The organism is Microbulbifer agarilyticus S89 (assembly GCF_000220505.1).
Lineage (GTDB): Bacteria > Pseudomonadota > Gammaproteobacteria > Pseudomonadales > Cellvibrionaceae > Microbulbifer > Microbulbifer agarilyticus_B.
In genome coordinates this window covers 1-43,436 of the sequence record NZ_AFPJ01000038.1, presented here as the reverse complement: position 1 = coordinate 43,436, position 43,436 = coordinate 1, and the positions used below count along the sequence as shown (strand labels likewise).

The 43,436-nt window shown below is 57.9% G+C and carries 40 protein-coding genes and 1 tRNA gene; 21 read left to right on the top strand and 20 right to left on the bottom strand.

The annotated features are described in order from the left end of the window. Nucleotides 1-142: 142 nt before the first annotated feature. Nucleotides 143-658 carry a hypothetical protein gene (locus AS89_RS0113120; protein WP_029250021.1) on the bottom strand — a complete coding sequence of 172 codons (516 nt, stop codon included), beginning with the start codon at nt 656-658 and terminating at the stop codon, nt 143-145. A 69-nt stretch (nt 659-727) separates the two neighbouring features. After that, a complete protein-coding gene (locus AS89_RS18810) occupies nt 728-904 on the bottom strand; it encodes a hypothetical protein (RefSeq protein ID WP_158217366.1) in 177 nt (58 codons plus the stop codon). Between the two features lie 266 nt (nt 905-1,170). On the opposite strand from AS89_RS18810, the gene AS89_RS0113110 reads away from it, so the two are divergent. Beyond that, entirely contained in the window at nt 1,171-1,833 is a 663-nt protein-coding gene (locus AS89_RS0113110) for a recombinase family protein (protein WP_033230471.1), read from the top strand. A gap of 164 nt (nt 1,834-1,997) precedes the next feature. Further along, nucleotides 1,998-2,933 carry a hypothetical protein gene (locus AS89_RS0113105; protein ID WP_010133142.1) on the top strand — a complete coding sequence of 312 codons (936 nt, stop codon included), beginning with the start codon at nt 1,998-2,000 and terminating at the stop codon, nt 2,931-2,933. A gap of 241 nt (nt 2,934-3,174) precedes the next feature. Here the strand turns inward: AS89_RS0113105 and AS89_RS0113100 are convergent, their stop codons facing one another. Together AS89_RS0113100 and AS89_RS19100 are read right to left on the bottom strand one after the other, a co-directional pair. Further along, nucleotides 3,175-4,269, bottom strand: coding sequence for a restriction endonuclease, SacI family (locus AS89_RS0113100; RefSeq protein ID WP_010133141.1), 1,095 nt, complete (start codon nt 4,267-4,269; stop codon nt 3,175-3,177). Then, nucleotides 4,253-4,483: a helix-turn-helix domain-containing protein gene (locus tag AS89_RS19100; RefSeq protein ID WP_373419109.1), complete on the bottom strand. Its 231-nt coding sequence runs from the start codon at nt 4,481-4,483 to the stop codon at nt 4,253-4,255. The genes AS89_RS0113100 and AS89_RS19100 overlap by 17 nt, the downstream gene beginning before the upstream one ends. Nucleotides 4,484-4,610: 127 nt before the next feature. Here AS89_RS19100 and AS89_RS0113090 point away from each other — a divergent pair, with 127 nt between their 5' ends. After that, nucleotides 4,611-5,849, top strand: coding sequence for a DNA cytosine methyltransferase (locus AS89_RS0113090; RefSeq protein WP_010133139.1), 1,239 nt, complete (start codon nt 4,611-4,613; stop codon nt 5,847-5,849). A gap of 100 nt (nt 5,850-5,949) precedes the next feature. Here the strand turns inward: AS89_RS0113090 and AS89_RS0113085 are convergent, their stop codons facing one another. The 5 genes from AS89_RS0113085 to AS89_RS0113065 all read right to left on the bottom strand — a co-directional run bounded on the left by AS89_RS0113085 (nt 5,950) and on the right by AS89_RS0113065 (nt 10,324). Beyond that, complete coding sequence (locus tag AS89_RS0113085; protein ID WP_158217365.1) at nt 5,950-7,437, bottom strand: site-specific integrase; 1,488 nt, start codon at nt 7,435-7,437, stop codon at nt 5,950-5,952. Nucleotides 7,438-7,711: 274 nt separating this feature from the next. Continuing rightward, nucleotides 7,712-7,787: transfer RNA gene (locus tag AS89_RS0113080), tRNA-Phe, on the bottom strand. Between the two features lie 110 nt (nt 7,788-7,897). Further along, complete coding sequence (locus AS89_RS0113075) at nt 7,898-8,179, bottom strand: oxidative damage protection protein (RefSeq protein WP_010133137.1); 282 nt, start codon at nt 8,177-8,179, stop codon at nt 7,898-7,900. An 8-nt stretch (nt 8,180-8,187) separates the two neighbouring features. Further along, entirely contained in the window at nt 8,188-9,327 is a 1,140-nt protein-coding gene (mutY, locus tag AS89_RS0113070; RefSeq protein WP_010133135.1) for an A/G-specific adenine glycosylase, read from the bottom strand. Nucleotides 9,328-9,421: 94 nt separating this feature from the next. Then, nucleotides 9,422-10,324: a LysR family transcriptional regulator gene (locus AS89_RS0113065; RefSeq protein WP_010133134.1), complete on the bottom strand. Its 903-nt coding sequence runs from the start codon at nt 10,322-10,324 to the stop codon at nt 9,422-9,424. A 147-nt stretch (nt 10,325-10,471) separates the two neighbouring features. On the opposite strand from AS89_RS0113065, the gene AS89_RS0113060 reads away from it, so the two are divergent. The 3 genes from AS89_RS0113060 to AS89_RS0113050 are packed head-to-tail and all read left to right on the top strand — an operon-like array spanning nt 10,472 to nt 13,479. Next, complete coding sequence (locus tag AS89_RS0113060; protein WP_010133133.1) at nt 10,472-11,167, top strand: histidine phosphatase family protein; 696 nt, start codon at nt 10,472-10,474, stop codon at nt 11,165-11,167. A gap of 16 nt (nt 11,168-11,183) precedes the next feature. After that, a complete protein-coding gene (locus AS89_RS0113055) occupies nt 11,184-12,389 on the top strand; it encodes an acyl-CoA dehydrogenase family protein (protein WP_010133132.1) in 1,206 nt (401 codons plus the stop codon). Between the two features lie 43 nt (nt 12,390-12,432). Beyond that, nucleotides 12,433-13,479 carry a phosphotransferase gene (locus AS89_RS0113050; RefSeq protein ID WP_010133131.1) on the top strand — a complete coding sequence of 349 codons (1,047 nt, stop codon included), beginning with the start codon at nt 12,433-12,435 and terminating at the stop codon, nt 13,477-13,479. Between the two features lie 91 nt (nt 13,480-13,570). Here the strand turns inward: AS89_RS0113050 and AS89_RS0113045 are convergent, their stop codons facing one another. The 3 genes from AS89_RS0113045 to AS89_RS0113035 all read right to left on the bottom strand — a co-directional run bounded on the left by AS89_RS0113045 (nt 13,571) and on the right by AS89_RS0113035 (nt 18,639). Continuing rightward, complete coding sequence (locus AS89_RS0113045; RefSeq protein WP_010133130.1) at nt 13,571-15,706, bottom strand: AsmA family protein; 2,136 nt, start codon at nt 15,704-15,706, stop codon at nt 13,571-13,573. Nucleotides 15,707-16,005: 299 nt separating this feature from the next. Then, the gene (locus AS89_RS0113040; protein WP_010133128.1) at nt 16,006-18,237 is read right to left on the bottom strand and encodes a TonB-dependent receptor; all 2,232 of its coding nucleotides are present in this window, start codon (nt 18,235-18,237) and stop codon (nt 16,006-16,008) included. A 111-nt stretch (nt 18,238-18,348) separates the two neighbouring features. Continuing rightward, nucleotides 18,349-18,639, bottom strand: a complete 291-nt coding sequence (locus AS89_RS0113035) for a hypothetical protein (protein ID WP_010133127.1) — start codon at nt 18,637-18,639, stop codon at nt 18,349-18,351. Nucleotides 18,640-18,791: 152 nt separating this feature from the next. Between AS89_RS0113035 and hisB the strand changes: the two genes are divergently transcribed. From hisB to AS89_RS0113000, 7 genes are all read left to right on the top strand, one after another. Continuing rightward, nucleotides 18,792-19,379: an imidazoleglycerol-phosphate dehydratase HisB gene (hisB, locus tag AS89_RS0113030; protein ID WP_010133126.1), complete on the top strand. Its 588-nt coding sequence runs from the start codon at nt 18,792-18,794 to the stop codon at nt 19,377-19,379. 18 nt (nt 19,380-19,397) lie between these two features. Beyond that, nucleotides 19,398-20,042, top strand: a complete 645-nt coding sequence (gene hisH / locus AS89_RS0113025) for an imidazole glycerol phosphate synthase subunit HisH (RefSeq protein WP_010133125.1) — start codon at nt 19,398-19,400, stop codon at nt 20,040-20,042. A gap of 202 nt (nt 20,043-20,244) precedes the next feature. After that, the gene (hisA, locus tag AS89_RS0113020) at nt 20,245-20,988 is read left to right on the top strand and encodes a 1-(5-phosphoribosyl)-5-[(5-phosphoribosylamino)methylideneamino]imidazole-4-carboxamide isomerase (RefSeq protein ID WP_010133124.1); all 744 of its coding nucleotides are present in this window, start codon (nt 20,245-20,247) and stop codon (nt 20,986-20,988) included. 17 nt (nt 20,989-21,005) lie between these two features. After that, a complete protein-coding gene (gene hisF / locus AS89_RS0113015; protein WP_010133122.1) occupies nt 21,006-21,767 on the top strand; it encodes an imidazole glycerol phosphate synthase subunit HisF in 762 nt (253 codons plus the stop codon). Between the two features lie 425 nt (nt 21,768-22,192). Further along, complete coding sequence (locus tag AS89_RS0113010; protein WP_010133121.1) at nt 22,193-23,158, top strand: helix-turn-helix domain-containing protein; 966 nt, start codon at nt 22,193-22,195, stop codon at nt 23,156-23,158. A 478-nt stretch (nt 23,159-23,636) separates the two neighbouring features. Further along, nucleotides 23,637-24,593 (top strand): helix-turn-helix domain-containing protein, encoded by a 957-nt coding sequence (locus AS89_RS0113005; RefSeq protein WP_010133120.1) that lies wholly within the window; start codon nt 23,637-23,639, stop codon nt 24,591-24,593. A 131-nt stretch (nt 24,594-24,724) separates the two neighbouring features. Beyond that, complete coding sequence (locus tag AS89_RS0113000) at nt 24,725-25,366, top strand: hypothetical protein (protein WP_010133119.1); 642 nt, start codon at nt 24,725-24,727, stop codon at nt 25,364-25,366. A gap of 69 nt (nt 25,367-25,435) precedes the next feature. Here AS89_RS0113000 and AS89_RS17545 read toward each other — a convergent pair whose 3' ends face one another. The 4 genes from AS89_RS17545 to gpmI form a co-directional block, all read right to left on the bottom strand. After that, nucleotides 25,436-25,672 (bottom strand): DUF6316 family protein, encoded by a 237-nt coding sequence (locus AS89_RS17545; protein WP_010133118.1) that lies wholly within the window; start codon nt 25,670-25,672, stop codon nt 25,436-25,438. 229 nt (nt 25,673-25,901) lie between these two features. Next, nucleotides 25,902-27,299: a S41 family peptidase gene (locus tag AS89_RS0112990; RefSeq protein WP_010133117.1), complete on the bottom strand. Its 1,398-nt coding sequence runs from the start codon at nt 27,297-27,299 to the stop codon at nt 25,902-25,904. Nucleotides 27,300-27,508: 209 nt separating this feature from the next. After that, nucleotides 27,509-28,651: a murein hydrolase activator EnvC family protein gene (locus AS89_RS0112985; protein WP_010133116.1), complete on the bottom strand. Its 1,143-nt coding sequence runs from the start codon at nt 28,649-28,651 to the stop codon at nt 27,509-27,511. Between the two features lie 52 nt (nt 28,652-28,703). Further along, on the bottom strand, nt 28,704-30,248 hold the full coding sequence (gpmI, locus tag AS89_RS0112980) for a 2,3-bisphosphoglycerate-independent phosphoglycerate mutase (protein WP_010133115.1): 1,545 nt from the start codon (nt 30,246-30,248) through the stop codon (nt 28,704-28,706). Between the two features lie 426 nt (nt 30,249-30,674). Here gpmI and AS89_RS0112975 point away from each other — a divergent pair, with 426 nt between their 5' ends. The 6 genes from AS89_RS0112975 (at nt 30,675) to smrA (ending at nt 34,087) form a co-directional block, all read left to right on the top strand. Next, complete coding sequence (locus tag AS89_RS0112975; RefSeq protein ID WP_010133114.1) at nt 30,675-31,085, top strand: rhodanese-like domain-containing protein; 411 nt, start codon at nt 30,675-30,677, stop codon at nt 31,083-31,085. 56 nt (nt 31,086-31,141) lie between these two features. After that, a complete protein-coding gene (grxC, locus tag AS89_RS0112970; protein WP_010133112.1) occupies nt 31,142-31,393 on the top strand; it encodes a glutaredoxin 3 in 252 nt (83 codons plus the stop codon). 137 nt (nt 31,394-31,530) lie between these two features. Next, complete coding sequence (gene secB / locus AS89_RS0112965; RefSeq protein ID WP_010133111.1) at nt 31,531-32,034, top strand: protein-export chaperone SecB; 504 nt, start codon at nt 31,531-31,533, stop codon at nt 32,032-32,034. Nucleotides 32,035-32,099: 65 nt separating this feature from the next. Beyond that, entirely contained in the window at nt 32,100-32,546 is a 447-nt protein-coding gene (locus tag AS89_RS0112960) for an acyl-CoA thioesterase (RefSeq protein WP_029250018.1), read from the top strand. A gap of 42 nt (nt 32,547-32,588) precedes the next feature. Then, complete coding sequence (locus AS89_RS0112955; protein ID WP_010133109.1) at nt 32,589-33,452, top strand: SDR family oxidoreductase; 864 nt, start codon at nt 32,589-32,591, stop codon at nt 33,450-33,452. Between the two features lie 38 nt (nt 33,453-33,490). Continuing rightward, nucleotides 33,491-34,087, top strand: coding sequence for a DNA endonuclease SmrA (smrA, locus tag AS89_RS0112950; protein WP_237709689.1), 597 nt, complete (start codon nt 33,491-33,493; stop codon nt 34,085-34,087). 411 nt (nt 34,088-34,498) lie between these two features. On the opposite strand, the gene AS89_RS0112945 is transcribed toward smrA, so the two are convergent. The 4 genes from AS89_RS0112945 to AS89_RS0112930 form a co-directional block, all read right to left on the bottom strand. Then, entirely contained in the window at nt 34,499-35,077 is a 579-nt protein-coding gene (locus tag AS89_RS0112945; RefSeq protein WP_029250016.1) for an META domain-containing protein, read from the bottom strand. Between the two features lie 142 nt (nt 35,078-35,219). Further along, a complete protein-coding gene (locus AS89_RS0112940) occupies nt 35,220-35,693 on the bottom strand; it encodes an META domain-containing protein (RefSeq protein WP_010133106.1) in 474 nt (157 codons plus the stop codon). A 251-nt stretch (nt 35,694-35,944) separates the two neighbouring features. Then, nucleotides 35,945-36,229 carry a hypothetical protein gene (locus AS89_RS18695; RefSeq protein ID WP_138976405.1) on the bottom strand — a complete coding sequence of 95 codons (285 nt, stop codon included), beginning with the start codon at nt 36,227-36,229 and terminating at the stop codon, nt 35,945-35,947. A 251-nt stretch (nt 36,230-36,480) separates the two neighbouring features. After that, nucleotides 36,481-38,640 (bottom strand): TonB-dependent receptor, encoded by a 2,160-nt coding sequence (locus AS89_RS0112930; protein ID WP_029250014.1) that lies wholly within the window; start codon nt 38,638-38,640, stop codon nt 36,481-36,483. 181 nt (nt 38,641-38,821) lie between these two features. On the opposite strand from AS89_RS0112930, the gene AS89_RS17540 reads away from it, so the two are divergent. Then, nucleotides 38,822-42,238 carry a hybrid sensor histidine kinase/response regulator gene (locus AS89_RS17540; RefSeq protein WP_010133104.1) on the top strand — a complete coding sequence of 1,139 codons (3,417 nt, stop codon included), beginning with the start codon at nt 38,822-38,824 and terminating at the stop codon, nt 42,236-42,238. A gap of 94 nt (nt 42,239-42,332) precedes the next feature. After that, the coding region (locus AS89_RS0112920; RefSeq protein WP_202798403.1) for an MFS transporter at nt 42,333-43,436 on the top strand (1,104 nt) is incomplete at its 3' end.

Sequence of the window (43,436 nt, the reverse complement as noted above, 5' to 3'; positions counted from 1 at the left end):
TACCGTTCGGGAGCGCCTTTTTTGTATGGTGCCCAGAGGCGGACTAGTTTCCATCATTCCTAACCCTGGGTACTCAAGGCCTTCAGCGTCGAGTTGTGAGGAAATTGTACCATCCCTTGTACCTCCGGCAGTGCAGCAATTTCTACCGGTTGGACAGCACACTCTCGACCGCTTTCCGGGGTACGATCCCGATAGTTGCACCGTCCATACCTACTTCAGGCTTAGGAGCTACTATAGAGAACATTACTCCCTGGTTTGGGCCGGGGTCTCTTACGGTGTAAAAGCTTGTAGTCTGAATTCCTTCGTCTAACTTACGAAGAAACTCAGCTCCATAAAACTGCTTGAGAAGTCGGTCTAATTCTGCGGGCTTTAGTCCCGTGGACATTACTGTACATCCTCCCCCATTCACGAACCCAATCAAGAAGACGAGGCCTTCGTAGCGAAGGCCGTAGCCTCCTCCTCCCAGCTTCCGCATTGCAGGGTCTGCATTCAGCATCTCCTCCGGAAGCTCCATAGCTCCCATTGCTTCAGCCAATGGGGGGATGTTGCTGTAGTCGTCTTTGTTTTGTACGCAGTATCCATCAAATGTGTTGATTGCATGCTGCTCATTTGAAACTGCTAAGGCAGTTTGTGCCTTGAGTAGAAACCCAAGTGCCAAAATGATTCCAAGTCGCAAGGGGAAGCCTCTAGTTCATTCTCGAGGGAGTTCAGTTAGTGGTGGGCAATGCTATAGCACTTCTCCGAGCATCACCCAAAACCCCCAAGTTGGAACAAATAGAGAGATCACAACATCCCACTTATCGCCGAATATCACTGCTAGAGGGAGGCTGCCGGTATACACCACGAAAAAAATAACCATGAAGATGGATGAAAAGAAATCGGAAGCACGATCACTGCTGGACATTTTTTAACCTTCCTTGTGGGTTATTGAGGCTAGATTTGAGGGCGTGATTAGTTTGTGTCAAAGTTGAAATAGGTGTCAATGAGGAATTTGTCACAGAAAAATTGTGAACGCATACCTTGAATACGGTGAAGGTATTGTCCCCCCCTTGCCCCCCCCTATCTGTAACTAAGCCAGATGCAACACTCACAACGAACGTCGTTATTTGTTGCAGGCTGGTTGAACTGGTGCTCTACTTGTTCTTGACCAAGGCAACAGCGACAACAGCAATGACCATTCGCTATGTGATTTATCGTCGTGTGAGCACTGACAAGCAGGGAGCGTCTGGGTTAGGTCTAGAGGCTCAGCAGAGGGACATAGCCCTCTTCCTGGAGACCTACTCTGGCCAACCCTACGAGGTACTGGGCACCTTCACAGAGGTAATTACCGGGAAGGACACTGGGGCGGTGAAGGAGGAGCGGGAGAAGGCTATTGCTCTAAGTAAGAAGCACAAGGCCACTATGCTGGTGGCCAAGCTCGACCGGCTCAGTAGGGATGTTGAGGACATCGCGGGGATCATTAAGCGGGTAGACCTCAAGGTTGCCTGTATGCCCCAGGCGGATAGGTTTCAGCTCCACTTGTATGCCGCACTGGCGGAGCAGGAGAGGGAGTTCATCAGTCAGCGGACCAAACAGGCACTGGCGGCAGCCAAGGCCCGAGGAGTGAAGCTAGGAGGGCTCAGGGATAAAACTGGCAGGCGCAACGAAGTGACGAAGCAGAAAGCGCAGGAGCGTGCTGAAAGGCTATCAGGGCTCGTGAAACCGCTAGTGGCGGCAGGTATGACTACGCGCGAGATAGCTCAGGAACTGAACAATGCAGGACTCAGGACTTCTCGAGGTCACGAGTTTCAATCAATGACAGTCTCCAGGCTTATTCAGCGACTGGGGCTTTAGCTACAGTACAAGAATTGCCATCCCGTATAGGGATAGTAACCACCTTCCCTCCGGGGCGTCCTAGCCCCGTCTCTGACCTGCGACGGTCAGTTCCCCCTAAATATACCCTCCATCACTTAAGGGCGAATGCCATTGGCTTAGACCGCCCACCTCTGAGGAATGACATGAACAAGAAGCAAGTACAAAAGATCTATCCAGGCCTCTCGATTACCGGGCGGTTCAATTTGAGACAGGTTGATATAGTGGTTGAAGAAGGCTTCAACAATCGAAGAGTCGATATGAACCATGTTGAGCAGCTGACCAAATCAATCAAGATTGGCGGTCTAGAGAGGCCGGTTTGTGTGGCCGATGTGATCGATGAAGATGGATGTGTCACCCAAAACGTACTGCTAAGAGGACATCACCGCTATCACGCTGTCTGCAACCTAAACCGCAAAGCATCAGCCAACCACCAACGAAAGATCAGAGTGGAAAAGCTGACATTCCATGGTGACCCAGTCCCAATCCAGATTGCAAAGCATATTGCTCAAAGCGACAACACGAAGCCAACGAAGACCTTGGCCCGCAATGAAACTACGAATCTCGCTTGGAAGAGGCTGACTGATTGTCATCAATGGGAAGGGTGTCTGAAAGGAAGGCCGGTCCGAGAGCTTGCTCGTATGCTGGATATCAGCAAAAGCCTAACTAGCCGGATGTTGAGAACAAGAGATGCCCTATTGGCGAAGGGGGTGGACTGGGATGACCTGAACCGGACTGCTTGGTGGAGTGCTATGAAATTTTCCCCCCTTAATCAAACACAGGAATCCGAGGAGCAGGAGCACCGTAGAATGAAAATGCAAGCCATTGAAGCCTTGGCTCATGAGGATGCAAGCAGGCTAGTTAGGTTCCTTGAGATGAATGACGATGATGCCAGAGCTGACGAGGTAGCGATGAAGGCGCACCAGATCCTGAGCTTGGCAAGGCACCTGGAGCAACAATTGAAGGCCTCTGGGATATCAAAATCTGATCTGAAGAAGCGAGCCGCTTATGCTGGTTGCGCTTCGTCCGGTATTTTGCCCAGTTTCACAACGTTTGAGGAATCAGCTGTAGTGGACTTCTGAAGGAGGCGCTAGGTGATTACTCTCCGAGGTGGAAACGATTTATAGGTATCACAGTAGCTGTCCCTGCTAAGGGGGCTGGAGGGACATACAACTTTAGCGGACTAGTCGCCTTGAAGGCCCCGTGGTTCCTAGCTTTTAGCGATCTTGTATGTCCGTGGCAGGGTCGCTTTTTTTGACCCTGAGGGTGGTAGGGCAACGTCCCTGCTGCCCTATTTTGCGGTGTTTTTGGCTGTGAGGAGCGTTAACCGCTCCAGCTTTCCCATTGTCCGATACCTGCTTGGCTGACCCCCAACTGGACGAGTCGAGCACCGATTTGTCGGAATGCTTCTCCAAGCGCTCCCGGGCCGGGAGTTGCTGTCATGGATGTGCACATATTGCATAGCTGCTCCCAGGAGTAGCAAAAAATAACTCGACAGCCTGAGTCTCTCGCTTTGACTGTTTCTGCTTCAAAATCCCTTTGATCATGCGGTTGGCTGAGGGCTAGATAGAGAACGTTGGGAATGTCGAACTTGACTACCTTCTCTACACTGGATAACACATCTGAACCGCTGACTTTTTTATCTTTCACTTCAACTGAAAAACGAACTTTGCGATCCACGGGGTCATCGAACACAGTGATGTCTAGTGGGAAGCGACGGTCTGGATCGTTGATGTGGCTGACTTCCACGTTTTCCGTCCCGAAAGCAACTGAAAGCAAACCTGCAGCTACAGCTTGAGCGCGGCGACCCTCTTCGCTATCAGTTCCAACGAACTCTTCAATTCTTGTCGCGAGGCTTTGAGATACAAAGTAGTCGCCCGCGTTTTCACCGACATTGAACGAAGTTGTTGCCACTACTGTCCGCGACAAGATGAATCCTCGCAGGGCGGAGCGTGCTTCTTCTGTGCCTTGAATGCTGTCCAGCTCATCCAGGCATGCAAAAAGCCAGTTCCGACCTTCCACATTCCTAACACGCTCAATCGCGTCAATTCTCGCGCGGCCGACGAAAGGGGTATTGTTCAGTGGATTCGCATTGTTAGCGCCGAGATCAACGTCCAGGTAGGCTCTGTTTTTAGCCCAGACGTTGTCAGCGAGAGAGCGTGCCGAATAGGAACGCTCACCTCCGTCACGGTCGAGTAGAGAGTATACGTCGACATTCGGCTCAACAGACTTGGCTAGCAGGGCGGTGCCCAAGGCGGCTACGAAGGTTGAGCTTTTCCTGTATGGGCATAGCGCTCCTAGCCGATCAACTTTGGCTTTCCAAGCTTCACATATGGGATCGCTCACACCGTTATGGGCTTTCGCGTGCTCCTCGTAAAGTACTGACTTAGCTTGCGAGTGATCAATTTTTATTGGCATTGCTCTCACGGCCCCCCGTTACGTCTGGCTGGTGCTCGAGCAGGGTGGCTACATCGCACCTCAAGTACTCGCAGAGCAAGTCAATGGTTGCCAGTGTCGTGTTGTAGTCGCTACGAGACCCTAGTGCTTCGAGGGTCGCTTTGGAGAGCCCTGTCTCTTTGGCTATTTCGGCATATGTGGTTCTTGTCCCGGTTCTGCGGGCATAGTCGACCATTGCCTGACGAAGATTTACCTTGATCACTTGTACTCTCAATACAATTTATGTAGAGTTGCCACACTACCCTTCCTATACGCGGCGTGAGCTGCGACAAAATCCATCAACGCTACAGGCAGTTGGGTGTATGCGCAAGATTGTTAGTTTATTCACTGGTGCCGGAGGGCTGGATCTCGGGCTTGAAGCTGCTGGCTTCGAGACTGCCGTCGCCGTGGAGATGGACAAGTGGGCATGTCAGACTTTGCGTGCGAACCGCGATTGGCCTGTGTTTGAAGATGACATTCACAATGTAACGTCCGAAGACTTGAAGTCGGCTGGAGGCTTCAATAGGAGAGCGCCAGACCTCCTAATTGGGGGGCCGCCGTGTCAGCCCTTCTCAAAGTCTGCTTATTGGTCGAAGGGCGATACCAAGCGCTTAGATGACCCTAGGGCTGATACGTTGACAGCCTACTTGCGGGTGTTAAGAGACCTGAAGCCGAAGGCGTTTTTGCTGGAAAACGTCCAGGGAATGACCTTCAAGGGCAAAGATGAAGGGCTCAAGTTGCTTGAGAACATCATCCAGAAGATCAACGAAGAAACCGGCAGCAACTACTCATTCACATGGCAAGTGCTGAATGCTGCCGACTACGGCGTGCCTCAGATGCGTGAGCGAGTATTTCTGGTCGGCTCTCGTGATGGAAAGGTGTTTAGGTTTCCAGCTGCCACACATCAAGATCCAGAACTCGCAGTTGATGATCTCTTCGGTTACCCAACATGGAATAACGCCTGGGATGCCATAGGTGACTTAGTTAATGCTCCTGAGTCCAAAGATCCGAAACTGAAGGTTGGTGGAAAGTGGGGGGCGCTGCTGCCCTCTATCCCTGAGGGGAAAAATTACCTGCACCATACAGATCGAGGAGATGGTCAGCCGCTATTTGGCTGGCGGACGCGCTACTGGGGGTTCCTACTTAAGCTCGCCAAGAATAAGCCTTCTTGGACTATTCAGGCGCAGCCGGGAAGCTCCATTGGGCCGTTCCATTGGGATAGCAGAAAGCTAACCATGCGAGAGACTTGTCGTCTACAAACCTTCCCAGATGGGTATCACATTGAAGGTGGGCGTAGTGAGATGCAGCGTCAGTTAGGTAACGCTGTGCCCAGCTTAATGGGAGAGATTTTGGGTAGGGAAATCCGGAAGCAATTTTTCGGGGATAAGCTCGACAGCGATCAGTTGAAGTTGATCCCTCAGAAGAAAGAGCCTTGCCCGAGAGCGAAAAGAGTTCAACCGGTTCCTGAGCAGTACCACGAGTTAATCGGGGAGCATGCAGCTCATCCGGGTACAGGCCTTGGCCCTGTCGCGCGTAAGCGTAAGCTGGCAACGGCGACCTAAGCTAATGGGGGAAGGGTTCCCCCACCTTTACCCTGGGTTTTCCCGATACTGCTGCGGTGCCCCTTTTGCTCGGTTGCTATCAGTAGCTGGTGCTGACCCTTTACAGTCTCTTGAATCGCTTCCAGCCATTGCGTAATGAGGCCAAATCCACAGAGGGGAATTGCACCAGCTCAAGGCTTTCCTTGAGTCTCCGTACATCCCTTTTGCCATAGTACGTCGCTGTCTCTGCCAATTGTTTAGGCTCGTGACCAACCATTGATTGCAGGTCTAACAGGTCAATTTTGGCGTTGAGTCCCGCTGTGATGAATGTTCGACGCAGCGAGTGGAAGACTTTCTTGTCCTCTTTGAATTCGCTTGGGAGATGTCGGGCCCGGTAGGTCTCATTAAACCACTTGGACGCCACTTCTCCTGGCTTCCTGGATCCAAGGGGTATCGATTCGAGTAGTCGTGTAGCCCCGCTAGCTCTGACTTGCTCCACGTAATCACGGAAGCCAAGCTCCAAAAGTGCTGAGTGAATCGGGAAAGTTCGACGTGCCGCATTGGTCTTCACCCGTTTGCCGTCTTCCTCATCATCGTCGACTACTGCACACAAGATGCCATCGATTTCCTGAATGTCGCTCAGATGCATTTGTGTCAGTTCGCCTACCCTGGCCCCCGTCCAAAACCCAAGCAATGGAAGCCACCAGCGAGAAGCTGTGGTTTTGCTGCTTCTTGAGTATTTGGAATCAACGTAGATTGCGCTAGTTGTGATCACTCTGAGGTCGTCGGAGTCAAACTCTGTGTAACTCCTGCTGTCCTCCAGGTGTGTCTTGACCCCCTCAAACACATTGAGGTCAGCGAGTCGTTTCGGGATCAAGTGCTTCTGGAAGATCGCGCTCAGAATGGAAAGACGATCGTTAATTGTCTTTCCAGATAGGCATATGGACTCAGGTAGCTCAAGGGCTAGTAGCTCATCGATAGTCTTGTTTTTGTAGTTGGGGTTTTTTGTGCGGTTTGTAGGGATCTGCCTGCAAGCATCCCTAAAGCGGCAGGCGTCATCATGTGTTATTTCCCCGACAGGCTTGTCACCAACAACAAACACGAAAGTGCTGACCGCCTCCCGGTAGCTCTCAATGGAGCTAATGCCAACCTTCTTAGCCTGTTGCTTCTCATTGATGAATGCCTCAAGGACTTCGCTCAACAGGGGGGTAGTCTTCGGTTGTGTGGCGGCAACTGGAGTGGGGCTTGCCTGGAGCAGGTAAGGTTGCTCATTGTGAGCTGATTTACCGTTATGCAGGCGAAGGTCTTCTCGCTGAAGCTCAATGGTGGCCCTGAGTAACTCCCTGCAAAGTAACCGAAAGCTTCCAGATGTCTCGTCGAGCCTGATGCCGTTGTCATCTAGTATTTGCTGCGCTCTGCGAGCGATGCTTCGAAAGTGGGAGCGAGCTAAATCTTCCTCGGCTTCTCTGAGGAATTCTAGGCTGGCTGTGACGTGCGCTTCCCAGGCTCCGGGTGACTTCTCGCGGAGGTGGTCAGATGTAACCTCCGAGTGAGATTCTTCAATCTCCTTGCGGACAAGGTTCATTATTTGTTCGCGGGACAGCTGCATGCGACTGCTCTCAATACCACTTAGCAACCACTCAATCCGCGCAACTATATACGCGGCCGCTCGTTTGGCAATCAATTGTTTGTGGGTATGTAGGGGGTATCTCAGCTCGCGAACTGGAAGCAGGGATGCAAAGCGAAGGGGTCTCGCGTAACGGAGGTAATAGCCAGAGGGGCGAAGAAAAATGTAATCAGCCATCAGCTCTTGTACCAAGAGTTTGTACCAAGAATACTGAAGGCTGATAAAACCCCTTGAGGGACAAGGGGTTAAGAAAAGGTGGTGCCCAGAGGCGGAATCGAACCACCGACACGGGGATTTTCAATCCCCTGCTCTACCGACTGAGCTATCTGGGCAATGCTGTTTCGGGGTTGTCCCCGGCAGCGAGGCGCGTATTAAACCTGCTCTTCCGGGGGGAGTCAACCCCTTGATTGATAAATAGTTTTTTCGGTTTGTAAGTAGTTGCTTACTTGTCGCCGTCTTGCTCGGGAACGAAGCCTTCGGCGTCGTCGTAGTCTTCACCGGCGAAGAATTTGCCCATCTGTTCGGCCAGGTAGGCGCGGGAGGACGGTTCCATCATGTTGAGGCGCTTTTCGTTGATCAGCATGGTCTGGTGGGCCATCCACTCGCCCCAGGCTTTCTTGGAGACGTTGTCGTAGATGTCCTGCCCCTTGGGGCCCGGGAAGGGCGGGTTGGGGAGGCCTTCGAGTTCTTCCTGGTATTTGCGGCAGAAGACGGTGCGGGACATGGTTTCTCCTAACAGGGTGCCAATAGTGGGGCGCGCATGGCCATTAATTGTTTGACCAGCTTGGCGATGGGCGCCGGCAGGCCGAGATCCTGCCCGGATCGGGGCCGGTCGAGCTGGCGCAGTTTATACCAGCCACTGGCTCCTTCCGCTACCTGATCGGGCTTGTGCGGCAGACTTATCCACACCGGGTGGATATCCAGGTGGAAGTGGCTGAAGGTGTGTCGCATGGATGGCAGGGCTTGCAGCTCGCTGGCGTCGAGGTCCTGTGCCGCCAGCCATTCCTGCGCGCTGGCGTCACCGCCATCGTCTCCTTCCAGCTGTGGCGGTATCCACAGGCCACCCCAGATGCCGCTGGCGGGGCGCTGTTCCAGGTACAGTTCGCCGTCGTGTTCGATCAGCAACAGGGTAGTCTGGCGTACCGGCTTTTCCTTCTTGGGCTTCTTGCCCGGGTAATCGGCGGGGTTGCCCTGGGTGTGGGCCACGCAGTGCTTGGCAAAGGGGCAGCGCTCGCAGGCGGGCTTGGAGCGGGTGCACAGGGTGGCGCCCAGGTCCATCATCGCCTGGGTGTAGTTGCCGGTGCGCTTGGCCGGGGTGTACTTCTCGGCGATCTCCCACATGCCTTTGGCCACGGCGGTTTGCCCGGGCCAGCCCTCCACCGCGTGCATACGCGCCAGTACCCGTTTGACGTTGCCGTCGAGAATCGCCGCCTCCAGCCCCATGCTGATACTGGCGATGGCGCCGGCAGTGGAGCGGCCGATACCGGGCAGTTCGGCGAGGGCGTCCACGCTGCGGGGGAATGCGCCACTGTGTTCGTTGACCACGGTCTGCGCGCATTTGTGCAGGTTGCGCGCACGGGCGTAGTAGCCGAGGCCGCTCCAGTGGGCCAGCACCTGGTCCTGGCTGGCGGCAGCGAGGGCCTCCACCGTGGGGAAGGACTCCATAAACCGCTGGTAGTAGGGAATGACCGCCGCTACCTGGGTCTGCTGTAGCATGATCTCCGATACCCACACCCGGTAGGGATTGATGTCCTGCTGCCACGGCAGGTCGTGACGGCCATGCTGGTCGAACCACTTGAGCAGGGTGCGTTGGAACTGGCTCGGGGAGATGGCTCTCGGTGTCGGTGTAGATGCGGATGTGGCGGAAGGCATGGCGGTGTCTTGGGCTACTGCAGATGGGGCTTTGTATCTGTGGTGGAGTGTATCAAAGGTAAAGGGTACCAGAGGTATTTGGAGGGGCGACCAGTCAGCTTGCCGACCCCGCAGAGAGCGTTTCGATAATCAAATCCCGCAGCCACTGGTGTGCCGGGTCCTGCTCCGCATTTTTGTGCCACAGCAAACAGGATTCGATCTTGGGTACCGGGAAGGGCAGGTCAAAGCAGTCCACGTTGTAGCGGCTGGCAAAGCTGCTGGGGGCGCTGAGGGCGAGGTTGGACGCCTCCACGATCATCGGCGCAATGCGGTAGTGCTGGGCGCGCAGGGTGATTTTGCGGCGGCGGCCGAGCTTGTTCAGTTGCAGGTCCACCAGCCCCGGACCGGAGCGCCGGCTGGAAATGTGGATATGTTGTAGTGCCAGGTAGTCGTCCAGGGTCAGGGCGCCGCTTACCTGGGGGTGGTCACGGCGCAGCATGCACACGAAGTGGTCCTTGCCCAGCGGGTGCTGCTGCAACTGGGTATTGCCCATGATGGGTACGTCGATGGCGAAGTCGAGGCTGTGGCTGGCCAGCTCCCGTTCCAGCTGCTCGCGCGGCACATTGTAGGACTCTACCTGCATATTCGGTGCGGCCTGCTGCAGGCGCTCTACTAGGGCCGGCAACAGCATGGTCTCGGTAAGGTCGTTCATGCTCAGGCGGATGGTTTTCTCCGCACTGGCCGGGTCGAAGGTCACATTGGAGGTGGCACTCTGGTGCAGCTGCTGCAGCCCGCTCTTTACCTGCGCGATGATGGCCTCGGTAAAGACGGTGGGCTGCATGCCCTGCGGGGTGCGAACAAACAGCTCGTCGTTCAGTGCCTCACGGGCGCGGCCGAGGGCGTTGCTCACCGCTGGCTGGGTGAGGTGCAGCTGCTCCGCGGCGCGGGTCAGGTTACGTTCGCGGTAGATGGTGTCGATCACCACGAACAGGTTCAGGTCGATGCGGTGAGGGTTCATATCTCGTGTACGTGCGCTGGTGGTGTATGCCCCGTCTATAACCGATGTGAATGTCGGCTTATCAGAACAATTGATTTTAATGATTAAAATCCCTGCGCTACATTGCGTCAATGGCATTCATCGATTGACGGGCGACTGGAGGTTCCGGTGGCAGAATTTTTTACCGTGCGGCACGGACAGGCGTCGCTGGGTAGCGACAACTATGACCAGTTGTCGGCGCTGGGAGAGCAGCAATCCCGCTGGCTGGGCGAGCACTTTCGCCGCCAGGGCACCCGCTTCGACCGCATCCTGTGTGGTGATCTGCTGCGCCACCGGCAAACCGCCGAGGCCATCTGTGTAGGCATGCAAGGTGGGCCAGACGAGGGTCAGCACACGCCGGCAGTGGAAAGCTTCCCCGAGCTGGACGAATTCCAGTTCAAGCAGGTGATGGGCGCCTTTATTCACAAGCACCCGGAGCGGCGCCCGCAGGACGGTGCCGATGCCCGTGTGTTTTTCCGCGTGTTAAAGGACGCGATGCACGCGTGGATCGACGGCGAGATCCAGGTTGAGGAAAGCTGGGCCGCGTTTGAGCAACGCGTGCAGCGGGGCCTGGATATTATTGCCGAGGGCGAGGGACGCACCCTGGTAGTCAGCTCCGGTGGCACCATTTCCATGCTCACCCGGCTGGTGTTGAGTGCACCCGCGCAAACCGTGGTGAAGCTCAACATGCAGACTCGCAATACCTCCCTTAGCCGCTTTTTCTTTCAGGCCCAGCGTGGCCGCGAATCGGTCAGCCTGCACTCCTTCAACCACACACCGCACCTGGAGCACCCTGAGCGCCAGGACGCCATAACTTACGCATAATACGAGGCGACGCACCATGGACTTTGATTATTCCGACAAGGTAAAAGGGCTGCAGGCGCGCGTGCAGCAGTTTATGGAAGAGCACATCTACCCGGCGGAAGCACTGTACGAACAACAGGTGCAGGAAAACCGCTGGGATACGCCGCCGGTGATGCAGGAACTGAAAAAGAAAGCCAAGGCCGCCGAGTTGTGGAATCTGTTTTTACCGGAGTCCGAACACGGCGCGGGCCTTTCCAATCTGGAATATGCACCGCTGGCGGAATTGATGGGGCGCTCACTGATCGCCTCGGAAGCGTTTAACTGCAGTGCGCCGGATACCGGCAATATGGAAGTGCTCGCACGTTACGGAACCGATGAGCAAAAAGCCCAGTGGTTGGTGCCGCTATTAAATGGCGATATCCGCTCGGCGTTCGCCATGACCGAGCCCAAAGTTGCTTCCAGCGATGCCACCAATATCGAAACCTCGATCGTGCGCGATGGCGATGACTACATCATCAATGGCCACAAGTTTTATATCAGTGGTGCGTCCAACCAGCACTGCAAAATCCTGATCGTGATGGGCAAAACCGACGCGGACAACCCGGACCGTTATCGCCAGCAGTCCATGATCCTGGTGCCGATGGATACGCCAGGGGTGGAAGTAATTCGCCCCATGCAGGTGTTTGGCTTTGACGACGCGCCGGAAGGTCATGCGGAAATCATCTTCAATAATGTGCGCGTGCCGGCTACCAATATGCTGCTGGGTGAAGGGCGCGGATTTGAAATTGCTCAGGGACGCTTGGGGCCGGGCCGTATTCATCACTGCATGCGTCTGATTGGCGTGGCACAGCGCGCACTGGAGACCATGGCCAAGCGGGCCAGCGAGCGCGAGGTGTTTGGCCGCGCAATGGCTCGGCACGGCGGTGTGCGCGAAGTGCTGGCAAAAAGCCAGTGCGAGATCGAGCAGGCACGCCTGCTTACTCTCAAGGCGGCCGATCGCATGGACAAGGTGGGCAACAAGGGGGCGAAGGACCTGATCGCGATGATCAAAATCGTCGCCCCGCAAATGGCCTGCAATGTGCTCGACCGCGCGATTCAGATTCACGGCGCTGCTGGCCTGGGGCAGGACTTCTTCCTCGCACGGGGATATGCCTATGCGCGGATTATCCGCCTCGCCGATGGCCCGGACGAGGTACACATGATGCAGTTGGGGCGCGGTATTGCTGCCGCTTATGGCCACTAACTCAGAGCCACTAACCCAGAGCCAGTAAAACGGAGAGAATAGTGTGAGTGAATTAAATCAAGCCGTTGACCAGCTGGACGAAGCCTTGCTGGCAGAATATTTTGCCGAACATATTGTTGGCTTTCGCGGCCCGATAACCGCAACCAAGTTCTCTGGTGGCCAGTCGAATCCCACTTTCAAACTCGAGACGCCGGACCGCACCTATGTACTGCGCCGTCAGCCCCCGGGCAAACTGTTAAAAAGTGCGCATGCGGTGGACCGGGAATACCGGGTGATTCGGGCCCTCGCGGACACCAATGTACCGGTGCCAGAAGTTGTGCACCTGTGTGAAGACCGCGATGTGATCGGCTCCATGTTTTACGTGATGTCATATATGGACGGGCGCATCTTCTGGGATGCCCAGATACCGGAGGTGGATAACACTGCACGCAGCGCTATGTACCGGGAAATGAACCAGGTACTGGCGGAGTTGCACAGCGTGGATGTGGCCGCGGTGGGGCTGTCGGACTACGGCAAACCGGGTAATTATTTTGCTCGCCAGTACGATCGTTGGTGCAGTCAGTATCGTGCATCCGAGATCAATAAAATTGATGCTATGGAGAAGCTGATTGGCTGGCTGGGCGAGGCGCAACCAGCAGACGATGGCCGCGTGTCACTGGTGCACGGGGATTACCGTCTCGACAATATGGTGTTCGCGCCAAAGGAACCGAACGTCATTGCGGTGCTGGATTGGGAGTTATCCACCCTGGGCCACCCATTTGCCGATCTTGCCTACCAGTGCATGCAGCTGCGTATGCCCGGTGGTACCGGCAGTATCTCGGGCTTGATGGGGGTGGACCGCGCGGCGCTGGGTATTCCGGACGAACAGGAGTATGTGGCGATGTACTGCGCGCGCATGGGCATCGAGCGTATCGAACACTGGACCTACTACCTCGCATTCAGCTTCTTCCGCTTGGCGGCCATTGCCCAGGGCGTGGCGAAGCGCGCACAGAGTGGCAATGCGTCCAGTAAGGAAGCGGCCAAGGTCGGTGCTTTTGTGGAACCGCTGGCAATGATGGCGCTGGATATTATTCAGCGAGACGGCCAGTAAAGGGAATTTGTCACAAGGAAGTTAGTCAAAACGATGAATAAAAAACGGGGCCGCTGGCCCCGTTTTTGGTTTCGATCATCTACCTCGGACTTTACTCGCCGCGATTAAACAAACCCTTGAAGCGGTCTTTCAGTTTGTCGCGCAGCTTGTCAGTTTTCTCTTCCAGCTGGTCGCCGTACTTCTTTTGCGCCTTGTACTTCAGTTCCTCGCGAATCAGGTCGTCCAGGCGGCGGCTATCCGGTTTGCAGGTGGTGGCGCCGGCCTCGGAAAACTTCGCCTTGCAGCGCAGCGGCAGTGGGCGGTTGCGCCAGCGCGAATTCTGCACGGAACAGCCATTGCCGGAGGTTTTTTCACCCACCAGTGCCAGGCCCAGGGCGAAGTCAAAATTCTGCTGTTGCAGGTTGATGGTGCCATCACCGCTCAGCGCGATGTTCTCAATCCCTGCGTTGATTCCGTCTACCTTGGCCACGTCGCCGTCCAGGTTAACGCTGGCGCGCAGGTCCTGCATACGCGTTTGGGCGGGCCACTCGCGCTCCGGCATTGGCGTTTTCTCTGCGTAGCTCACCAGCTGGCACATGCCCTTCTCCAGATTGAACGGGGCCAGTGCCAGTTCCTGTGCATTGAGCTGCACCGCCGCGCGCAGGTTTTTTTGCAGCGCCTGGGTGTCTGCGCCAGTGGTCTGGCCTACCCAGGTGAGGTCGGTCTTGCCGGACAGGGTGACTTTGTTCTGGTCGGCGGCCTGCGGTTCATCGCTGGCGAACAGGGCTTCCTGCACCTTGGAAATTTCCACCCCGCTCAGGCCACCGCTCAGTTCACCGCGTGCAGAGCTGCCGCGGGCATTGAAAACGCCGGTGCTGTTCAGGGTGCCGCCGTAGACACCGGCCGCCAGTTTGTTCAGCTGGTAGAGGCCGTTTTGCACATTGACGGCGAGCTCGGGCTTGTCGATGTCGAAATCCAGCGCATGCAGCTTGTCGAGTGTCAGGTCCAGCTTGGCGTTAAAGCCGCGCATGGCTTCCAGTGGCAGAGGTACCGGCTTGGCTGCGGCAATATCCGCACTGAGCTCATCCTGCTCCGGTGTGGCAACCGGCGGTGGCAGGTAGTCGTCCACGTTCAGCTCACCGCCCTTCAGGCTCAGCGAAACACTGGGTACACCCTTGGCTCCGTTTGCCCCTTTGCTGTTATCAAGAGCGGCCTGATAACTGGCGCTGCCGGTAAAGGTATGCGCATCCAGCACCAGTTCCAGCGGTTGCATGTTCATCTGGCGGTCGCTGCCGCTCACGTCCGTATCGATTTTGAGCTTCTGCAGCGCACTGGTGCTTTGTGGCTTGTAACTGCTGCCTACGGCGGCCAGCCAACCGGAGACCGGCTCCACATCCACTTTCAGGTTCAGCTGGATCTGCCAGGGCGCATCGGCTTTGGCGCGGCGCACGTTACCGCGCAGGTACACTTCTGCACTGGCATTGTCGCCGCTGGTGAGCTTAATGGTGGCCGGCTGCAGGCGCAGGCCATTCAGCCCCTCGTCGATCGCGAGGCTGCTGCGAATATTCAGGTCCACCGGCTCTGGAAAGTCACTGCCGGCAAGTTTGGCGCTCACCTGCACATCACCGGGTTTACCGCCGGGCACCAGATTATCGGCGGTAACATTTAACTTACTGATGGAATATTCGCTGCCACTTTGTTTATCGGTGTAGCGCAGTACTCCATCTTCCAGGCGCAGCTCCTGCAGCGCGAGCTCCAGTCCCGCGCTGGGTGTGGCTTCTTGCTGGGGAATGTCGAGGGTGGGTGGCGTTTCCCGCTGCTGCTTGGCATCCTGCTGCGCTTTGGCCTCCATAGCATCGGTAATCAGTTCCCAGTTGCCCTTGCCGTTCTCGTCGACGGTAAGGGCGACCTGCGGTGCCAGCAATACAATTTCCTGAGCCTCGATACGCTTGCTCAGCAGTGGCATCAGGCCGACGCCAACGGCGACCTTGTCCGCCTGCAACAGGGATTCACTGGGCTGCGCCAGCGGCGCAACTTTCACCCCTTCCAGTTTGAGCGCAATATTTGGCCACAGCTGCCAGCCGATATCGCCATCCAGTGTCAGAGACACCCCTTGGTCGGCAGCCAGCTGCACGATCTTGGGTTTGTACTGGTTGGCATCGAGGCCAGAGAGGAACCAGGCGACAGCACCGGCAAAGAGTGCAAAGAGAACAACGAGGGTGATAAGTCCGCGTTTAATCCAGGCCATACAGAGGCATCCTTCATTCTGAAATAGGCGAGAGGGGTGCGGTGCGCGTATTGGTATATGCGCATCGCAAGAATCGCTATTGAAGCAATTGCTGATCAGAAATGAAACCGGTTGTGGCTCGGTGGTCTTAAAGAATGTGGGTAAGAAAGCACATAAACCACCGAAACCACAGCAATGGCAGATACAGCAGAAACATTAGAAACAAAAAAGCGGCAACCGAATAAATCGATTGCCGCTTTCGATTGCCGCTTTAAATAGGCGTTTGTAACGCGGAGGCGGGTGCCTCAGCGAACATGCGCTTAGAACTGGAAGCGTACGCCTGCTTCTACACTGCGGCCGGCTTCTGGAGCGAAGTCGCGCAGCAAAGAAGTAGACTGGCGAATTTCTTCGTCCAGCAGGTTGCGGGCGCTGGCGAACAGTACGGCGTTGTTGCCGCCGATGTTCAGGTTGTAGCGCGCGGTCAGGTCCATGCGGGTGTAACCCTCGGTGCCCTCTTCAAAAGCACCGGCGCGTTCCTGTGCAGATGCTTTGGTGGTACGCAGCTGCCAGTTCCACTGGTCGTAGTTGCCACCAAAGGCCAGGCCTACACGCAGCGGCGGCATGCGCGGCACGGCACGGCTGTTGTCGATCATCTCTTCGTGCTCGTGGCCTTCTTCTTCCTCTTCATCGTGGTGCAGTTCGAGGTCGCTCTCGAAGCTGGCGCGCACGCTGTCACCGAAGAGTTCTACGTAGTGACCACCAGCGAAGGGGTAGCGCACAGAAGCTTCAGCACCATAGAAGACCGCGTCGCGGTTGGTGTAGCTGTAGATAGCCAGGCCTTCCTCTTCGTGCTCTTCATGTTCCTCGCCCATGTGCTCTTCTTCCATGTGCTCTTCTTCGAAGAATTCACCGGAGTTGGCGGCGTAGATGTAATCATTGACGCGGTTGTAGAACAGGTTGGCTTCAACCTGCAGTGCGTGCCAGCCAGTACCGCCTTCGTTGTGGTGGTGGTAACCCAGCTCCAGGTTGAAAGAGTTCTCTTTGTCGAGGTCTTCCTCACCCTCCAGGTAGCGTGCTTCCGCCAGGTGCTCACCATCGGCAAACAGTTCTTCGGCTACCGGCGCGCGCTCGGCGTGGGTCAGGCCAAAGCTCAGGTGCTGGTGCTCGGCCAGGAAGTACTGCAGGGTGCCGCTCAGACCCAGCAGGTTGAAGTCCTGGGATGCACCTTCCTGCGGGTCGATGGTGACCTGCTCCAGGCGGCCGCCCAGGTCCAGGTGCCAGTCACCCCAGGTGCGTTCCTTCATGGTGAACACGCCAACGCTGGTGGTATTGCTCGGCTGTACGAATGCTTCGTCACCCACCGCAGCAAAGTCTTTGTCGCTCAGCTGCAGGCCGTAAGCACCGCGCCACAGGCCACCGTTGTCGTGGGTGATTTCCACGCGGCTTTCCCAGGCCTTGTTGGTGAAGCGGGTGCCCTCTACGTCTTCTTCCAGCTCAACGTGCTCGTAGTCGTTGTAGCCCAGGCGCACGCTCAGCTTCTCCCAGTATTCGCTGTTGAAGCGGTGCTCGCCCTTCAGGTCGTAGCGGGTCTGCTGCAGGGCGATGCGTACGGCCTCCGCGCCCTCTTCGTGTTCTTCATGCTCTTCGGCGAGCTCTTCACCTTCATGCTCTTCTTCGTCGTGGTGATGGTGCTCGTGGGCACCCAGCGGGATACCGTAGTTGTTGTCCAGCTGGTTTACGGAGAAGCCGACAAAACCGGTGTCGGTGATCCAGGACAGGCCACCGCTGTAGCTGCTGGCGCGGGCATTGGTGTTGCCCACGAAGCCATCGGTGTTGAACTCTTCTTCGTGTTCCGCGTGCTCTTCGCCTTCGTGTTCTTCGTGCTCTTCATGTTCTTCGTGGTGCACGATGGCTTCGCCCGGGATCTGGGTGTTGCCATTCTCGCGATACACGCCGTCCAGATACCAGGCCAGCTGGCCCGCGCCGCCGTTCAGGCGGAACACACCGGCGTCCTGGCTGTTGCCACTGTCGTGACGCAGCTCAAACGCACCTTCCATTTCCTCGGGCACTTCGCTGGGGATACGGCCGTCGAGCACGTTCACGACGCCGCCGATGGCGCCGCTGCCGTAGCGCAGGGCTGCCGGGCCACGCAGGATCTCAATGCGCTGGGCCAGCAGCGGCTCGATGCTGGCGGCGTGGTCAGAGGAGGTGTTGGAGGCGTCGGATACATCCAGGTTGTCGCTCAGCACGCGCACACGGTTAGCGCTCTGGCCACGGATCACCGGCAGGCCAACGCCGCTACCGAAGGAAGCATTGGCCACGCCCAGCTGGTTGGTCAGGGTCTGGCCCAGAGTGCCGGCGGCCTGCTGGCGCAGTTCTTCACCGGTGAGAATGGAGACCGGCGCGGCGGCTACATCGGCGGGCTTGGCCAGCGGAGAAACGGTGACGTTCACCAGTTCCAGGTTTTCGTTTTTGTCAGTGTCGTTTTGAGCGTAGGCAGCAGAAGACAGCGCACAGGCAACGGCCAGCGCCAGAGTGTTTACTCGGTACATTGTTATGGTCCTGTCAGACTCAGGCAGCGGCCACCCAAGAGGCCCGCGCCCGGAAAATAAGCGTTATTAGGTCGACGGCAGCCTGCTAGCGGCAGCCTGGCGACGGAGAGGTCAGCTAAGAGGCGGGATTGCGGGAGGCCCGCGTGCGGACTGGTGATCCGGTTGGCAGTCGAGTGCTGCTGGGGCCTGCTGCTCAATACAAAGCGGTGCAAGGTCGTCGGAAACGAAAGTGATACTACCGCCGCCCAGTGCGGGGGCGTGATTATGGGATAGATCGCACAGCTGGTGCGCGCGGTCTTCAATGTGAATATGCTCCGCCACTACCGGTTGCGCGAGCATCAGCGCAAACAGCAGGCACAGGCTGACCCAGACGGGGGTCTTATGGCGGGGGCGTAGGTTCATGCGGCGTATGATATTTGATCTTTGTGGCGAATCAAGTTACATCTGAGACTATCCACCAAATTTCGACCCATTTGAGCGTATAATCCGCGCCATCTATCCTCCGGGGCCGGCCGAGCGGGTCGTCCCCACCTCGCAATAAAGGATGTAGTCCCATGCGCACCGCCAGCGTCAACCGCGATACCCTGGAAACCAAGATCCAGGTCAGCCTCAACCTCGACGGCAAAGGCACCGGCAAATTCAACACCGGCGTCCCGTTTCTCGAGCACATGATGGACCAGATCGCCCGTCACGGCATGATCGACCTGGACATCACCTGTGACGGCGACGTGCATATCGACGACCACCACACCGTGGAAGATATCGGCATCACCATCGGCAAGGCCATCAACCAGGCCGTCGGCGACAAGAAAGGCATGACCCGCTACGGTCACGCCTACGTACCACTGGACGAAGCCCTGAGCCGCGTCGTCATCGACTTCTCCGGCCGCCCGGGGCTGACCATGAACGTGCCCTTTACCCAGAAACGCATCGGCAACTTCGATACCGAGCTGTTCTACGAATTCTTTCAGGGCTTCGTGAACCACGCGCTGGTCACCGTGCACATCGACTGCATCCGCGGCTTCAACGCCCACCACCAGATCGAAACCGTGTTCAAGGCCTTCGGCCGCGCCCTGCGCATGGCCCTGACCCCGGACCCGCGCATGGAAGGCGCCATGCCCTCCACCAAGGGCGTGCTGTAAGCCAGGAGACTGCTGAAGATGCAAAAGATCGTCGTCCTCGACTACGGCATGGGCAACCTCCACTCCGTGGCCAGTGCCCTGCAAAAGGTCGCCCCCGATGACCAGGTCGTGCTCGCTACTACACCGGAACAAGCCGAAGGCGCTGATCGCCTGATCGTCCCCGGCGTCGGCGCCATCCGCGACTGCATGGAAGGCTTCATCCGCCCCGGATTCGTACCCCTGCTGAACCAGAGCATCGAATCCGGCATGCCCATTCTGGGTATCTGCGTGGGCATGCAGATCATGATGTCCCAGAGCGAAGAGAACGGCGGCGTCGACTGCCTGAGTATCTTCCCGCAACCGGTGAAATTCTTCGGTACAGACCTGCACGAAAACGGCGAGCGTTTGAAAGTCCCACATATGGGCTGGAACCGAGTAAAGCCAACTATTGATCACCCCATGTGGAACGGCATCGAAAGCGGTAGCCGCTTCTACTTTGTGCATAGCTACTATGTGCCCGCCGAAAACAACGATGCCGTTGCCGGCCAGACCGACTACGGTGTGCCGTTTGCGGCTGCGGTGACCAAGAACAATATATTCGCTACCCAGTTCCACCCTGAAAAAAGTGCTGATGCGGGTATGCAGTTACTGAAAAATTTTGTGGGTTGGAACGGTACTGCCTAAAAAGTACTGCTGACGCATACGAAGTAAATAGCTAGATGCGAAAGCAGAGTGCCGGGCAGGCGTTTTCAGAAGCGTCGGCAACAGGGATGTTGCCGACGCAGTGTACAGGGACGTATTTACAACGGTTCTGAAAACGCCTGCCCGGTACTCCGCTGCCACCGGACCTGAACAAAACAGGACCCCGAACCAGGAAGTTATACAAATGATCGTAATCCCAGCCATTGATCTGAAAGACGGCCAGTGCGTGCGCCTGCGCCAGGGTGAAATGGAAGACGCGACCGTCTTCTCCGACGACCCGGTTGCCACCGCCGAACACTGGCTCGGCCAAGGTGCCAAGCGCCTGCATATCGTCGACCTCAATGGTGCCTTCGCCGGCAACCCCGTGAACGGCGACGCCGTTAACGCCATCGCGCGCCAGTTTCCACAATTCCCCATCCAGATCGGTGGCGGCATCCGCGACCTCAAAACCATCGAATGGTATCTGGAGGCTGGCGTCAGCTGGACCATCATCGGCACCGCTGCCGTAAAGAACCCCAAACTGGTAAAAGAAGCCTGCCGCGAATTTGAAGGCCACATCATCGTCGGCCTCGACGCCAAAGACGGCCTCGTCGCCACCGAAGGTTGGGCCGAAGTCTCCGACGTACAGGCCACCGAACTGGCCAAACAGTTCCAGGACTGTGGCGTCAGCGCCATTGTCTACACCGACATTGCCCGCGACGGCATGATGCAGGGCGTGAACCTCGAATCCACCATGGATCTCGCCCGCGCCGTACAGATCCCCATCATCGCCTCCGGCGGTGTCAGCTGCATCGAAGACATCGAACAACTGCTGAAGGCCGGCGACGACAAAACTGAAATCTTCGGCGCGATTACTGGCCGAGCCATCTACGAAGACAAGCTCGACCTGCGCAAAGCACAGCAACTGTGCGACAACTGGACCAAATAACTTACCGGGAACCGACCATGGGCCTCGCCAAACGCATTATCCCCTGTCTCGACGTTGACGCCGGTCGCGTCGTCAAAGGCGTAAACTTTGTCGATATCCGCGACGCCGGTGACCCCGTAGAAGTCGCTCGTCGCTACAACGAAGCTGGTGCCGATGAAGTGACCTTCCTCGACATCACCGCCACCCATGAAGGCCGCGACACCACCCTGCACACCGTCGAAAAAATGGCATCAGAAGTGTTTATCCCGCTGACCGTTGGTGGTGGCGTGCGCGAGCTGCAGGACATCCGCAACCTGTTGAACGCCGGTGCGGATAAAACCGCGATCAACTCTGCCGCCGTATTCAATCCGGACTTCGTGCGCGAAGCCGCCGATCGCTTCGGCAGCCAGTGCATCGTCGTCGCCATCGATGCCAAGCAGGTAGATGATGGTAAATGGGAAATCTTTACCCACGGCGGACGCAAACCCACCGGCATCGACGCGGTGGAGTGGGCGAAGAAAATGGATAGCTACGGCGCCGGCGAAATTCTGCTGACCAGCATGGACAGAGACGGTACCAAAAATGGTTTTGACCTGGCGCTGACCCGCGCGATTTCCGATGCAGTATCGGTACCGGTGATTGCCTCCGGCGGTGTGGGCAACTTGCAGCATCTGGCCGACGGTGTATTGCAGGGCGGCGCCGATGCAGTACTCGCGGCGAGCATCTTCCACTTCGGTGAATACACCGTGGGTGAGGCCAAGGCGTTTATGCGTGACGTGGGAATTGAAATGCGTCTGTGACGATTTCGGGCGGCGCTCACGCCGCCTGTAAATTGGTCGAACGTCTCGCCAACAATATTTATTTAATGTTTTTTGCGCCTTGCGCACTCCTGTGGTGCATGGCTGCAGTGCGTCCCTTCTTGTTACCCATGCGTGCACATTGTCGCGGGTCAAATTCGATGGTACCTTGGCTCTGCATCACTGGTTTTTCCATGTGAATAACCAGTTCCTATCAAAAGCTTATGTCCATGCTTTGTGCAGTTAAGATGCTCAAAGCGCTTTGCAAGACAGAGTCTCCCTTCTTCATTCTCTCCATCTTCCAAACCTTTGAAGTTCGCTCAGGTTGGCTTTTTTTACGATTGTTTCTCGTGACCAAAATGGATGGTGGGGCGTTAAGGACGCAACGAGGAATATGTAGGACGGGTTTTAGGCTCAGGTCGTGATGCATGGCATATTTAAAGTTTAGTTCTCGCAATGTGGCGGCCTCCGAGCGCCGGGAAGTACTGGCTGAGACTTATGTACCGCTCTGTGGCATGGATGTTGAGTTTCAGCAGGATGCCCTCGATGTGGAAGTCGCGGTACATGCACTGACGCGTTTGGCCGTAGCGGACTCGCATCTCACCGGCCACCGCGCAACCCGCACTCTTTCGCATATCGCCAAGGGCGATAATGCCATGGTCCTGGTGCTGCCCCGTGATGGCGATATCGAGCTGCTGCACAAAAGCCGTTACGATACGCGCTGCAAGCCTGGTGAGTTGCATTTATTACCCCTCGACAGTCCTTTTATTTCTGCCAATCCAGAATACGTACATGTAACGGGTATCAATTTGCCGGGCGCATTTGTTGAGCGGCATCTGGTAAGCCCGGACAAGGTCATCAACAAAACCATCAAGCCTGCCAATCAAGACGCATATAACCTATTGCTCGGATACGTGGATGCCATTCATCAGGTTAGGGAAGATCTTTCTGAGGATTCAGCAAGGCTTGCCGACCTACACATTATGGATCTCATTGCCCTGAGCCTGGGTATGCATGATGAGCTACAACATAGTGCGGCAGATCGCGGGCTCACCTTTGCACGGTTTGCTGCAATGCGAACCTATCTTAACGAGCACAAGCACGATCCGACGATGAGCGCGCAGGCTGTGGCAATACATTTCAATCTATCAGCGCAAGCTGTGCGCAAGATTTTTCGTCAGCACGGTACTACCGTTACCGACTACTTGAACAATGTGCGGCTTGGCTGGGTATACGATCAATTGCAAAATCCCGTGGCCAATAGCCACTCCATTTCATCCCTGGCATATGCCGTCGGTTTTAATAACTTGACCTGGTTTAATCGGGCTTTTAAGCGAAAGTTTGGAATAACACCAAGCGAAGTTTTGGATTTTGAGCGGCACCCTCAGGCGTAAAACCTCGATGGGTTGCCCAAAAGTCGTCGTTGTAGCGAATAATGTGCATTCTGGTATCCAGTAGGATTAGCAGAGTTGCGATGGATGGCCTTTAATGAGGCGTACACTGGGCGTCGAGTGGTCGGAACGCTTCCTGTGGCCAAGGATTGGTCTCAGGCCCGAGGTAAGGTGGTTATCTCGGTGACGACTTGAGGCCTGCGCTGTGCGTTTTTCGGGGCTCTGAAGGATCGAGGGTTGTGGTACGGCAAAGGGAATTGCCGATTCCGATCAGTGGAACCTCCTCATGTCCATGCAATCCCATGATCAACCTTTGCGCGTAGTGCGACAGGCGATATTCCTGTAACAAAAATGTCATCTTCATGGTTAACCATTTAGCGTTCAGTGTTGCTGCCAGCTTCGGCCTATTGTGGCCTGCCGGGTAGCTGCAAAACATGTCGCCGATAGGTATCGGGTGTATGCCGATATGGGAGGGAAACTTGTGAGTGATGGTCGGGCAGCTTCTATCTTGCCCTATCGCGATCATGTGTATGTCGCGGACTTTGGGATACTTATCAATAGCAAGCGTGAAAAGCCAGCGGTGGAATATACCGTGCGGCGCATGGGTAGCTTGGTATTGTTGGATCTCTCGGTCGATCATTGCCAGTTTGTGAAGGTGCCCGGCGGAGGGGCACTGGACTGGGCCGAGATGGTGCTGTTGGTGTTTTCCCAAGGCGAGGGGTATATCCGTGATAAAGGCAGCGCGCAGGTAACCTGCGCCTCCGGTGATAGCTTTCTTTTGCCGTTACGGCAGGGGCATTCCCTGGAACTCGCGGCAAACACCAAGTTGTACGCGGTGTTTATGGCGAACGACAGTCCCGTCATTTCCGTTTCGCAAGTATTACCGCATATCGGCAAGCGTATTCAGCCGCCCAGCCCTTTTCCGGTGCGGATGCTGTCATCGTATATTCAGTCTTTGCTGCGCGAAAATGTCCGTCCAGAGCGCGCGCTCAGGCGGCTGGCGGAGCGACAGTTGGCAGAGCTGATTTCCCTTATTTGCTCGCAGGAGGCGCTTGCCAGCGCATCCAGTAAGGTAAGTGGTGTGAGCAAGGAGCGGATAAACAGCCTGTTGGGGTATGTGAAGGATAATCTCCACAACCCCGAGTTGAGCGTTCAGCTCATCGCACAAGCAATGAATATTTCCAGTCATTATGTGCGCAAGCTGTTTTCTCTCGCCGAGACAAATTTTACCGAGTACGTCACCGAGTCTCGTTTGAACTGGGCCTATCAGCGCCTCACCAGTGAGGGCGGGCAGGTGGAGCGAGTTGCAGATATCGCGTTTCAGGCCGGCTTTAACAATCTGGGTTGGTTTAATCGCGCGTTCAAGAAAAAATTTAATGCGACGCCGACTCGAGTGCGCGAGAAAGCCAGTCAGATGTTTACCCAGGTGGAGTCGTGATAAGGGTCTGGCGTTCTGAATAGTGATCCAGACCATTGTCACTTACGTAAGGTGCTGTCGATAACTATAAGTTTGCGTTGAAGTTGCGGGGAGGTTTACAGCAGCCCGGCGCCCAATCATCGGATAAAGCTATGGCACTGGTAAAATTTAGCACGCGTCTGATTCCACCAGAAAAATGGAATGAGGCGTTTGAGGAGGTATTTAGTCCTATTTGTGGGGCCGACCTGGATCTGGGGCAGCGCGCGCCCGCCACCGATGTCGATGTCTGTGTGCTGCCTGGCATGGGTATTAGTAATAATCGCATCGGCGCACATAAGGCTTACAGAAGTCATCGCCATATTGTGGATGGGGATGATTCAATAGTGGTGGCGATCCCCCGTACCGGCCAGTTAACTATCGATTTCGCCAATCGCGGGGCACAGAGGTGTGCGGTAGGTAATTTGCTGGTGGCCTCGTCGGACACGCCGTTCACGGCCGAGAATGAATACTTTTTGCACTCCAGCGTGTTCTCCGTGCAGCGCTCCTGGTTCGAAAGCCAATTCGGTGGTTCTGCGTCGCTGGTTAACTGTGTAAGAACGCCGGCAAACCTGCAGGCATTGCGCCTGTTGCTGAAATACAGTGATAACGTGATTGGCAATGGCCATTTTTTTGAGGAGCGTGCCGCACAACTGAGTGTTGTGCATATGCACGAATTACTGGCACTCGCCCTGGGCGCGCAGCCTGTCAGCGATGCAGTTGATGCGGGCGCGGTGGCGGACTCGGTAAAAAAATAACCTCAATGACGCGCTGGCAAGCCTGTCACGTGTTCTCGCCTGGCGGCATGTTGTTAGGCTGAACCGTACTTAGGTGCGCCTCAGCGAGGGGCGGCGCAGGCGCCCAAATGGTCGCACGTTGCCGTGATAGTCGTGCTTTGGATGGAGAAAGGCCTGTAGCGCCTTTTCGGCCTCGTCTCGGCAGCGGTAGGGCCCGAAGGCCTTGCCGCCGCGCACATTGAAATACCAATCGTCACCCAGCTTATAAAAACGGTCTGAGCGAGCGGGGATCCGGGTGTTCTGTTCGCCACGGCGATACTGCTGCATGACTACCTCGTTACTGCATAGCGGTTAAACCTGCGCACCGGCACCGCGACCGGTTTGGTGTCGCGGCGGCACTGCCAGAAAAACAAAACCGACGTTCCTGTAACAAGTTTAGCTAGCTGCTAGCTGTACTAAATCACAGGGACGCCGGTTTTACGGGCTGACGAGTCGCGCTGCTGAAGCGCTTGTTTGGTTTGCCGGCCCGGAGGCCCTCAGAAGTCCTCGGAGATACTCAGAGATCCTCGGGGTTCACCTGTGCAACGGTTTCTTCCTTCTCTTGCTCGGCATCTGCGCGGAGTTCGCTGCGCTTGGCAGGCATACGCCCCACATACAGATTGAGGCCCTTGAGCACGTTCAGAGCCTCAAAGACTTGGTTGTCGCGACTGTACCAGTCTTCTTTTTCCGCCTTGGCCCGCTTGCGGTCCTGTGAACCGCTTTCCTTGCCGCCATTGCCATTACCGAGGTGGCCTGCCAGGTCCGCTTCGGTGGAGCGCGAGCGCCCTTCCATGCGCGTGATTTGCACGCGTTCCACGGTAATGTCCGGCTTGATGCCCTGGGCCTGGATAGAGCGGCCTTTGGGCGTGAAATACAGTGCCGTGGTGAGTTTGATGGCGCGGTCATCGTTGATCGGAATCACCGTTTGCACCGAGCCTTTGCCAAAGCTGTCGGTGCCCATCACCACCGCGCGGCGGTGATCTTGCAGGGCGCCGGCCACAATTTCTGCGGCGGAGGCGGAGCCGTCGTTGATCAGCACTACCAGGGGTGCGCCCTTGGTCACATCGCCCGGGCTTGCGGAGTAGCGCAGATTGGACGCGTCATTGCGGCCCTCGGTATAGACCACGAGGCCCTCTTCCAGGAATGCATCCACTACTTCCACAGAAGACTGCAATACGCCACCGGGGTTATTGCGCAGGTCGAGTATCAGGCCCTTCAGGTCACCCTTTTTCTCCAGTTTTTTCATCGCGCGCATCAGGTCGCCACCGGTGTCCAGCTGGAACTGACTGATACGCAGATAGCCGTAGCCATCCTCCAGCATTTCGCCGCGCACACTGTACACGCGCACCTTGTCGCGCTTGAGCGTCACGTCGAACGGCTGCTTGTGCCCCTTGCGACCGATGGTCAGGGTCACGGAGGAGCCTACCGGGCCGCGCATCTGTTCCACCGCATCGTCCAGGCTCACGCCGCGCATGGATTTGCCCGCGAGGCGCAGGATGACATCCCCGGCGCGCAATCCGGCGCGTTCCGCGGGCGTATCGTCCATGGGGGTAATGATGGTGATGTAGTCGTCCTCGACACCTACCTCGATACCCAGCCCGGCGAACTCACCGGTGGTGTTGGCCTGCAGGTCGGTAAACGAGCGGCTGTCGAGGTAGGAGGAGTGTGGGTCCAGTCCCTGCAGCATGCCCTTGATGGCAAATTCCAGCAGGGTGCTGTCGTCGACTTCTTTGACATAGCCGCGGCGAATCTGCTCGAACACCTTGGCAAAGCTGCGCAGGTCTTCCAGCGGCAGGCGGGATTCTGCCTCCAACGATACGCGTTCTTCGGGGTCGCCCTGGCTGAGTCCCATCAGCGGCAGTGCGGTGAGTGCTGCCGCGCCGATAAGGCTGGTCAGCATTTTGGGGGTGAACATAATCTGCACGTCCTTGGCATTTATCGTTACTGTCTAAATCGCGGCTACTACTCGTGATGTTCCACCTGAAATTGTAGACCCGGGGCCAACCCGGGGTTTTCAAGTTGGCGGCGATTCGAACTGGGGTGCGCGTGGCGGGATAAAAATGAAAAGGGAAATATGTTAGGGGGAACGGTCGGCGGACGGCGTCGCAAAAGGGGTGTCGGAGGTTATCCCCGACACCACGCGGTAGGGTCCTGAGGTTTGCCATTGCGGCGAATTTCGAAGTACAGGCCGGACTGGCTGGCGCCACCGGTGTTGCCCACCTTGGCAATGGTGTCACCGCGCTCCACCCACTCGCCGACCGCGCGGGTCAGTGACTGGTTCTGGCCATACAGGCTCATATAGCCGTCGCCGTGGTCGAGGATGATCAGCATGCCCTGACCGCGCAGGTAATCGGAGAACACCACACGGCCGCGGTGAATAGCGCGCACCGGGTTGCCCTCGTTGGCACGCAGGGTGACGCCGGTCCAGGTAATGCCGTTGGCGCGGCGCTGGCCAAAGGCGTTGGCGCGGCGGCCCTTGGTTGGCCACTGCATGCGCCCGCGCTGTTTGGCGAAAGGGGTCTGGTCACTGGGGTTGATCAGGGTGGCGATGGCGCGGCCCACTTCATCCACCAGGCGCTGCAAGCGGCTGCGGTCGCTGTGCAGTTGATTGAGTTCTCCACCCTTGCTGGCCAGTTGCTGGGCGAGTTTGTCGAGGGTGCGCTGGCGCTGGTTTTGCGCACTGACCAGCGCACGGCGTTTGTCTTCCAGCTGGTCGCGTTCGCGCGCGAGTGTGCTTTGCTCCCGTTCGATACCGGTGCTGACGGTGGAGAGCTGGTCGAGGGTGCTGACGTAGTCGTGGATCACGCGGCTGCGTTGTTGGAGGAAGTAGTCGTGGTAGCGGAGTTGGCGGGCGATGTGCTGGGGATCTTGCTGGTTGAGGAGCAGTTTGATCTGCTCCTGGCGACCGAGTCGGTAAGCGGCGGCGACTTCCTGCTCGACCCGCCGCTGCATACTTCGGCGGGATTCCTCGAGCTGTTTTTCTTCCTGTTTTAATTCCTGCAGTTTTTCACCGCGGCTCTGCATGTCCGACTTGATCTTGTCGATGCGCTGCAGCAGCTCCGAGATGTCTTTCTCGTTGGCTTCCAGGTCCCTGAGCAACTGGTCGCGATCGCTTTTTACCTGGTTGAGTTCTTTCTGCAGGGTTTCGATACGCTGCTTGATTTCCGCCAGCCGCGCCTGCTGCTCTTCGTCGCTAGCCTGCGCAAAGCAGGCTGGCACCAGGGTGAACGATAACAGTGCGGCGAAGATAAACCGGGGAAATTTCATCGTCTCTGCTTTTCTCGCATGTTGGGGCTGCCCGCGCTGCGGGCGCCCTCGATTAATTGACTTTGACCAGCGGCTCGCCGCTCATTTCTACGGGCTGTGACAGGCCCATCAGCGCCAGCATGGTCGGCGCCACGTCCGCCAGGCTGCCGCCGTCACGCATGGTCACGTCGCGTTCGCCCACGTACACAAATGGTACCGGCAGGGTGGAGTGCTGAGTGCTGACCTGGCCGGAGCCTGCGTCAAACATCTCTTCCACATTGCCGTGGTCGGCGGTGATCAGCACCTCGCCACCGGCCGCCAGCGCCGCCTTGATCACGCGGTCCACGCAACCGTCCAGCGCTTCCACCGCCTGTACCGCAGCGTCAAATACACCGGTGTGGCCCACCATGTCGCCATTGGCGTAGTTGCACACGATGGCGTCGAACTTGCCGCTCTCAATGGCGGACACCAGGTTGTCGGTGACTTCCGGCGCGCTCATTTCCGGCTGCAGGTCGTAGGTGGCGACATCCGGGGATTTAATCAGGATACGCTCCTCGCCATTGTAGGGCTCTTCGCGGCCGCCGCTAAAGAAGAAGGTCACATGTGCGTACTTTTCTGTCTCGGCAATGCGCAACTGGGTCTTGTTCTGGCTCTGCAGGTACTCCCCGAGGGTGTTGACCAGGTTTTCCGGCGGGAAGGCGCAGGCGGCGTCAATGGAGCTGGCATATTCGGTGGTCATCACAAAGTCGGCCAGCTGCGGCGTGGCGGCGCGCGCGAAGCCGTCAAAGTCCGCTTCGGTAAAGGCGCGGGTCAGCTGGCGCGCGCGGTCCGGGCGGAAGTTCATAAAGATCAGCGCGTCGCCATCGCTCAGTGGCGCGGGTTCACCGATCAGGGTCGGCGCAACAAATTCGTCGTTTTCGTCGCGCGCATAAGCCGCTTCCAAACCGGCCAGCGCGGACTCGGCCTGGTATTCCGCCTTGCCCTGGGTGATCAGGTCGTACACCGGCTGCACGCGCTCCCAGCGGTTGTCGCGGTCCATGGCGAAGTAGCGCCCGGCTATGCTGGCGATGCGCGCGGTGCCCAGTGCGTCACACACCTGGGTCAGGCGTGCCAGCGGGGTTTCGGCGCTGCGCGGCGGCGTGTCGCGGCCGTCGGTAAATGCATGGATGTACACCGCCTTGGCGCCGCGCTGGGCGGCCAGGGTGGCCATGGCGACAATGTGGTCGTCGTGGCTGTGCACGCCGCCTTCGGAGGCCAGGCCCATAATGTGGACCGCACCCTTGCTGGCGATGGCTTTGTCGACCGCAGCGGTGTAGGCGGGGTTCTTGAAGAAGTCGCCGTCCTGGATCGCCTTGTTGATACGGGTGAAGTTCTGGTACACCACGCGGCCGGCGCCGAGGGTCATGTGGCCCACTTCCGAGTTGCCCATCTGTCCTTCCGGCAAGCCCACTGCCATGCCGGAGGTGTGGATCAGGGTTTTGGGGCGGCTCGCCCAGATGTCGTCCCACACCGGGCTCTTGGCCGCGGCAATGGCGTTGTGTTCGCTGTGCTCGCTGTGGCCGAAACCGTCCAGAATCAGCAGTACCAGGGGGCGTTTGGGCGATGTCTCGGAGGCCATGGGGTCGGGATTCCTGTATTGGGTCGTGTGTGGGACAAACGAAATATCTGACTGGCAGACCGTACGGCGTCGGTGCCGGAAAGCGGTCGTTCAGCGGATGCACGCTACGGGCCAGGCCGCGCGGTGCACGACAGCAGGTGGCGGATTTTACCCTGTTGTAGGGCTCAGGTCAGTAATCGGTCAGTACCAGGCGGTCATTTTCTTGCCGGCGTCGCGATGCCGGGCTCTGATTGAGTTGGCTGAATAAGAAACGGCCGTCATCGTGTATACTGCGCCACCTCGAGACTGAGTGTCTGAGAGGGAATAAGAGTGCCGTGCGGTAATTGTGCTGAAGCAGTTCTATTCTCGACGGCGTTAAACTGGTGGACTGCCTGGTCTGTGGTCGCACCGTATCAAAACAACGAATTGTGAAAATTTGGGGGCGAAGTGGACTTTTTCGTCTTTATCAGTGAGCAGTGGCTGCTGGTGAGTCTGTTGGTGGCGCTGATTTATGCGCTGGCCATCACCGAACGTATCAAGGCGGGTAAGCCCGCATCGGCCCACGAGGCCACCCAGCTGATCAACAGCGACGGGGCCAAGGTGATCGATGTACGCGATCGCTCCGACTTCACTGCCGGGCACATTGTGGACGCCATCCACATTCCCCACAGCGAAATCGAGAAGCGCATGGGCGAGCTGGCACCCTATAAAGAGAAGACCCTGATTCTGGCGGACAAGATCGGCCAGCACGCAGGCCCGGTTGGCCGTCAACTGAAAAAGGCGGGCTACACCGTGCGTCGCCTCGAGGGCGGTATGTCCGAGTGGGCAAATCAAAAGCTGCCGCTGGTGAAAGGCTGATTCAGCAGCCATTGGATTAAGTGAGCCCAAGAGGTTACCTGGGAGGTTTTCCGGTCGTGAAAGACGTTGTTATCTACACCACCCGTTATTGCCCCTTCTGCATCCGCGCCAAGTATCTCCTGGACAACAAGAATGTCCCTTACAAGGAGATCTCCGTGGATGGCGACCGCGCAGCCCGCGCGAAAATGACCGCCAAGGCCGGGCGCCACACGGTGCCGCAGATCTGGATCGGTGACCACCATGTGGGCGGCTGTGATGAGCTGATGGCCATCGAGCGCAGCGGCCAGCTGGATACCCTGCTGGGCTAACGCGCGCGGCGCGACAAAGAAATTTAAACCGGTGCCTTGAAAGGAGTTTTCGAGGCCCCCATAAGTAAGACTCATACAGGGAGTCTTCTTTCAGGGAAGGCATTTAACCAACATAATTGAGTGAACAGGCTACTGACATGGCTGAAGAACAAAACAACGCTGCGGTAAACGGCGAAGAACAACAACAAGTACAATTCGCGATGCAGCGTATCTACCTGAAAGACCTGTCCTTCGAAACCCCGATGGGTGCAGAGATTTTCAAGAAGCAGTGGCAGCCCCAGGTGAACCAGGAGCTGAACACCAAAACCGCTAAAATCGACGAAGATCTGTATGAAGTGGCGCTGACCCTGACCATTACCGTCAAGGTTGAAGACGAAACCGCTTTCCTGGTGGAAGTGCAGCAGGCCGGCCTGTTCGGCATCAAGGGCCTGGAAGGCCAGCAGCTGGCGCAGGCGCTGAACACCGCGTGCCCGACCATCCTGTTCCCGTACGCGCGCGAAGTGATCGATAACGTAGTAACCAAGGGCTCCTTCCCTGCCCTGATGCTGCCGCCGATCAACTTTGACGCCCTGTTCGCGGCTGCTCTGCAGCAGGCGCAACAGCAGGCTGCCGAGCAAGGCGGTGAGAAAGCCGACGCCTAAGCGGCGACGGTTCAGAGAAAGGCTCCTTCGGGAGCCTTTTTTGTCTCTGCAAGGAAGTCATGGTTATGCAGTGGGATTACCCCAACCCCTATATTCACCGCGTGCAGGTGGCACCGGAGCACGTGGACGGCCTGCACCACGCCAATAACGCAGAGTACCTGCGCTGGTGTGAACAGGCCGGCTGGTCGCACAGTGTCGAGCTGGGCCTGGATGTCACTAATTATCAAGCCCTCGACCGGGGAATGGCCATTCGTCACGCGGAGTACGACTATATACTGGCGTCTAGACAGGGCGATGAATTGCTGGTCGGCACCTGGCTGACCAAGGTCGATGGCCGCCTGAATATGACGCGCAAGTTCCAGATTTACCGCGCCAGTGACCTGGCGCTGATTCTGCGTGGGGTGTGGCAGCTGGTGTGCATCGAACTCTCCAGCGGCAAGCCCAAGCGTATGCCGCAAACCTTCAAAGACATCTATTGCCCGGCGGTGGTGGCGGAGACCTCACACGACTAAGCCGATAGCGAAAAATCCAAACGATACCCAGGGAGCGCCTGTATGAGCGAAGACATCACTCTCACCAAGAATACGGGCGCCCTCAAGGGCAAAACGATCTTTATCACCGGTGCCAGCCGTGGCATCGGCCGCGCTATCGCGCTGAAGTGCGCTGCCGACGGCGCCAATATTGCCATTGCCGCCAAGTCCGCCGAACCCCACCCGAAGCTCCCCGGCACCATTTTCTCCGTGGCCGAGGAGGTGGAGGCCGCCGGTGGCAAGGCCCTGCCGATGCAGGTGGATGTGCGCGACGAAGAGCAGGTGGCCGAAGCCCTGAAGAAAACCGCAGACACCTTTGGCGGTATTGATGGGGTGATCAACAACGCCGGCGCCATCAACCTTACCAGCGTGGAGGCCACTCCGCCCAAGCGCTACGACCTGATGATGGATATCAACGCCCGCGGCGTGTACCTGACGGCCCATCTGGCCATGCCCTACCTGAAGCAGTCGGCCAGCGGCCATATCCTGAGCCTGTCGCCGCCGATCAATCTCGAGCCCCGCTGGCTTGGCCCCTTTGCGCCCTACGCCCTGTCGAAATACGGCATGACCATTCTCAGCATGGGGCTGGCGGAAGAGCTGAGTGAATCCAATATCAGCGTCGCCACCCTGTGGCCGCAGACCATTGTCGCCACCGCGGCGATCGAGTTTGCCGTGGGCAGCCGCGAAATGTTCCACCAGAGCCGCAAGCCCGGGGTGATGGCGGATGCAGCCTACGAGATATTGCGCACCAGCGACAAGTCCCTGAGCGGAGCCCAGTGGATCGATGAGGCCCTGCTGCGTACCCGGGGGGTAGACGATTTCAGCCAGTATGCGCACAATCCCGCCAAGGCCGGTGAGTTGATGGTGGATCTGTTTCTCGATCCCTGACCGCTGCCGGCCAAAGTAGTTGTTATGTGGGGGTAGTTGTGGATAAAAGTGACCTGGACGATTTTCGCGGCGCTATGGGTGCGCTCGGTGACGTAAAGCCGCTTTCCCCCGGGCAGTGCCACCGCGCGTTGAAGAAAGACACCCGCGACCCGCTCAACCAGCGTGCTCGCCGCGAGGCGGCGACCGCGCAGACCTATCAAGAGTTGAACCCGCTGGGCGGTGAGTTTGTGGAGCCGGTAGAGCCGTTCGACCCAATCGAATTCAAGCGCGACGGGGTACAGAACGGGGTCTACCGCAATCTGCGCCTGGGTAAGTACACCGTGGATGCACGTCTCGACCTGCACAACCACTCCGTGGAGATGGCGCGCAGTGCGCTGTATCAGTTTGTGCGGGATTGCCTGGAAGCGGATGTGCGCTGTGCGTTGATTACCCATGGCAAGGGTGAGGGGCGCAAGACCCAGGCGGTACTGAAAAGCTGCGTGAATGCCTGGTTGCCGCAGTTACCGGAAGTGCTTGCGTTCCACAGTGCGCAGAAGCAGCACGGAGGCCTCGGAGCTACCTACATTTTGCTGCGCAAGAGTGAGCGCAAACGCCAACAAAACCTCGAGCAGCACCAGCGTCGGTCAAAGCCGTAATCTGTTTGTCACCTGCGTTCGTTACATTAGCGCCACAACGAAACGATTTGTGCAATCTATTGCTCAATGGCTTGTCCAGTTGTTTCATCGCTCAACTGACGTGTTTTCGTTGTTCTTCTCTCTTTGCATCGTACCAATCGTTTGATTGGTTCAATTTGCTTCCGAGTTTGGAAGTACCTCCAGTTGGAGGGTTGGGGCTGGGCGCGGTATTTACACGCTTGCCCCTTTATTGAATGGTACTAGGCGGCCCAGGTGGCCGCCTTTTTTACGCATCACCATAAATCTACTGCGCGTATGCCTGACGGCGCCCGGCGCTGCTCACAATGCTCATGTACTTAAGTACACTCCGCTTGCTGCGCTGCGGCGGTCACCACCAGCCATTCGCTCGCTACGATTTATGGCGATGCTCGATTATTCTGAGATTTTTCGGATAGGGGTGGGGAGTTCGCCGGTCTGTTTGAACTCGATGCGGGTGCCGTCGTCGCCTTGCAGGGTCAGCATATCGCCCTCGACACTGGCGCGGTTGATACGCGGTAGTGCTTTCAGAAAATCTTTTTCCAGATCGCTGCTGTCTCGCCGCCCCACCATGCGCGAAATCTTCGGTGACTTGCGCCATTGAATGTGGCCATCATCGTCCAGGGAAAACTTGCCGAGGTAGGGGTTGGAGCCGGCACTGCCGCGCACAAAGCCGAGTTTGTCGCAGGTCAGGTAGGGGCGGTCGCGCACCATTTTTTGCCACAGCAGGCGGGACTTCTGTTCTTCCCCATCCACACTGATGCCGTGCAGTATCCACTGGTAATCGCAGATTTCTCCGGGGTGGCTGGGGAGGTTAACCAGGGAGTTTGAGGGGGTGGAACTGCAGCCGCTGGCGAGTGCGGCCATCAGGCACCAGCCACTGGAAGCGACGAACGCGCGCAGGGCCTGAGAAGAGCTTTGTTTAGCGAGTCGTTGGGAACCTGTGCCCGAGTGCGAGCGGTGCAAGAAATCCATCAAGTCTGTCCGTAGCCGTTTGCACCATTTAAACGTAAACCGGTGATGTCTTCTGTGACCCAGGTGCGTTTCTGTGACCCGAGCGTACTCCTATGATGCAAACGCGTTTCTGGGGCTCGCGCGGGTAATCCGTGCGCGGGCCTCAGTAGTCGGCTTTGACGTATTCGATATACACATCACCGGAGGGGTCGCGCAGGATCAGGCGCCCGCCGCTGCTTTTTACAAACGCCTGGCGGGTGCGAGACAGTGCGCCGAGGTACTGGGACTCCTGGTCCATCAGCTGCGGGGGGCCGGCCATTTTGGTGGAGGCAAAGCTGCCGGTATCCCACAAAATCTGGCCATTGTCGGTCACGTGCATTGAACCACGGTAGGTATTGATACCGCTCTTGCCCATGGCCTCGCCGCCACTGTTACACAGGAAAGTAAATTCAGACGGCTGGTCGATGGCAATAGCCTGGCCGTTGATGCGCAGCAGGCTCAACTCCCATTTGCCACCGCACACGTCACCGACGGTGCCTGGCTTCTGGGTGGGCCCCGAGCTGCTCTCACTCATGCTCATACAGCCGGCAATGGTGACAGCGACGGCGAGCAGCCACACTGGCAGCAGTTTGTTCATTGTCTGGGTTCCTTTCTCTGGTCACAGGCCGGTGGTCGGCCACGCTGCGTCCGTGCAGTTAGTTCAAGCTTAGTCAGGCCACCGCACCAGCGAGTGGAATGGCGCGACAGCTTGTGGCGGAGAGGTTCACAAAAGCCCGCTGTATCTCGTGACAGCAGGCATGGAGTGAACGGGCACGGAGTGTCCAGGTATGGGATGGCAAGGCATGGGATGACCAGGCCCGCGGTGAACGGGCTTGTGCTGGTTTGGGGCTAAGACTGCCGCACGCAGCGTACCACCACTTTCGAATCCAGCTCCTGTTCGAAGCAGCGGAAGCGAGTACCGTTGACGTTGAGTGAACGGGGCGCCTCGCGAACACTGCGGCGGGGGCGTCGCTCAGATGAGCGCACGGTAAAGTGCGAAGACTCCAGATGTGGTGGGACTGCGCTACTGAAAGCGCGGTTGGCTTGACTTTCCCTGGGCTCGGTCGTGGTACAACCGGCAACAACTCCTGTCGCAATGGCCACCGTCAGCAGAATACTTCTGAATTTCTGCACGCGGATACCTCAATGGCTTGATTCGGGCAGCGGCTTCACTGCCACTACCTTTCTTCAGATTAGAAGAGCTTTCCGCCAAAGTGTGAAATTGCGCGCCAAATTAATTATTCGTGCGCCGGAGTGGCAGTGGTACTGGAGCGACAAGGGTGCTGGGGCAGAAACAAAAAAGGGGCCCAGTGGGCCCCAAGGGAAAGTGCAATGAAGGTGCACGAAACGTGCTTTGCAAATTCGCGATGATGTCAGAGACAAACTTAGAAGTTGTAGTTACCTGTGAGGGCGATAGTGCGTGGCGCGCCGTAGAAGCCAGTCTGGAACGGGCCGCCAAAGTCGTAGCCTGCGATACGGTACTCGGTATCGGTCAGGTTTTTGCCCTGCAGACCCAGGTTCCAGTTGCCGTCGGCGCTGTAGTAAGTCGCGGTCAGGTCAACCAGGGTGTAGCCCTTCTGGTCGAGGATGCTCGGAGTTTCAAAAATTTGAGTGTCTGAGCGGTAAGACGCGGAAGGTACAACAACCATTTCGCCACCGGCCACTGGCAGAGACCAGTTCAGCTGAACCATCGCGGTGGTGTCCGGGGTGTTCTGCATGTCGCGGGTGTCAGAGATGTCCATGCCGCCGGAGATGAACTCGACGAACTCGGCATCGACCCAGCCCAGGTTGGCATTTGCACTCAGGGTATCGGTCAGCGCCAGAGAGGCTTCCAGTTCGATACCTTGAATACGGGACTTACCGGCGTTCAGAACGTCACCAGCGGTGGTGCCGTCATCCAGCAGGCGCTGGGTGGTCAGCTGCATGTCGGTGTAATCTGCGCGGAACAGGGCACCGTTGAGTCGCATGCGGTTGTCGAGGAGATCCAGCTTCCAGCCAAACTCTACGGTATCGACGGTCTCAGGAGCGTAACCTTCGGTAGTTTGCGGGTTGGCAGTTGCTACACCACGCATATCGAAACCGCCGGACTTGAAGCCGGTGCTGTAGCTCGCATACACCATTGCATCTTCGCTAACTTGATAGTCGAGACCTACACGCGGGGTGAACTCGCCCCAGGAATCGCTATTGGTGTAGTCGGTGCGCACGGCTAAAACAACGGGGTCAGCAGAGTCTGCATAGTACTTGTCATGGGACAGTTCGCTGCCCAGACCGGCTACAACCGCGTTGTACACGTCAGCTTCTTTTTCGTCGCGGGTATAACGGCCGCCCAGGTTCAGGTTCCACTGATCGGCGAACTGCCAGTTGTAGTGCGCGTACGCAGACAGGCTCTTGGTGTCTACTTCACCGTTTACCGCAACAGTGATCGGATCCAGTACTGCGTCGTAGCCGCCCGCTGCGGTGCCGTCGTAGTAGTAGAGACCACTCACCAGGTCAGCGCTATCGCCCTGCCAGATCAGCTGGAATTCCTGGGAGAATTGTTCGTCGTCGTAAACTGCCGGTACGTCAAAGCTCGCGGAGTTCACACTGTCGAAATCGATAACGGTTTCGGTTTCGCCCTTACGATTTGCGGTAACAGACTTGATGGTGATGCTGTCTGTTGCTTCCCATTCTGCAGTCAGGGACATACCGCTGGTTTCTACGCGGTTGTCAGAAGGCAGGTTGGATTCGGTATCGTAGATGCTACCCAGTACGGCTTCGCCGTTAATACCTTGGTTGAAACGATGCCCGTGCTTGGAAGCAGATTCGTCGATCGTCTTGTCGGCTGCGAAGCGGAAGAACAGGTCATCGGTCGCTGTGTATTCGAGGCTTACGCGACCAGCAAGAATATCTTTGTTGTACTGATCCTGGCCGGTGCGGACGTTCTCACCAAAACCGTCGCGGTTGAAGCTCGCCACGGCAGCACCGATGTTCAGCTTGTCGGTCATCGCGGTGGATGCCTTGAACTTCAGGTCGCGCTGGTTGTAGCTGCCCAGGGAGGAGCCGATGGACACTTCGGTGTCGCCGGACATTTTCTTGGTGACATATTTAACCGCGCCACCAATGGTGTTTTTACCGTACAGGGTACCCTGCGGGCCGCGCAGAACTTCGATGCGCTCAACATCGAATACATCCATTACTGCGCCCTGCGGACGCGCGATGTACACGTCGTCAATGTAGATGCCGACACCCGGCTCATAACCCCACAGCGGATCCTGCTGACCAATACCGCGAATAAAGGCGGTCAGGGTGGAGTTGGTACCGCGGCTCACCTGCAGGGTGGTGTTAGGGGACATTTTCTGGATTTCGGTCATGTCGGTAATGCCGTTATCCATCAGCTGAGCTTCGCTGATCGCTGATACCGCAACCGGTACTTCCTGCAGTGACTGTTCGCGCTTCTGCGCTGTTACGGTCACTTCTTCCAGCTGAGGTTCCGCATATGCGAAGGATGCGCCACAGGCGAGCATAACGCCCATGGCAAGAGGATTGAATTTACTTGGATTGCGCATGGCTCTCTCCGATCACCGGTTTATGGTTTTTATCTAAGTTACGGACTTGCACTGTATCGGGTGGCGCGGTCTCTGCCAGCTAGACCAAGGTATGACGCGGGTCACATCTTCAGGAGCAGGACAAAAAACACACGATCGGTTACCCTCTGTATCATTATCACAATAATGAATGAGGCGCCAAGTGTTCAGCCTTACCCTGTTGGCCGTCGTCGGCCTGTCCTATCTGCTGCTGCTGTTTGCCATCGCCTTCTGGGGCGACCGCTTGTCCATTGCCCGGATTCGCCCGGTCAAACCCCTGCTGCTGGCCCTGGCCGGTACTTATACCAGTGCCTGGATGTTCTTCGGCGTACCCGCGCAGGCGGTGACCGAAGGCTGGCTGCTGCCGCCGACCTTCGTTGGCGCCAGTCTGATGCTGATCTTTGGCGCACCGCTGCTGATGCGCTTTGTGCGCCTGTCCAAGCGGCAGGGTTCCACATCCATCGCCGACTTTATCAGTGCCCAGTACGGCGGCTCCCAGTGGCTGGCGGCCGTCATCGCACTGCTTGCCGTGGTGGCCATTGTCCCCTACCTGTCGCTGCAGTTAAGGGCCGTTGCGGACAGCTTTCTGTTATTGGCAGACGGCGCTGACCAGCAGCAGGGTGTCAGTGCATCGGTGGTGACCGCGGTGGTTGGGGTGACGCTGGGGCTGTTTGCGCTGCTGTTCGGCACCCGACATATCGACAGCAGTGTGCACCGCAACGGCATGCTGCTGGCGGTGGCGTTCGAAGCGCTGGTCAAAATCGGCGCGCTGGTAGCAGTGGCCTGTTTCGTGGTGGGGGCCGCGTTTGACGGCTCGGCGGAGCTCGCGCGTGCCGCGCTGTCCAGTGAGCGAGTAGCGGCGCTGGCGGAGTCGCGCCCGGCGGATACCGGCTTTTTCGCGGTGGTGGTACTGGGGATGGCGGCAATCTTCTGCCTGCCGCGGCAGTTCCATATTCTGATGATCGAGAGTGACGGCGAGCGGGACATCAAGACCGTGCGCCGTTTGATTCCCCTGTATCTGGCGCTGGTGTCGGCGGCTGTATTGGTGGTCGGTTACGGCGGCCTGCTGTGGCTGCCGGAGAGCTATGCCAACGCAGAGCGCTATGTGCTGGGCATTCCGCTGGAGAGCGGTATGCCCTGGCTGGCACTGCTGGCCTTTATCGGTGGGCTTTCCGCCGGCTCCAGCATGGTGATTATCGCCACCATCGCCCTGTCCACCATGATCGCCAACACCATGGTGGTGCCCTGGTGGCTGAAGCGCCTGCAGCAGCGCCCGGCCGGGGTCGCGCTGGGTAGCGACCTGCGCCGGGTGCGCCGGGTGATTATTGGCCTGCTGATGTTCGCCGCGTTTGGGGTGAGCGAGCTGATCGGCTCCGGGGTTAGCCTAGGCACCTTTGGCCTGCTGTCCCTGGCGCTGGTGGCGCAACTGGCGCCATCCATGGTTGCCGCGGTGACCTGGCCCGGGCACTGGCCGCAGTTGCGCGCCGCTGGTGTGATTACCGGTTTGCTGGTGGGTTCGGCGGTGTGGGCGATGTCAGCGCTGCCCGCGGCACTGGGGCAGGCCGATCTGATCGCCGGTGCACTGGGGCTTGAGTGGAACGCGCTGACCAGCAGCTGCGTGTTTGGGTTGGGCCTGAACGCGGTCGCTCTGGTGGCCGTGTCGCTGTTACAGGAGCACCTGCAGCCCGGTGGCGGTGCGGTGCAGGCAGCGCCTGTGGATAAGTCGCAGTTGCGCCAGTTGCTGGCGCGGTTCGTTGGCGAGGCGGCCGCAGAGCGGGCACTGGCGCCACTGGCGGAGGGGCCCGAGACCGAATCCGGTAGCAAGGTGGCCAGAGAGGCCGCGGGCAGATACCGCGAGGCGGTGGAAAAGATTCTTGCGGGTATTGTCGGCAGCACCAGTGCGCAGCGCCTGGTGCGCCAGCTGAGTGAGCCGGACGTGACCGCACAGGAGCTGCAGCAGGCGTCGGAGATCTATCAGTTTGGCCGTGGCCTGTTGCAGAGCAGCATCGATAATATCGACCAGGGAATATCGGTGGTGGATGCCAATCTCAACCTGGTGGCCTGGAATCGCCGTTATCTGGAACTGTTCAAGTACCCCACCGAGATGATCTATGTAGGGCGCCCGGTGGCGGAGCTGGTGCGCTACAACGCGAGCCGCGGCGAGTGTGGCCCCGGCGATGTGGAAGAGCATGTGCGCAAGCGCGTGGAGCATTTGCGCAACGGCACCGCCTATCGGGTGCAGCGTAACCGCACCGACGGCACGGTGCTCGAGATCCGCGGCAACCCCTTGCCCGGCGGCGGCTTTGTTACCACTTATACGGATGTGTCGGATTACCAGCGCGCGCTGGGTGAGCTGACCGAGATCCGCAATTCCCTCGAGCAGAAGGTAGCGCACCGCACCGTGGAACTGGAAACGGTCAACGACGAGTTGCAGGAGCTGAACCGCGAGCTGCAGGCAGCGAGTGCCGGTAAAACCCGCTTCCTGGCCGCCGCCAGTCACGACCTGGTGCAGCCACTGAACGCCAGCCGCCTGTTTATCGATGCGCTGGCCGCGCACTCGCTGGAGGAAGACAGTCGACAGTTGCTGACCCGTGCCGACCGCGCCCTCGCCTCCGCCGAACAGTTGATCACCGATATGCTGCAGATTGCGCGCATGGACGCGGGGGATATTCGCCCGAACTTCGCGCCGGTATCCCTCGACAGTATTCTCGACGACGCGGTGGCCCAAGCGCGAGTCGCCGCCGGCAGCCGCGGTATTCGCCTGCGTTACCGACGCAGCCACCTGTGGGTGCACAGCGACGAGAAGATGCTGCGCCGGGTGGTGCAGAACCTACTGGACAACGCGGTGAAATACACCGCGCGCGGTGGCGTGCTGGTAGCGGCGCGCAAGCGCGGTGCCGACATCTCCCTGGAGGTGTGGGATACCGGTGAAGGTATCGCCCCCGAGCAGCAGCAGGCCATCTTCCGCGAGTTCTGCCGCCTTACCTCACAGGATTCCGACAACGTGGCGCGCCAGCACGGTTACGGGCTTGGCCTCGCCACGGTGGAGCGCCTGTGCCGCCTGCTGAACAGCCCTATCAGCCTGTCTTCGGTCCTCGGCCGTGGCAGTGTGTTCCGCGTGCGTATGCCGCGCGCCACGGCCCGCGTGGCTTCCCGTCCGAGCGTGACCCCGATCACCGGGCGCGGCGCCAAGCTGAACCTGCAGGTGTTGTGTGTGGACAACGAGCCCTCGATCCTCGAGGCGATGGCGGCACTGCTGAGCGGCTGGGGGTGCACGGTGCACTGCGCGCGCAATCGCGTCGAGGCGCTCGCCGCGACCGAGCCAGATCTGCTGCTGATGGATTTCCACCTGGACGATGGCGACAATGGCATCGACCTGGCCGGTGAGCTGCTGTCTCGCTGGGGTGGCGGCATTCCCTGCGTGATCATTTCCGCAGAGAATACCAATACGGTGAAGACCCGTGCGCAAAACGCGGGCTGGCAGTTCCTGCAGAAACCGCTGCGCCCGGCGGCACTGCGCGCCTTGCTGCAGCAGCGGCAAAAGTCGCGCAGCGCCGAGTCTGCGACCAAGGTCGTATAGGCAAAGCCCTGCGATCCGACGCAGTCTGACCTGTGACTTAATCGAGAATAAAAAGTGGTATCCCGCGATGAAAAAATACGTGTTGGAAATACTGATGTTCAGCGCCTACGCGCTGTTCGCCGCAAGCTGGGTGTCGGGGGCCATTCTTACCCCGGCGATCCAGTCGTCCTTTGGTGAGGAAGGGTTCGCGAATGCAACCTGGGGCAGCAATGTCATCACTATTGCCAAGATTATCGGCAATCTCGCTGCCGCCGCCCTGCTGATGCGTCTCGGCGCCAAGCGCGCGTTTTTGATTGCGATTGTCCTGATCGCGGCCGGCGGCTTCGGCGCCCTTGCCGGCAGTTACGGTGCCTGGCTGATGTCCCGTCTGGCCCTGGGTCTCGGCGGCGCACTGGCGATTGTGTATTTTGCCCCGGTGGTACTGCACTACTTCTCCGCCGAAGAGCGTCCGCTGATCAACGGTATCAACGCGGCTGCGTTTAATGCCGGTAACTTGCTGGCCCTGTTGACCACTACTGCACTACTGAGCTGGCTCGGCAGCTGGCAGTCTGTTGTGGTGCTGTACGGGGTTATGGTGCTGGCGCTGGGTGTTCTGTGGTGGCTGAGCGCGGAGAACTTCCCGCTCTCGGGTGGCGGCGACAAGCCGCAGGAAGAATACGGCTTCAAGCAGGGCGCGCGCGAAGGCTTCAACTGGTGGTTGCCGCTGGCCTACTGTGGAGTGCTGTTCTGCTACATCGCGGTATTCGCGCTGTTCCCGCTGATCGACGGTTTTGCGGTTGCCAGTAATCACCTGTCCGCAGTAATGATTGCCGCGGGCATGGTGGGTACGGTGGCCGGGATTATCGTCACCAAACGCTATCCGCTGCGTCTGCCGGTACTCCGCTTCGGCGGCCTTGCGCTGGTGGTCTTTGCCGCACTGATGGTCACCAGTCGCGATCCGTTAATTGCCTACACCGCAGCGGCGCTGGCTGGCTTCTGCATGTTCCTGCCGATGACCGCTTTGGTTACCTTGCCGCAGGAGCTACCCGGCATGACCCCGGCAAAAATTACCGTCACTTTCGCCATGTTCTGGTCCGTGTCCTACGGCGTTGAAACTGTGCTCATGTACGGCGCTGGCGTGCTCGCGGACGTTACCGGTGAGCCGGCAACCGCGGCCTATTTTGCCGTAGCCTGCTCTGCATCCCTGTTTGTCTTCTCC

Bases quoted from the DNA above. Each gene is read 5' to 3' on its own strand.
- AS89_RS19100 (WP_373419109.1), bottom strand. From the start codon at position 4,483: ATGGTCGACTATGCCCGCAGAACCGGGACAAGAACCACATATGCCGAA.
- hisH (WP_010133125.1), top strand. From the start codon at position 19,398: ATGCAAAAGATCGTCGTCCTCGACTACGGCATGGGCAACCTCCACTCC.
- AS89_RS0113090 (WP_010133139.1), top strand. From the start codon at position 4,611: ATGCGCAAGATTGTTAGTTTATTCACTGGTGCCGGAGGGCTGGATCTC.
- AS89_RS0112945 (WP_029250016.1), bottom strand. From the start codon at position 35,077: ATGGATTTCTTGCACCGCTCGCACTCGGGCACAGGTTCCCAACGACTC.
- AS89_RS17545 (WP_010133118.1), bottom strand. From the start codon at position 25,672: ATGCAGCAGTATCGCCGTGGCGAACAGAACACCCGGATCCCCGCTCGC.
- AS89_RS0113065 (WP_010133134.1), bottom strand. From the start codon at position 10,324: ATGAACCCTCACCGCATCGACCTGAACCTGTTCGTGGTGATCGACACC.
- AS89_RS0112960 (WP_029250018.1), top strand. From the start codon at position 32,100: ATGCAGTGGGATTACCCCAACCCCTATATTCACCGCGTGCAGGTGGCA.
- AS89_RS0113045 (WP_010133130.1), bottom strand. From the start codon at position 15,706: ATGGCCTGGATTAAACGCGGACTTATCACCCTCGTTGTTCTCTTTGCA.
- AS89_RS0113110 (WP_033230471.1), top strand. From the start codon at position 1,171: ATGACCATTCGCTATGTGATTTATCGTCGTGTGAGCACTGACAAGCAG.
- secB (WP_010133111.1), top strand. From the start codon at position 31,531: ATGGCTGAAGAACAAAACAACGCTGCGGTAAACGGCGAAGAACAACAA.
- AS89_RS0113085 (WP_158217365.1), bottom strand. From the start codon at position 7,437: ATGCAGCTGTCCCGCGAACAAATAATGAACCTTGTCCGCAAGGAGATT.
- AS89_RS0113040 (WP_010133128.1), bottom strand. From the start codon at position 18,237: ATGTACCGAGTAAACACTCTGGCGCTGGCCGTTGCCTGTGCGCTGTCT.
- AS89_RS0112930 (WP_029250014.1), bottom strand. From the start codon at position 38,640: ATGCGCAATCCAAGTAAATTCAATCCTCTTGCCATGGGCGTTATGCTC.
- gpmI (WP_010133115.1), bottom strand. From the start codon at position 30,248: ATGGCCTCCGAGACATCGCCCAAACGCCCCCTGGTACTGCTGATTCTG.
- AS89_RS0112940 (WP_010133106.1), bottom strand. From the start codon at position 35,693: ATGAACAAACTGCTGCCAGTGTGGCTGCTCGCCGTCGCTGTCACCATT.
- AS89_RS0113010 (WP_010133121.1), top strand. From the start codon at position 22,193: ATGGCATATTTAAAGTTTAGTTCTCGCAATGTGGCGGCCTCCGAGCGC.
- AS89_RS0112990 (WP_010133117.1), bottom strand. From the start codon at position 27,299: ATGTTCACCCCCAAAATGCTGACCAGCCTTATCGGCGCGGCAGCACTC.
- hisA (WP_010133124.1), top strand. From the start codon at position 20,245: ATGATCGTAATCCCAGCCATTGATCTGAAAGACGGCCAGTGCGTGCGC.
- AS89_RS0113105 (WP_010133142.1), top strand. From the start codon at position 1,998: ATGAACAAGAAGCAAGTACAAAAGATCTATCCAGGCCTCTCGATTACC.
- AS89_RS0112985 (WP_010133116.1), bottom strand. From the start codon at position 28,651: ATGAAATTTCCCCGGTTTATCTTCGCCGCACTGTTATCGTTCACCCTG.
- mutY (WP_010133135.1), bottom strand. From the start codon at position 9,327: ATGCCTTCCGCCACATCCGCATCTACACCGACACCGAGAGCCATCTCC.
- AS89_RS0112955 (WP_010133109.1), top strand. From the start codon at position 32,589: ATGAGCGAAGACATCACTCTCACCAAGAATACGGGCGCCCTCAAGGGC.
- AS89_RS0113000 (WP_010133119.1), top strand. From the start codon at position 24,725: ATGGCACTGGTAAAATTTAGCACGCGTCTGATTCCACCAGAAAAATGG.
- AS89_RS0113075 (WP_010133137.1), bottom strand. From the start codon at position 8,179: ATGTCCCGCACCGTCTTCTGCCGCAAATACCAGGAAGAACTCGAAGGC.
- AS89_RS18810 (WP_158217366.1), bottom strand. From the start codon at position 904: ATGTCCAGCAGTGATCGTGCTTCCGATTTCTTTTCATCCATCTTCATG.
- hisF (WP_010133122.1), top strand. From the start codon at position 21,006: ATGGGCCTCGCCAAACGCATTATCCCCTGTCTCGACGTTGACGCCGGT.
- hisB (WP_010133126.1), top strand. From the start codon at position 18,792: ATGCGCACCGCCAGCGTCAACCGCGATACCCTGGAAACCAAGATCCAG.
- AS89_RS0113100 (WP_010133141.1), bottom strand. From the start codon at position 4,269: ATGCCAATAAAAATTGATCACTCGCAAGCTAAGTCAGTACTTTACGAG.
- AS89_RS0113035 (WP_010133127.1), bottom strand. From the start codon at position 18,639: ATGAACCTACGCCCCCGCCATAAGACCCCCGTCTGGGTCAGCCTGTGC.
- AS89_RS0113055 (WP_010133132.1), top strand. From the start codon at position 11,184: ATGGACTTTGATTATTCCGACAAGGTAAAAGGGCTGCAGGCGCGCGTG.